This is a genomic window from Lentzea sp. NBRC 102530 (assembly GCF_030269365.1).
In the GTDB taxonomy this organism is placed as follows: Bacteria; Actinomycetota; Actinomycetes; order Mycobacteriales; family Pseudonocardiaceae; genus Lentzea.
This window is the reverse complement of the sequence record NZ_BSTF01000017.1, coordinates 112,896-170,566: the sequence shown is the minus strand read 5'-3', so window position 1 is coordinate 170,566 and position 57,671 is coordinate 112,896. Positions and strand designations below refer to the sequence as shown.

Genomic DNA, 57,671 nt, shown 5'->3' with positions numbered 1-57,671 from the left:
CCCGGCCGCGACCCACCACCACGACACCGACGTCCAGCCCAGGACGTTCGACAGCGCCGTGAGGGCGACGACCCAGCGCGCGCCGGCGATCGTGAGCAGCGGGACCATCAGCAGCGTCTGCACGACGCCGGTCCAGCGCGGCGTCGGCGCGACCTCGCGCACCTCGGCCTGCTCGCCGTACGACTCCAGCCTGCGGGCCAGCTTGTAGAGCGTCGGGTTCTGGTAGACGTCCTGCACCGACGTGCTCGGGTAGCGCGTGCGGATCAGCGAGACCAGCTGCGCGGCACCCAGCGAACTGCCGCCGGACGCGAAGAAGCTGGCGCCCTCCGACGCCGGACCGGAGCCCAGCACGGCCGCCCACTGCTCCGCCAGCCAGCCTTCGAGGCCGCTGAACACCACGCCCGCGGTGTCCATCGACTCGAGCGGCCACGGCAGCGCGGCGCGGTCGACCTTGCCGGACGTGCGCGTCGGCAGCGTGTCGACGACCGCGAGCAGCGGCACGAGCGCGGCCGGGAGTTCGGTGCGCAGCCGTTCGACGGCTGCTTCCTGGTCGAACTCGCCGTCGGTGACGACGTAGCCGACGAGGACCTGGTTGCCGCCCCGCGTCGTGCGCACGGCCGCGGCGGCACCCGCGATGCCGTCCAGCGCGGACAGGGCGGCGTCGACCTCGCCGAGTTCGATGCGGCGGCCACCGAGCTTGATCTGCTCGTCCGCGCGGCCGAGGAAGACGAGGCCCTCCGGTTCGGCGCGGACCATGTCACCGCTGCGGTACGCGCGGTCCCAGCCCATCGAGGGCAGCGGCGCGTACTTCTGGGCGTCCTTCTCGACGTCCAGGTAGCGCGCCAGGCCGACGCCGCCGATGACCAGTTCGCCGGACTCGCCCATGGGCACGACCTCGCCCCGGTCGTCGACGACGACGAGTTCCCAGCCGTCGAGCGGCAGGCCGATGCGGACCGGGCCGGTGCCCGTCATCTGCGCGGCGCACGCCACGACCGTGGCTTCGGTCGGGCCGTAGGTGTTCCAGACCTCGCGGCCGTCGACCGCGAGGCGTTCCGCGAGCTCGGGCGGGCAGGCCTCGCCGCCGAAGATCAGCAGCCGCACGTCGTCCAGCGCCTCGACGGGCCACAGCGCGGCCAGCGTCGGGACCGTGGAGACGACGGTGATCTCCTGCTCGACCAGCCACGGGCCGAGGTCCATGCCCGTGCGCACCAGCGAACGCGGCGCGGGCACGAGGCAGGCGCCGTAGCGCCAGGCGAGCCACATCTCCTCGCACGAGGCGTCGAACGCGACCGACAGACCCGCGAGCACGCGGTCCTCCGGCCCGATCGGCTCGTCCTGGAGGAACAGCCGCGCCTCGGCGTCGACGAACGCGGCCGCGTTGCGGTGCGTGACGGCGACGCCCTTGGGCTTTCCGGTCGAACCGGACGTGAAGATGATCCAGGCGTCGTTGTCCAGCCCCGGTTCCCCCGGGACGCCGAGCGGGGTGCCGTGCAGCACAAGGGATCGGCCCTCGCCGAGCACGGCACTCACTTGTGCCTCAGTGAAAACGAGCTCGGCGCGCTCGTCCGGGTCCTCGAAGTCGACGGGCACGTAGGCCGCGCCGGCGGCGAGGGTCGCGAGGATCGAGACGTAGAGGTCGACCGTCCCGGACGGCACGCGGATGCCGACCCGGTCGCCGACCCCGACGCCCTCGGCCGCGAGCTTTTCCTTGAGTTCCAGTACTTCTGTGATCAGTGCGCGGTACGTCAGCGCGGTGGTGCCGTCGTCGACGGCCAGCGCGTTCGGGTGCTTCTCGGCACTCGCGCGCAGGATGTCCAGGAGGGTGCGCGGTGTCGGCGCCTGCCCTGCGGTGAACATCGATGGGAGGACAACGGGTTCAGCCGCGATCGTCACTTCAGCGTCACTTCTCACCCTCTCGGCAACTGGTAGCCGACCAACTTTACAGTCCCGTAACCATTACCTCTCGCCGGAGTACGCGTCCTCACAGGTGACCTCAGTCACCGCAACACTTTCGAGTGACTTCTCCGCCTGGTGCCGCGCGAGGTTCCACTCCCGCCAGTCCTTCTCGACGACGGCCGTCTTCCGGTTCTTGATGTACTGCAAGGCACACGAGCGTTCCTGTGCCGGCAGGCGGACCAGTGCCGGCACCGCGTCCTCCGACAGTTGCGACAGGTAGTACGTGTCGATCTTCTGCGTCGCCTCGAACCGCGACACGTTGTAATCGGCAACCACCCGTTCGGGGTTCATCGCCACCACGGCGAGGAAGAACGCCACGCCGGTCGCCACCACTGCCTTGGGCAACCACTTGGCGCGCAACGAGATCCCGCCCGCGATCACCATCAGGTACACCACGGCCAGCCACACCTCGCACGACGCCACGAGCAACCGCAGCACCGTCCACCCGTACGCCTGCTGGTAGAACCACATGCGGCTCAACGCACTCGCCACGATCACGAGCGTGAGCACCGCCAACGCCCCGAGCAGACCCTTGAGCCACAACTGTTCCCGCCGCGTTTGCTTCGCCGCGAACCGCGCGACACCGGCGATTACGCCAAGCGTGAGAACGGTGACCCACAGCAGCTGCCAGAACCCGGACCGCGCGTACTCGGCGAACGTCACCCCGGCCGTCTTCATGACGTAGGCCTCGCCCCCGAACAACACGGCGAGCTGCGTCCCCACGAACCCGGCGAACAGCACCACCAGCACCCCGACCGGCAACCCGTAGTCCTTGAGCCGCAACGACCCGGGCTTCTGCTCCTCGTCCTCCCCGATCTCCGCCGGCGCCGCCACCAGGTAACAGGCGCCCAACGCCCCGAACGCCGCAACGACCCCGTAGAACGTCATCTGCACGTACACGCCGATGTCGAGGTCCGGGATCAGCCCTTCGAGGAAGTCGTTGAACCCCTTGTCGGCCCCCGCCAGCAACGACCCGAACACCACGAGCAGCACCAGCGCCACCCCGACGGAGATGAACGGCCGGATCCCCACCGGCCCGCGGCGCTGGAACCCCTTGGCCACCCAGGGAATCGACCGCAGCGCCCCCAGCCCGACACCGACCGCCCCGAACACGAGCCCCTTGACCGTCCTGCCCCCGGCCATCGCGATCGACCCGCACACCATCGAGGCCATCAAGCTCAGCGGGAACACCCACTCGGCCGCCCGCAGAAAGCCCATCGCGAGGAACGCGAGCGCGGCAGCCAGCCACAACGCCCGCTCGACGGTCGGCCTGCCGGCGTAGAACAGCACGCCGCCGATGCCGACCAGCCCGGCGAGGAACCAGCCGACGCCGTTGTTGGGCACGGCCAGGAACGCTCCGGCGAGGCCCGCGACCAGACCTGCCACCAGCGCCTTCGTCGGCGCACCCGTGGTGGGTGGGCGCCACCAGGGCATGAACGGCAGGCCGGGGGCCTGGACGGCGGCTGCCGCGGGGTAGCGGGGCGGTGCCTGCCAGGGCGAGGCCGGGGGCAGGGTGGCGGTGACGACCTCGGCTGGGTGCAGCGGAGGGGTGGGAGCCGCCGCGGGCGTGGGTTCCGCGACCCCGGCGTCCTTGGCGGGCGGCGTGACCTTGGCAGCCTTCGCGTCGGCCGTGGTCTCGGCGCTCTTGGCGGGCGGCGTGGCCTTGGCGTCTTCGGCAGGTGGCGTGGTCTCGGCGCTCTTCGCGGGCGGCGCGGCCTCGGTGCCCTTCGCGTCCGACGGATCTTGTCGGACCTCCTGAGTAGGTTGGGTCGCGGGGGACTCCGATTCAGGGGTACCCCTGCGCGAGCCCGCCCCGGTCTCCTCCACGGGGTCCGGCGAGCCCCCAGATCCCGCCGGCTCCCCGCCCCCGGCCGTCGGCCGGTACCCGACCTTCCGGAAGTTGCGGTACTTCGGCCGCCCCGAGCCCTTCTCAGAGGGCGTCGAGCCCGTCGAGTCACTCATGTCTCTCTCCCAAAGCCCCAACGAGGGCATGCGTCATCGCCGCACCGCGGTCACCCAAGACCGGGCACGCTCACCAGGCCAAGCTCAACGAGGCAAAGTCACCCGGATGCACGATCCGGGGTCCACGACGGCGATCACGCCGCCGTGCAGGTCCACCACCCACCGGGCGATGGCGAGTCCGAGCCCGGTCCCGCCACCGCCCGCCCTCTCCCCGCGGGTGAACCTCTCGAAGATCCGCGACCGGTCGGCCGGGGCGATCCCTGGCCCTTCGTCGCGCACCTCCAGCACCACTCCGGCAGCGGACGCGTACCCCGCCACGGACACCAACCCCCCGGTGGGTCCGTGGCGGGCCGCGTTGTCCACCAGGTTCACGAGAACCTGGTGCAACCGCTCCCCATCAGCGAAAACGGTCAGCGAGCCGGACACGTCGATCGAAAACGAAGCCGACGGAGCAGAAACCGACGCCTCCGCCACGACATCGGCGACCAGGGACGACACCGACAGCGTTTCCCGGTTCAGGGACAGCACGCCGGCATCGATCTTCGACAGGTCGAGCAACTCGGTCACCAGCCGCCCGAGCCGTTCGGTCTGGGCGAGCGCCGTCCGCATGGTCGCCGCGTCAGCGACGGCCACCCCGTCCACCACGTTCTCCAGCACCGCCTGCAACGCCGAGATCGGCGTCCGCAGTTCGTGCGACACGTTCGCGATCAGCTCACGCCGTTGCTGGTCGGCCGCGGCCAGGTCGGCGGCCATGACCGTGAACGCCTCCGCCAGCTGCCCGACCTCGTCCGACGAGGTCGACCGCACCGTGCGCGAGTAGTCCCCGGAAGCCATCGAACGAGCGGCGGACGTCATCTCCCGCAACGGCGAGGTCATGCCGTGCGCCAGCAGCTGCGAGGTCAGCAGGCCCAGGATCAACGCCATCAGCGTCGTCTGCGCCGGCAACCACCCCGTCACGTACCGGAAGTAGGCGAACGAGACACACCCGGACACCACGATCACGATGCCGAGCTTGAGCTTGATCGACCGCACCGAGTCCAGTGGACGCGGCAGCATGTCCAGCAGCTCGAGCAACCGCCTCACGACGGCACCTGCCGAGGCACCTCCAGCGCGTACCCCACCCCGTGCACGGTCCGGATCAGGTCCGCGCCGAGCTTGCGCCGCAACGCCTTCACGTGCGAGTCGACCGTCCGCGACGACGCCCCCTCGTGCCATCCGCAAGCCTCCGCCAGCAACCGCTCACGAGCCTGCACGGCAGAAGGACGCTCGGCCAGAAAGACAAGCAGGTCGTACTCGGTGGGCGTCAGATGAGCCTCGACGCCCGCCCGGGACACCCGCCGCGAAGCCAGGTCGATCAGCAGATCACCCAACTCCAGCGAACGCGACGACACCGCACGAGACACCCGGCGCAGCAAGACGTGCACCCGCGCCGCGAGCTCCCGCATCGAGAACGGCTTCGTCAGGTAGTCGTCCGCCCCGACGGCGAGCCCGACCAGCAGGTCGGTCTCGTCCCCGCGGGCCGTCAGCATCAGCACCGGCACCGACCGCGACGCCTGGATCCGCCGGCACACCTCCAGCCCGTCGAACCCCGGCAGCATCACGTCGAGCACCACCAGGTCGGGCAGGAACGAAAAAGCCGAGGCCACCCCGGTCGGACCGTCGTGCGCGACCGCCACCTCGAAGCCCTCCGCCCGCAGCCGCGCGGCCACGGACTCGGCGATCGTGATGTCGTCCTCGACGACGAGCACCCGGCGCTGACCTGTCATGCCGGCGACTTTATGTCCATGTCGTGGAGGACGCCGGGACAAGTTGTGAAGATCGTGTGCAGAAGACCGGGGTAGGTTCGCACCATGAACGTCCTCGAAGCGGTCCTGGAGAGGATCACCTACGCCAACGAGGACAACGGCTACACCGTCGCCAAGGTCGACACGGGCCGGGGAGACCTGGTCACGGTCGTGGGCGCGCTGCTCGGCGCGCAGCCCGGCGAGTCGATCCGCATGCGCGGCACCTGGGGTTCGCATCCGCAGTACGGCAAGCAGTTCCACGTCGACGACTACACGACGATCCTGCCCGCCACCATCCAGGGCATCCGCCGCTACCTCGGCTCCGGCCTGATCAAGGGCATCGGCCCGGTGCTCGCGGACAAGATCGTCACCCACTTCGGCGTGCAGGCGCTCGACGTCATCGAGAACGAACCGCACCGGCTCATCGAGGTCCCCAAGCTCGGCCCGAAGCGCACCAAGCTCATCGCCGACGCCTGGGAGGAGCAGAAGGCCATCAAGGAGGTCATGGTCTTCCTCCAGGGCGTGGGCGTCTCCACGAGCCTCGCCGTCCGCGTCTACAAGCAGTACGCGGACAAGTCGATCGACGTGGTCAAGAACGAGCCCTACCGGCTGGCCGCGGACGTCTGGGGCATCGGCTTCAAGACCGCGGACGTCATCGCGAAGGCCGTCGGCATCCCGCACGACAGTCCGCAACGGGTCAAGGCGGGCCTGCAGTTCACGCTGTCCGAGGCCACCGGCGACGGCAACTGCTACCTGCCCGAACAGGCCCTCATCGCGGACGCCATCAAGATCCTCCAGGTCGACACCGGCCTGGTCATCGACTGCCTCGCGGAACTCGTCGACGAGGAGGGCGTGGTCAGGGAGGAGCTCCCGGACGACGAGATCGCGATCTACCTCGTCCCGTTCCACCGCGCGGAGATCTCGATGGCCGCGCAGCTCAAGCGGCTGCTGCACACCGACGCCGACCGGATGCCGAGCTTCCAGAGCGTCGACTGGGACAAGGCACTCGCCTGGCTCGGCACCGAACTCGAACAGCACCAGAAGGAAGCCGTCCAGCTCGCCCTGACCAAGAAGGTGGCCGTGCTGACCGGCGGCCCCGGCTGCGGCAAGAGCTTCACGGTCCGCTCGATCGTCCGGCTCGCCCTGGCGAAACGGGCGAAGATCGTGCTCGCCGCGCCCACCGGCCGGGCCGCGAAGCGCCTCACCGAACTGACCGGCCACGAGGCACGCACCGTCCACCGCCTGCTCGAACTCAGGCCCGGCGGCGACGCGGCCTACGACAGGGACCACCCGCTCGACGCCGACCTCGTGGTCGTCGACGAGGCCTCGATGCTGGACCTGCTGCTGGCCAACAAGCTCGTCAAGGCCGTCCCGCCCGGCGCCCACCTGCTGCTCGTCGGCGACGTCGACCAGCTGCCGTCGGTGGGCGCGGGTGAGGTGCTCAGGGACGTGCTCGCCCAGGGCAGCCCGATCCCGAACGTCCGCCTCACCCACATCTTCCGGCAGGCCCAGGAGTCCGGCGTCGTCACGAACGCCCACCGCATCAACAGCGGCGACTACCCGATCGTCCAGGGCATGCCCGACTTCTTCCTCTTCAGCACCGACGAGGCCGAGGAGGCGGCGAGCACGACCGTCGACGTCGTGGCGAACCGCATCCCGCGCAAGTTCGGCCTCGACCCGCGCAAGGACATCCAGGTCCTGGCCCCGATGCACCGCGGACCGGCCGGAGCGGGCACGCTCAACACCGTGCTCCAGGAAGCGCTGACGCCGTCCAGGGAGAACCTGCCGGAGAAGCGCTTCGGCGGCCGGGTGTTCAAGCTGGGGGACAAGGTCACCCAGATCCGCAACAACTACGACAAGGGTGCGAACGGCGTCTTCAACGGCACCCTCGGCGTGGTCATCGCGCTCGACACCGTCGAGCAGAAGCTCACCATCCGCACCGACGAGGACGAAGAGGTCGACTACGAGTTCTCGGAGCTCGACGAACTCAGCCACGCCTACGCCATGACCATCCACCGCTCGCAGGGCAGCGAGTACCCGTGCGTGGTCATCCCGATCACGACCAGCGCGTGGATGATGCTGCAGCGCAACCTGCTCTACACGGCCGTCACGCGCGCGAAGAAGCTCGTGGTGCTGGTGGGCAGCAAACGAGCCATCGGCCAGGCCGTCCGCACGGTCGGGGCGGGCCGTCGCCACACAGCGCTGGCCCACCGCCTCCGCACTGCGCAGAACTACACGGACGTCAGGTAGTCGGTGATCAACCGGGCCCACGGCATCGCGGACTCCAGCGCGATGGCGTGACCGCACGGCAGGTCGGCGTACTTCGAGCCGGGGATCAGGTCGGAGACCTCCTTGCCCAGCTCGGGCGACAGCAGCTGGTCGCCGGCCGCGCCGATCACCAGCGTCGGCTGCGTGACCTGCGGCAGCACCTCCGACAGGTCGATCTTCAGGATCAGGTCGATGTGCGCGGACGACCCCGTCGGCACGGACGCGCCGATCAGTTCGGCGAACCCCTCGGCCTGCGCGGGCGAGAGCCGGGCCAGGTACTGCTTGCTGCACATCAGCGAGAGGATGTACCGCGCCAGGGCCGGCCGCGGGCCGTCGAGCAGCGCCTTCCACCGGTCGATCCGGGTCCTGGTCGCCGCGTCGACCTTGGCGAACGGCGTGCTCAGCACGAGCCCGCGCACCCGCTCGGGGTGCCGGAGCGCCACCGCGACGGCGACCGCGCAGCCCATCGAGTAGCCGGACACGAAGAACGACTCGTGCCCGGCCTCGACCGCGGCGTCGACGACCTCGTCGGCGAGCGTCTCCAGGTCGAGCGCTCCCGACGCCTTCGGGGACCCGCCGGAGCCCGGCAGGTCCGGTGCGACGACGGTGAAGTGCTGGGTCAGGGTTCCGAGGATCGGTCCGTAGTTGGCCTGGACGCTGCCACCCGCGCCGTGCACGAGCAGGAGAGCCGGGCCACTGCCCTTGACGACGGTGGACAGGCCGGTCATGGGGAACCCCCGAGTTTTGTCAGTCCATGCTGCGGACGATGGTCGGCTCCAAGCCTTCGTCGTCGTCCGCGAGGGATCCGCGCCAGGGGAAGTGGAAGTGAGCGGCCTCGGTGACACCGTCGTTGTAGAGATGATCCATGGCCTGGTCTCCTCAATTCTTCCCAAGGTGGTTTCGTGCGCGGGACCTCGCTGTCCGTCGAGTCGGTTTCGGCCTCACCAGCACAATAACCGCTGCGGTGCTGGGAGAAATCCTATTGATTTTCGTCACAGCGCGCCAAGTGGCCGGTTTCCCGATCCCAAGCACCGGACGGTAATCATCCGGTCGGTCGAACGGAGTGGCGATGTCCGGCCGGACGCGCCATCCTCGTTGATCATGCGGATCGCCGTCGCCCTGCTCGCCTGCTCAGCCCTGCTCCTCACTCCCGGCCCGGCCCCGGCGGACGGTCCACAAGCGACATACGTGCTGCGCGTGCCTGCTCCAATGGGTGATTCTGCCCAAAGGTTGTTGCGCCTCGGTTACGACGTGGTGGAGCAACGTGACGGCGACGACCTGTTCGTCGTCGGTGACGAGCGGACGGCGGACGAACTCGCCGCAGACGGGTTCCGGGCGGCTGTCGAGACGGTGATGCCCCCGTCTCAATGGGCGCCGCGGTCATCGGCCGACACGACCTATTACGGCGGATATCGGACCATCACCGCGCAGTTCGTCCATCTGAACGAAGTGGCTCAAGCACATCCCGAACTCGCGACCGTCGTCGACTACGGCGACTCGTGGCGCAAGACGAAGGGCAGCGGCGGCTACGACCTGAAAGCCCTCTGCCTCACCCGCAAAGGCCCGGGTGACTGCGCGTTGACGCCGACCGCGCCCAAGCCGCGGTTGTTCGTGATGGGCCAGCTGCACGCCCGTGAGATCACCACCGGCGACATGGCGTACCGCTTCATCGACGACCTGGTCGGCAGCGAACTCACCGCGATGCTCGACGACGTCGAGGTCTGGGTCGTCCCGATCGCCAACCCGGACGGCGTCGAGATCGTCGAGTCCGGTGGCGACTCGCCCGTCCTGCACCGCAAGAACGCCAACGGCACCTGCACGTCCTCGCGCGGCGTCGACCTGAACCGCAACGCGGGCTCGCACTGGGGCGAGGTCGGGTCGTCCACGAACAAGTGCGCCGAGACCTACCGCGGCCCGCGTGCCGACAGCGAGGTGGAGGTCCAGGCGCTGGAGTCGTTGTGGCGCAAGCTCTACCGCGACACCCGCGCGCCCGGTGACACGGCGGCGGCCTCGGCGGACACCACCGGCGCCGTGATCTCCATGCACAGCTACGGCGACTACGTGCTCTTCCCGTGGGGCTGGAGCACTCAGAAGACCGGCAACGACGCCGCGCTGCGCAAGATGGCGAACGACATGGCCGCGCTGTCCGGGTTCACGGCGGGCCAGCCCGGCGAGGTGCTCTACAACGCCTCCGGCGCCACCGACGACTGGGTGTACGACGACCTCGGTGTGCCCAGCTTCGTCTGGGAGATCGGCGCGAGCTCCGGGAAGTGCGGTGGCTTCCTGCCGCCGTACTCGTGCCAGGCGGACGTGCATTGGCCGAAAGTGCGTCGCATGCTCGTTTCGGCCATGAATGCAGCAAAACGCCCGTACTGATCGTTGGGGTGGCATGGGGAAACGTTTGCTGGCCACCACAGCCGCTCTCTGCCTGCTCTTCACGGGGACCGCGGTCGCCGAGCCGCAGCAGGTGGACCGCAAGATCGTCCAGGAGGGGCTGGACGAGCTCGTCGCCCTGGGGTTCGCCACCGGCACCCAGGCACGCCTGACGGACGGCCGGACCCGCTTCAGCGCGCGGTCCGGCAGCGCCGAGATCGACCGCCCGCGCCCGGTGCCGTTGAACGGCCGCTTCCGCGCGGGCAGCATCACCAAGACCTTCACCTCGACCGTCGTGCTCCAGCTCGCCGGTGAGGGGGAGGTCGAGCTGGACGCGCCCGTCGACCGCTACCTGCCGGGTCTGGTGGACCGGCGGATCACCGTCCGCCAGTTGCTCCAGATGACCGCCGGCCTGTTCAACTACACGAACGCGCTGAAGTTCGACCCGCAGGGCTTCGAGGCGATCCGGTACCGGAGCTGGACGCCGGAGGAGCTCGTCGCGATCTCCACGGCCCGGCCGCTCGACTTCGAGCCCGGCACGAGGTGGAACTACTCCAACACCAACTACGTCGTGCTCAGCATGCTGATCGAGAAGGTCACCGGCCGGTCCTACGAGCGGGCCGTCGAGCAGCGGGTGCTGAAGCCGTTGCGCCTCACCGAGACCAGGTTCCCCGGCGACGACGTGGAGATCCGCGGCCCGCACGCCCGCTCGTACGGCGTGGTGGACGGCAGGACGGTCGACACCACGCGCTGGAACCCGTCCGTCTTCAAGGGCGCCGGTGACGTCATCACGACCACCCGCGACCTCGACACGTTCTACGGCGCCCTGCTCACCGGCGAGCTGCTCGAGCCCGCCGAGCAGACCGAACTCACCAGGACCACGGCCGTGAGCACCGACTACGGCCTCGGCATCTTCGTGGACAAGGCGCCGTGCGGCACCACGATCATCGGCCACACCGGCGGCGTCCCGGGCTTCGCGAGCTACGCCTACTCGACGCCGGACCTGCGGCGCCGGGTGGAGCTCTCGATCACCCTGGGCACCGGCACCGCGGATCCCACCCCGGCGTTCGCCAAGCTGATCAACGAGATCTTCTGCTGAACGGAGCAGGGGACATCCCTGGGACTCCTGTGCGACTCGAGGTGGATGCGGGCGGACACCGCACCTCGATTAGCTGGGTCGCATGGGGATTCGACTGACAGCAACGATCACGGCAACGAGCCTGCTGGCTCTCACCACGGCGGGCGTCGCCTCGGCGGACACGTCGAGCGTCGACCGCGCGGTGATCCAGCAGGCCTTGGACCAGGTCACGCAGAGCGGCGCCGCGCTGGGCGTGCAGGCGAGGGTCACGGACGGACGGCAGCGGTTCACCGCGGTGTCCGGCAAGGCGGAGCTGAACGGCTCCCGGCCCGTTCCGGCGGACGGCCGGTTCCGCGTCGGCAGCATCACCAAGACGTTCGTCGCGACCGTGGTGCTCCAACTCGTGGGGGAGGGCGAGGTCGACCTGGACGCACCGGTGGTCCGCTACCTTCCTGGCCTGATCGACGAGCGCATCACCGTCCGCCAGGTCCTGCAACACACCAGCGGCCTCTACAACTACACGCAGGCGCTGCCGCTCAACCCGGACGAGTTCGAGCAGATCCGCTACAAGCACTGGGAACCCGCCGAGCTCCTCGCGCTGGCCACGAGCAAGCCGCTGGACTTCGACCCCGGCACCCGGTGGAACTACTCCAACACCAACTACGTCGTCGCCGGACTGCTCGTCGAGAAGATCACCGGCAAGCCCTACGAGAGGGCGGTGGAGCAGCGCATCCTGAAGCCGTTGCGGCTGAAGGACACCGAGGTGCCCGGCGACAAGGCCGCCATCAGCGGCCCGCACGCGCGGGCGTACTGGGTGGTGGCAGGGCAGCCTTCCGAGATCACCAAGATGAACCCGTCGGTCGCCTGGGCGGCCGGCGAGATGATCTCCACGACCCGCGACCTCGACACGTTCATCGACGCGCTGGCCGACGGCAAGCTGTTGAAACCCGCGCAGCAGAAGGAGATCAGCAAGACCACGGCCGTGAGCCCCGGGTACGGCCTCGGCCTCCAGGTCGAGACCCTGCCGTGCGGTGCGAAGGTGTGGGGTCACGGCGGCGGCATCCCCGGCTACTCGTCGCAGCTGCTGACCTCGCCGGACACCAAGCAGCGCTTCGAGCTCAACGCCACCGGCGGCCCGACGCAGGGCAACCCCGGCGAGGCCTTCAACCGGATCCTCACCGAGGTCTTCTGCTGACCATGAAACTGGTAGCCGCACTCACCGCCGCGGCGTTGCTGGCCACCGCCGGCACCGCCGCGGCGGCACCACCCGAGCACCGGGACGTCCAGCGGACCATCGACGAACTGGCGAAGTCCGGTGGCGCACTGGGCATCCAGGTCCGCATCGACGGCCGCGACACGCTCCGGTCCGGCTTCGCCGAACGGGGTTCGCGCAGTCCCGTGCCGCACAACGGAACCTTCCGCATCGGCAGCGTCACCAAGCCGTTCGTGTCCACCGTGGTGCTCCAGCTGGCAGGCGAGGGGAGGCTCGACCTGGACGCGCCGGTGGTCCGCCACCTGCCCGGCCTGGTCGACGCCCGCATCACCGTCCGCCAGCTGCTGCAGCACACCAGCGGCCTCTACGACCACACCGAAGCCCTGCCGCTCGACCCCGCCGGGTTCCACACGATCCGCTTCAAGTCGTGGACCGAACAGGAACTGGTGGACATCGCCACCAGCCGCCCGTTGCTCTTCGAACCGGGCACCGGGCAGAGCTACTCCAACACCGGCTACGTCGTGTTGGGCATGCTCATCGAGAAGGTGACCGGGAGGCCGTACCAGCACGCCGTCGAGCAGCGGATCGTGAAACCGTTGCGGCTGAGGGACACCGTGCTGCCACGCACCACTGTGGACGTTCCGGGAAGGCACGCCCACGGCTACTACCCGGACGCCGAAGGCAACGTCATCGACGTCACGCGCCTCAACCCGTCGTGGGGAGGTGCGGCGGGGGAGATGATCTCGACGACCCGCGACCTCGACACGTTCCTGGCCGCGCTGCTCGCCGGCAAACTGCTGAAACCCGCCCAGCAAAGGGAACTGACGCGCACCACGGCCGTCAGCCCCGGCTACGGCCTGGGCCTCTCGGTGGTGCGGCTGGAGTGCGGCACCACGATCTACGGCCACGACGGCACGATCCACGGGTTCGCGTCCCTGATGCTCGGCACGCCGAACGGCAAGCGCTTCGAGCTGTCCGTCACCGACAACGGCAGCAACGCCGAACCCGGTGACGCCTACCGCAAGCTGATGAACCAGCACTTCTGCTGAGGTTCCAGGCGAAACAAAAGGGGAGCTGGGTTGACCCAGCTCCCCTCCCGGCGTTTATGAAGATCAGCCGAGGCCGTTCTTCATCGCTTTCACCAACTCACCGTTCGAGGTGTCTCCGGACATCTCCCAGAAGAAGGCGCCACCGAGACCCTGGTTGTTCGCGTACTGCATCTTGCCGTTGATCGTGGCCGGGGTGTCGTAGCTCCACCACTGGTCACCACACTTCGCGTACGCGGTACCCGCGACCGTGCCGTTGGCCGGGCAGGAGGTCTTGAGCACCTTGTAGTCCTGGATGCCCGGCTCGATGCCCGGCGCAGGGCCGGTCGCCGTGCCGCCAGGAGCAGCCTGCGTGACGCCGGTCCAGCCGCGGCCGTAGAAGCCGATGCCGAGCAGGAGCTTCTTGGACGCGACGCCCTTGCCCTTGAGCTTCTGGATCGCCGCGTCGGAGTAGAAGCCCGCGGTCGGGATGCCGGCGAAGTTCGTCAGCGCCGAGTGCGGAGCCGTCGGACCCTGGGCAGCCCACGCACCGAAGTAGTCGTAGGTCATGACGTTGTACCAGTCGACGAACTGCGCAGCGCCGGCGTAGTCAGCGGCGTCGATCTTGCCACCGTTGGTGCCGTCGGCCGTGATGGCCGAGGTGACCAGGTAGTTCTGGCCGAACTTCTGGCGCAGCTTCTGCATCAGCAGGCGGTAGGAGTCGAAACCGCTCGTGTCGCAGGTGAGACCACAGGCGTTCGGGTACTCCCAGTCGATGTCGATGCCGTCGAACAGGTTCGCCCAGCGCGGGTCCTCGAGCAGCGAGTAGCAGGAGTCCGCGAAGGCCTGGCGCGAAGCATCGTCCTTGGCTGCGGCAGCGAAACCGCCGGACCAGGTCCAGCCACCGAACGAGTACAGCACCTTGATGTGCGGGTACTTCTTCTTCAGCTTGAGCAGCTGGTTGAAGGCACCGCGAACCGGCGCGTCCCACACGTCAGCGACACCGTCGACCGACTCGGCCGCCGTGTACGACTTCTCGATCGCCGGGAACGACTCACCGATCACACAACGGCCGTTCGTCACGTTGCCGAACGAGTAGTTGATGTGCGTGATGTTCGCGGCCGTGCCGGAGGTGTCCATGTTCTTCGGCAGGTAGTTCTTGGCGGGGTAGGTGCCCCACTCGGTGAAGTAACCGAGGTTGATCTTGCCGCCAGGCTGAGGACCACCGGTCGTGGTCGTCGTCGTGGTGGTCGTGGTGGTGGTCGTCGTGGTCGACGTCGTCGTGGTGGTCGTCGGGTTCGTCCCGCCGGCCTCACACGAGCCACCGTTGAGCTTGCAGTTGGTCGGCGCACCGAACGTGCCGGTGTAGGAGCCGTTGAAGCCGAAGCTCACCGACCCGCCGACACCGATGTTGCCGTTCCAGGTGTTCTTGACCGTGACGGTCTGACCGCTCGTCGTGTACGAGCCGTCCCAGAGCGAGGTGACCTTGTGGTTGGCCGGGAGCGTGAACTCCACGGTCCACGACGTCAGGGCCGCCGCGCTGTTGTTCTTGATCGTGTACTTGCCCTCGAAGCCCGTTCCCCAGTCCGAACCCTTGGAGAACGTGGCGGAAACGCCACCGGCACCGCTCGCGGCGGGCACGACGACGATTCCGAGGACCAACGCGGACAGGGCCGCGAAGAGAGCAGCTAGATGCCATCGGAACTTGGACATCGGTCTCCTCAGTCGCAGGGGGTACCGGGAACGATGTGGTTTAGACCACTCGAAGGTCAAGGTCTAGACCTCTGCCGTCACTCGAATGGAGCAGTTCGAAAACGGTTTAGTGAGGCCCGCATGTCTTGTTTCGGTCTGTTTGGTTAACCATTGGAGGGGTTCCGAGACGACAACCCTTCGGGTCGACTTCCGCCCCGGTGACTGCACACAGAGGACAGTCGGCCCTAACGTCGTTCCATGCCAAAGCGTTTCTCCACGGCACGCGGCCGCGAGTTCGGCGACGCCCTCCGCAAGGCGGTGTTCAGCACGGGCATGACCGCGCGCGAGATCTGCGAGAAGATCGACTGGGACCCCGGCAAGCTCTCGGATCTGATGAACGGCAAGGGCGGCTGCACCGAGGTCGATCTGGCGATCTTGCTCAGCTTCTGCCGCATCGATCCAGCCGAACGCGACCACCTGATGAGCCTCCACGACGAGACAGGCCAGAAGATCTGGTGGCAGCACTTCGCTGACCAGCAGTCGTTCCGGATGAGGACCTTCCTGGAACACCTGTGGAAGGCCAAGGAGTTCGTCGTGTGGCAGCCCCTGGTGCTGCCGGGCCTGCTCCAACTTCCCGACTACCTGCGGGCGATCTGTCTCGAGACGGTCAACCTGCCCCACGAAGAGATCGAAGACAGGGTCAAGGGCCGCCTGGCCATGCAGCAAGTCTTCCGGCAGAGGCTCGACTGCACCTTCTACATGCATGAGCAGGTGCTGCTGTCACCGGTGGGTGGCGCGGACGTGATGCGTGCGCAGCTGCACCACGTGTTGCAGCTGTCTGTGCGGCCGTACATCCACATCCGGATCGTGCCGTTCGCCGCCGGCGCGCACGCGGGCCTGTCGGGCAGCTTCGACCTGATGAGGTTCGACCGGCACGAGCCGGTGGTCTTCCTGGAGGCCGAGAACTCCATCCTCGTCGTCGAGCGCAACGATTCGATCAGGGACTACGAGAACATCCTCAAGGGCCTCGATCGCGCCGCCTTGAGCGAGGAAGACTCCCGCGGGCTGATCGCCAAGCTGGCGGCCTGACCTGCCGGTCCTGGCTGGGGCGAACAGCTACTCCACGCTCACGCAGGGGTCCCCCTCCAGGGGTCCCCTGATTCAATTATCCCAGCGAGGTCTGACAGTTTTTGGCGCTCGCACCCCCCACCGTGGCTCCGGCCGTGCTCGGCGGCCCTGCTTCCGGCGCGGTCCGGCAAGTTCGCACCATCGGGTCAACCCGGCTAGTCCGCCGAGCAACCCCCACGCCCGTCCCAAACGATGATGGGCGTGTACTTCACCGTTCCTGAACAGGCAAGACGTGACCACCCGGTCGAATCCGCCCTGGCCGACCTCCGTGCCGGACGCCCGGTGGTCGTGGTCGACGACGAGGACCGCGAGAACGAGGGCGACCTGGTCATGGCCGCCCAGCACGCCACCGCGCAGTCGCTCGCGTTCTACGTGCGGCACACGAGCGGGCTGGTCTGCGCGCCGATGACCGCGGAGGTCGCCGACCGGTTGCGGCTGCCGCTCATGGTCCAGGACGACGAAGACCCGGAAGGCACCGCGTTCACGGTGTCGGTCGACAGCGCCACCGGCATCGAGTCCGGCATCTCGGCTGCTGATCGTGCGACGACGCTCCGCACGTTGGCGGACCCGGCGAGCACCCATGAGAGCGTGCGGCGGCCTGGGCACGTGTTTCCGTTGCGCGCGCGTGAAGGTGGTTTGGCGGTGCGGCGCGGGCACACCGAGGCCGCCGTCGAGTTGATGCGGCTGGCCGGGTTGCGGCCCGTCGCGGTGATCAGCGAGGTCTGCAACGGGGACGGGAGCGTGGCGCGGGTGCCGCAGCTGCGGAAGTTCGCCGGGCAGCACCGGTTGAGGCTGGTGTCCATCGAGCAGATCGCGGCCTTCGCGGCGGAGGGCGTGGTGGCGCGATGACGTTGCTCGCCACCGTTTTCGACCTCGACGACACCCTCGTCGACAGCGCCGCGACCTGGCAGCGGGTGATCGGCGCCGTCGCCGCCCGGCACGGCTACCGCTGGACCGCCGCCGACTGGGCCGCGGTCCAGGGGACCTCGACCTGGGCCGCCTACCTCGCGCAACGGTGCGGTGACCTCACGCCGGAGCGGGCGGGTTCCGAGTGCGTCGACGGCATGGTGGACGCCATCGCGCGCGGTGAGTTCGGGCTGCTGCCCGGTGCGGCGGAGCTGATCGCGCAGGCCGCGGAACTCGGGCCGGTCGGGCTCGTGTCGGCGTCACCGCGCCGGTACGTGCGGGCGGCGGCGTCGGCGTCCGGGCTCCGGAGGCACGTCGAGGCCATCGTGACCGGGGACGACGTCACCCGTGGCAAGCCCGCGCCGGACCCGTACCTGCTGGCGGCGCGCAAGCTCGGGCTCGACCCCGTCCACTGCCTCGCGGTCGAGGACTCGGCGTCCGGCATCCGGTCGGCGCACGCGGCCGGGATGACGGTGCTCGCGATCCCCAACGCCGTCACCGCGCGCGACGCCGAGGTGTTGCGGCTGGCGGCGCTCCAGGCGGCGGATGCCCGGATCGCGGCCAGGGAGATCTGCCGGCTCTGGGTGGACGTCTACGCACTCAGCCGATAGCGCGTTCCGCTCCCCACGCGGCGATGTCCTCCCGGCTGCGCAGGCCCAGCTTGTCGCGCAGCCGGTGCAGCCGGGAGGCCACGGTCCGCACGGACACGTTGAGGCGGTTGGCTATCTGCTGGTTGGTCAGGCCGGTGGCCAGCAGCGCGACCACCCGGCGCTCGTGGTCGTCGAGCGAGTCGAACGCGGCCTCGGTGCGGTCCAGCCACACCTCGTCCTGGATGAACGCCTCGGTCTCCGCCGCGCTCAACGGCGTCGATGCCGCATCTGCGCGCGCGACGGGCAGCATCAGCCGTGCGGTGCGCATGGCGCCGGCGACCTTCTCCGCCCAGAACGGGTTCGGCACGACTCCGACCGAACGGCGCATGGCACGTCCGGTGGCCTCCAGCCGTAGCGCGCGCTCTGCCTGACCTCGTGTCAACGCAACCACGGCCAAGCCTTCCAGGGCGTCTGGCGCGGTCAACGGGTTGATGCCGTCCATGCGCAGTGCTTCCTGGAACGCGTGCGTGGCCTCGTCCAGGTCGCCCTGCACCAACGCGACGGCACCCCGTGTGTTCAAAGCGGAGGCAATGCGCGCGGGGACACCTGACGCGCGCGAGATGGGCAACGCCGACATGACGTTCTCCTCGGCGCGTTCGTGCTTGCCGAGAGACAAGGCCGTGCGTGCCAAATCGACCAACGCCGTCGCACGGGCCAACGGCTCGCCCAGCAACTCGGCGACCCTCAAGCACTCCGTGTTGTTCTTGTCCGACGCCTCCCACTCACCGGACGACTGCTGCACGGCCGCCAGCGTGCTCCGGCTGCTCATCACCAACGCCGGTTGCCCGATGGTCCTGACCAGCCGCGACGCCTCGGCGGACAGTTCCAGCGCCTCGTCGTGGTCACCCTGCTCGGCCGCGAACCGGGCGGCGTGGTTCAGCGCCACGCAGCGGTAGTCGTCCCTTGTGGACGGTCTCCGTAGCGCGTCGCGCAGCATCGCCCGAGCCTGACCCAGTCGTCCACGCCGGGCGGCGCAGTCCGCCAGCGCCGACGTCAGCAGCAGCAACCGTTCGTCCGCGCGATCAGCGGCCCATTCGACCGTGCCCAGCAGGCTGTCGACGTGGTTGTCGAGCTTGTGCTGCACGTCCGCCGACATCGACATGGGCGCGGTGATCAGCACGTCCGACAGGTCGGTGAACCAGCGGGCCAGCGCCTCGTAGGCGACGTCCAGCTCGCCCGCCGCCACCAGCTTCTCCCTGGCGTGCAACCGGATCGTCTCCAGCTGCCGGAACCGCGTCGTGCCGGGCACGGCCGTCACCAGCGACTTCGCCTGCAGCCGCGAGAGCACGTCCAGCACCGGTTCCGCCGACCGTTCCGACGAGCAGACCTCGGTCGCCGCGGCCAGGTCGAAGCCGCCGTCGAACACGGAGAGCCGGCGCAACGCGAACTGCTCGTCCGGCTGCAACAGCCGGTAGCTCCAGTCGATGGCCTCCCGCAACGAACTCTGCCGCGGAGACTTGCGGCAGCCCAGCGTCAGCAGTTCCAGCGGCTCGTCCATGCGGTCGCAGATGTCCGCGACCGGCAGCAACCGCACCCAGCGCGCCGCGAGTTCGATCGCGAGCGGCATGCCCTCCAAACGCGCGCACAACAACGCCACAGCAGCGGTGTTCTCCGCGGACAGGCGGAAGTCGGGCTTGCGTTCGCGCGCACGGTCCACGAACAGCTTCACGGCCTCGGAACGCGGCGCCGCCGTCGTCACGAGGTCGCGGTCCGTCGACGGGACGGGCAGTCCCTCGACGGGGAAGCTGACCTCGCCGGTGATCCACAACGCCTCGCGCGACGTCGCGAGCACCCGGACGCCGGGGCAGCGGTTGAGCAGCACGTCGGTGAGTTCGGCGCAGGTGTCGAGCAGGTGCTCGCAGTTGTCGAGCACCACGACGACCTTCATGTTCACCAGCGTCTCGAGCACGGTGTCGCGCAACGGTTCGTCGGTCTCGGCGGTCACTCCGAGCGCGTCGGCGAGGGCGGGCACGACGTCTCGGGAAGCGGTGATCTCACCCAGTTCGACGAGCAGGACGCGGTCGGTCCGGCCGCGCCGCAACCGTCCGGCGGCCTCCAGCGCGAGCCTCGTCTTGCCCGCACCCGCACTGCCGACGAGCGTAACGAGACGATGCCTGCGCAACAGCTGGTCGAGTTTCGACAGCTCCTGCTGGCGGCCCACGAACGTGTCGCGGGCAGCAGGCAGGTTGGAGAGGACACGCAGGTTTTGCCTGGTAGCGGGCATTGGCGCGGTAACGGTCACGCGGCGGCGATACGCCCGTTGGCGGCAGGCGTTGGAGCAGTAGGACCTGCGTTGCTCGGAGGTGGCGGGAGGCAGCGCGCCGTCGCACAGAGCGCAACGTCCGGTGCTGGTCATGAGTCCCTCTCCGCAAGCCGTAACGGCAGGAGGTTCCTGTCTCGTTCCGGTGTTTGCGCTGTTCGTGGGCGGTGGCCCTGGACGTGCAACCCGTTACGCCTCCGTGTGCGTGAGACGGTTCGCAACCTGCTCGTTATGCATGCCTTCCCGGCGCTCTCGTTCGGGAACAAACTGGAAGCTGGTCCGGTCTGACAGGGAGTGCGCATGACGTTGACGACGAGCACCTCGTGGGCGAGCGCAGGGCTGCAGCTCGTGGACAAACCGCGCACGATCACCGTCGGCATCGCCGACGACGAGGTGTTGATCCGCACGGGTGTCCGCGGTGTGCTGGAGCGGTCCGGCAACGTCGCGGTGGTCGGCGAGGCGGGCGACGGCGGCGGGGCGCTGGAGCTCGCGCGGCGGCAACGTCCGCAGGTGCTGTTGATGGACGCGTCCATGCCCGGCATGGAGGGGCTCACCGCGGTGCGGATGGTGCGCAGGCACGTGCCGGGCACCCAGGTGATCATGCTGTGCACCCCGCAGACCGAAGAGATGTTGTTTCCCGCGTTGCGCGCGGGCGCGGCGGGATTCCTGTTCAAGAACGGCGAACCCGACGCCCTCGTGAAGGCCGTGCGCGCCGTCGCCGCCGGAGAGGCGATGCTCTCGCCGTCCGCGACCCGTGCGTTGATCGACCACTTCACCGGCGCCGACTCGGAACGACGGGACGCCGCGCGCAGCCGCATCGGCCTGCTCACCCGGCGGGAGCAGGAAGTGCTCGTGTACTTGGCGCAGGGCATGGCGAACGCACGCATCGCAAGGCTCATGTACCTCTCGGAGGGGGCTATCAAAGCCCACGTCAGCCGACTGCTGACGAAACTTCGGTGCGACAACCGCGTCCAAGCCGCCCTCATCGCACGCGACGCCGCCCTTCCCTGCTGAAATCCCGACAACTCCTGCAACGGCGCGACGGTCAGCCTAGCCACGGATTTTCGCGCCGAGTAGCAGGTCACCCGGTTGGCCCCGTCCGGAATGATGTCGCTTTCCCGCCAGCGTCTCGGTTGGAATGGCGTCATGCTTGACGGCATGCCGCCGGCCACGTTCTCGGAACGCTTGCACTTTCAGCCACCGCTGTGTCCCGACAACCTGTTCGGCCACCTCATCGCCACCGCGGTTCCCGGCGTGGAGGAGTGGCGGGACGGTGTCTACCGGCGAACCCTGCGACTTCCTCGCGGCTTTGGCACCGTGGCTTTGCGGCCGTTCCCGGACCACGTCGAGTGCGTCCTCGAACTGTCGGATTCTCGCGATTCGGCCAGTGCTCTAGACCTTTGCCGCTTCCTTCTGGACCTCGACGTGGATCCATTCGCGGTCGATGAGGCGTTGTCCGCCGATCCGCTTTTGGCGCCGTTGGTGGCGGCCGCTCCCGGACGTCGTGTGCCGCGCACGGTGGACGGGGCGGAGTTCGCGATCAGGGCCGTTCTGGGACAGCAGGTCTCGACGAAGGCCGCCCGCACGCACGCCGCCCGGCTCGTCGCGGCCGAGGGGACGCCGGTGGGGGACCTGTTGCTGTTCCCGCTGTCGTTCGACGTTGCGGCGATGGCGGTGCCGGAGTCCCGCCGGCGCACGATGGCGGCGTTGCTGGAGGCCTTGGAATCCGGTTTGGACCTCTCGCCGTCGGCGGACCGGGTCGTTGCGCGGGAATGGCTTTCGTCGTTGCCGGGGTTCGGGCCGTGGACCGTCGAGTCGATCCTGATGCGCGCTCTCGGGGACCCCGACGCGTTCCTGCCGACGGACCTCGGGATCCGGCTCGCCGCCGAGGCCCTGGGTCTGCCGTCGACGCCCGCGGCGCTGGTCAGGCGCGCGGAGGCGTGGCGGCCGTGGCGGGCGTACGCGGTGCAGCACCTGTGGGCGACCGGTGATCACGAGGTGAACCGAATCCCGGCCTGACCTGCACGCTCGCGTACATCGCCGTCGAGTCCCGGTGGACGAAACCGGGCAACGGCGGCGGGTCCTGGGCGAACTGTTGGAGCACCTCGAAAACGTCCATCGCCGTGTCCGGGCGTTCGTCGGGTTCCTTGGCCAGCAGGCTTTGCAGCGTGGCGTTGAGCGGGCCGGGGACCTGCGGCGGTGCTTCCTTGACGTGCTTGTCGAACACCGCGTAGGCCGTCGGGCCGGTGAAGAGTTGTTCGCCCGTCAGCATTTCGTGCAGCACGCAGCCCAACGCGTACAGGTCGCTGCGCGGTTCGGCCGTGCCGCGCTGGATCTGCTCCGGGGCCATGTAGCTCGGCGTGCCGAGGATCTGGCCGGCGCGGCTGAACGGGGCGACGTCGCTCTCCTTGAGCAGCGCGAGGCCGAAGTCCAGGACCTTCACCGCGCCGTCCGGGCACAGCATCAGGTTGGTGGGCTTGAGATCGCGGTGGCAGATGCCGCGGTCGTGGGCGGCGGCGAGCACCGCGGCCGTCTGCGCGGCGATGTTGGCGGCCCACGCCTGCGGGAGCGGCCCGAACTCGCCGACCAGGTCCGCGACCGTGACGCCCTCGACGAACTGCATGACCTGGAAGAGGCGCTGCTCGTGCGTGCCGAAGTCGTACAGGACCGGCACCCCGGGGTGTTCCAGGCTCGCGACGATCCTGGCCTCGCGCGCGAACCGGTGCGCCACCTCGTCGTCGCTGCCCGGCAGCCTGAGCAGCTTGACCGCGATGCGCCGATCCAGCCTGAGGTCCCGGCCCTCGTGCACGGCACCCATGCCGCCCCGTCCCAGCGGCAGGTCGTCGATCTCGTAGCGGTCGGCGATCAGCACTTCTGAAGCCTAACCGTCACCGCGGACCGATCTGGCCCTGCAGCAACCCGGCGTACCCGATCCCGATCAACTCGGTCGCTTCCCGCAGTTTCTCCTCGGCCTCCTTGAGCTGCCTGAAGGCCTGTCCGTACTTCCGTTGCTCGGTGAGCGGGAGCGACGGGACCTGCGTTCGTTTGACGTCCAGCCTGGTGGAGCCCGTCGGGGTGCGGGCGAACGCGGCCTTCAGGACGCCCTCGAGGAAGTCCGGGTCGATCTTGCGCGGGTCGATCTCGTAGACGGCACCGGTCGGGGACGTCACGGGGTGCGTGCCGGGCGCGTTGCGGACGAGGTCGCCGATGGTGGTCATCGGCGGCGCGACCGCTTGGAGTTCGGGCAAGGCCGGTGGGGTGTAGACCGCGTCGAGGTACTCGGACGCGTCCGTGCCGGTGCGTCGCGTCGGACTCAGGTCGACGTCGTCGTCCAGCAGGTCGATGACCCTGGTGTTGGGGTCGAGCGGGCCGGGGCGTTGCAGCAGCGCGATGTGTTCGGGGGCGCGGCCGACGGGGTTGCGGAGCAGCCAGAGGTCGCGGCCGGGGGTGACCGTGACGATCGCCCGGATGGCGCCTGCCCTGAGCAGGTTGCCGCGGATCCTCTTTCCCGGCCGCCTGCTGGCTGTTGCCTGGGGGAGCAGCACGGCCACCAGGCCGCCGGGTTTGGTGAGCGAGAGGCAGTGCTGGAGCCAGGCGAGTTCGGGTTCGCCCCTGGGCGGCAGGCCGTAGGTCCACCTCGCGTCGCCGACGAGTTCCTCGTGGCCCCACGTCCGGTCGTGCCACGGGGGGTCGCAGACGACCGCGTCGGCCTTGTGCGCGATCCCGTTGTGGCGCAGGGAGTCGCCGGTGATGATCTGCGCGTCGGGCATGCGCCGCCTCGCGATCACCGCCGACACGGGGTCGATCTCCTGGCCGATCTTGTTGCGCGCCTTCGACGCTTTGAGGAGGCTGCCCGTGCCGCACGCCGGATCGACGACCGTGGTGCCGTCGGTGGTGGCGAGGACGGCCTCGACGACCTCGGGCGGCGTCGGGTTGAGCAGCCGGGAGTGGGCTTCGACGTAGCGCGCGTGCAGGAACTCGAACGTCTCGTCGTCCGTTTCCGTGGTGGCGAGGGCCTCACCGAGCTTGAGGTCGTCGTGCGTCCGCAGCTGCGTCCACAACCTCTCCGCCGGCGACACCCGGAACGACTTCCCGTTGCGCTTCAGCCACACCTCCACGTCCCGGAGGAGGTACAACGGACTGGACGCCGTTCCGCCGACCGGCGAGGGGAAGTCCTCGAACCGCCGCCGCCAGTTGGACACGGCCGCCCGCCCCACCTCGGCGAGCCGCGCGATGTCCCCGGCGCTGACAGTCTCATCCATGTTCACAACCGTATTGCTTGTGAACTCACTTCACAACTGCTCTACTAGAAACATGACACACGAGCTGCGCATCGCCGTGGCCACCGATCCCGGGCTCGTCCGCGAGCACAACGAGGACTCGGTCTACGTCCGCCAGGACGTCCAGGCGGTGGCGGACGGCATGGGCGGCCACGAACACGGCGAAGTGGCCAGCGCGCTCGCGGTGAACGTCCTGGCGGACTGGCAGGGCGACCTCGGCCCGGCCGTGGCGGAGATAGCCCGCCGTCTCGACGCCGAAACCCCGACAGGCGCCGGCACCACGCTGACGGCCATCCGCTGGGAGGGCCTGGCGTTCCAGCTGGCCCACATCGGCGACTCCCGCGCCTACGTGCTGCGCGAGGGCGAACTGCGTCAGCTCTCCCACGACCACACCATGGTCCAGGCCCTGGTGGACGCCGGCCGCATGACGCCGGAGGAGGCGTTGGTCCACCCGCGGCGTGCGTACGTGCTGCGGGCGCTGCAGTCCGGCAACTCGCACGACCCGGACCTGTCCTGGCACCAGGCCAGGGTGGACGACCGGTACCTGCTGTGCAGCGACGGCCTCACCGACTACACGGACCTGGAGGACGTGCACGAGGTGTTGCTGTCCACCGAGGACGGCACGGAGGCGGCGTGGCAGTTGGTCGCGCTGGCCAACGGCAACGGCGGGCCGGACAACATCACGTGCGTGATCGTGGACGTAGTCCGCAAGAAGTGGTGGCAGCGCTAGGTTCCGCTCGCCCGCCTTTCCGGCCGCGCACGTGCCACCTCGCCCGTCAGCTGCCCACCGCGGACCGATCCGCCGTCAGCCTGTGCGGCGCGACTCGTTGCCCGCCAACGCTCCCCCTGAACGTGGAAACGGCCCCGGCGCGCAACGCGCACCGGGGCCGCAGCCTCTAGAGGGGTGTTACAGGTTGGCCGGCATGCCCGACTCGTCGGCCGCCGCCGTGGACGACCCGCTGAGCAGGTCCTTCACGATCTTGTTGGCCTGCTTCACGGCCGGCGTGATCATCTTGATCTGCACCTTGCCGTTGGTCAGCTTGCCGCCGACGTCGTAGGTCTTGTCCTCGTTCGGCAGCGGCAGGGCCTGGCAGCCCGTGAACTGCTTGCGCGGGGTGGCACCGGTCTGGAAGTAGAAGACGATCGGGTCGTCGACGCAGTCCGTGTTGTACGGGAACAGGCCGTGCGAGCCCTCGTTGTCGACGCTGATCATCTTGGCGTTCGGCAGCGCCTTGGCGGTGGCGAGGCCACCCTCGTAGGCGGTGGCGGCGTCGAGCTCGGACTGGGCGACGAGCAGACGCGGGAACGTCTTCTTGTCCGGCTTCGGCATCGAGGTCTTGGCCGGCCAGTAGGCGCAGAGCGGGGTGCTCATGAACGGCGCGATGAACGGTGCGTTCACGGTCAGGTCCGCGAGCCAGTAGTTCCAGTAGTGCAGGTTCTGGTTCCACTGGCCGTCCTGGCAGCGGATCGCCTCGAAGGTGGCGTCCCAGGTCTCGACCTCGGCGGCGGCGGTCGTCGACTTGACGGCCACGCGCTCCTTCTTGGCGATGGCGGCGAGGGCGTTGGTCTTGGCCTTCGCGATGAACGCCTTGTTGTCGTCGGTGGTGCCGGGGATCGTCAGCATCTTCGCGACGACGTTCTCGACGTTCTCCGCCGGCGTGGAAGCCGGGTTGGTCGCGTCGATCACGGAGGCGACGGCCGAGGCGGCCACGTGGTACTGCGTCGTGTCGTACATCGCCGGGATCACGAACCACGCGACGAAGAGCTGGCCGACGAACTCGCGGGTGCCGCCGCCCTTCTCCCACTTGCGGCGGATCTCCATCGGGTCGCTGCCCTGGCCGTACTTGTCGGCGCTGCGGGCCATGAACGGCAGCAGCGCTTCCTGGAACTGGCGGTCGCGGGTGCGCGGCTGCAGGTCCCAGGTGTTCTCGAGGGTCGACTGCGAGGCGTCGACGGCCGAGTCGAGCAGCATGCGGTGGACCTTGGACGGGAACGTCGCGCCGTACCAGGTGCCGAGCCACGTGCCGTAGGAGTAGCCGATGTAGCTCATCTTCTTCTCGCCGAGCAGGACACGGATGAAGTCCATGTCGTACGTGGTCTGCTCGGTGGTGATGAACTGCGTGAGCGGGTTCTCGAGGCAGCCGTCGACCTTGGCCTTGTTCAGCACGTTGACGTCAGTGCTGTTCGGCACGGTGTAGCTGCAGGTGAGCGGCGTGGAGAGGCCGACACCGCGCGGGTCGAACCCGATGAAGTCGTACTGGCCCGCGAGGACCGGGGTGCGCAGCGCCATCGCCGCGCCCCACGGCAGGCCGGAACCGCCGGGACCACCGGGGTTCACGAGCGCGATGCCCTGGCGGCTGGTGCCCTTGTAGGCCGTCTCGGTCTTGGAGACGCGGATGCCGATCGTGTTGCCGTCGGCCGGGTTGTGCCAGTCGCGCGGGACCTGAACGGTCGCGCAGGCGAGGCCCTTGACGGTCTTGAACTTGGCCACGGTGGCCGGGTCGACGCCGGGGAAGGTGCACTCCTCCCAGGTCACCTTCTGCGTGGCGAGCGCACCCGCGAGCGCGGCCGTGTCCGGGTCCTGCTTGGCGGCGGCACCGGCGGCCGGGGTGAGCACGAGGCTCGACGCGATCAACGCCCCCGTCACCACGGCGACGCCGCCTCTGAAGTACTTCCTCAAGGTGGTTCCCCTTCTGCCCCCGCACGGCCCGATGGAGCCGTGCTTGCAACAGAGGAGAAAGGGAAAACGCCGCGTTTAACACTCCTGGGTGATGGCAGAAAGTCGCCATGTCTGGAAACCGTCACTGATCGTGTTCGCAGAGTGATGAAGATTGTCTCAACACTAACTGCGAGTCACTAAAGCCAACCCCGCCGTGACGCCTGGACACCGAGCTGGAAGCGGGTCTGCGCCCCCAGCAACTGCTGCAACCGGCTCACCCGACGGTGCACCGTCCGCTCGCTGACACCCAGTTCGCGGGCGATCGACTCGTCCGTCAGACCCGCGCTGAGCAGTGCCATCAACCGGCGGGTGGCGGTGGTCGGCTCCTGCTGGGTGTCCTCCTGGCCCCTCGGCGTGATCGACACCGCCATCCGCCAGAACGCCTCGAACAGCTCGCTCAGCGCGCTCAGTAGCACGGACGGGTGAATGAGGAGTGCGACGACGTTCCCACCGGTGACCGTCGGAACGGCGATCAACGCCCGGTCCGCGTCGGCGATCACGAGCTTCAACGGCACCCCGGGGAACGTCCGCGCCTGCTCGCCCGCCGAGATGCTCTCCTGCACCGACGCGAACCCGCGCTCGGTCTGCAACAGCGCCGACTCGTACACCACCCGGTACCCGACACCGCGCGCCAGCGCCGGGGGCTGCGCGGGACTCGCCTCCGGCTGCGGGCTCAGGTACGAACCGGGGTCGAGCGCGCGGATCTCCGACTTCGCCTGGCTCTGCATCTCCTCGAACGCGCTGATGACCTCGCCCGCGTCCTTGAGCACCTCGACGAAGTCGACCTCCTTCGCTCCGTGCGAGGCGTAGGCGGCGGCGAGCACCTCGGCGGTCTCGCGCGCCCGGACGGCCGCGGCCTCGTGGCTCGACGCGATCGCGGCCAGCGCCGACCGCGGCGGCCGCACCTCGTCGTCCCTGACCAGCCCCAGCCGCTTCAGCTCGTCGTGCGCCGTTCCGGGCTCGCTCCGGGCACCTCGCAGCATCGCCAGGTACAGCTGCTCGGCCTCACGCGACAGCCCCTCGTGCACTCGACTCCCCTCGGTGGTGCTGAACCGAAGGTACCTGCTCAGACACGCCCAGCGCGCCGCATGGCACCGAGGAACAGCGCGTCGAACCCGCGGTCGGGCAGCACCCTGCGCGCGAACAGGATCGGCCCCGCGCCGAACCCCGCCGCGTACCGCGTCCGGGGCCGCCGGGCCTGCGCCGCCTTCACGATGACGTCCGCGATGACCTTCGGCTCAGACCCGCGCTCGACCTGCCCGAAGAACGCCGACAGCTGCCGCACCTGCTCCTTGTACGCGCCCTCGCCGGACCTCTTGCGCAGGTTCTCGACGGCGATCCCGCCCCACTCGGTCTTGATCGCACCGGGCTGGATCACCACGACGTCGATCCCGAACGGCTTGAGCTCCAACCGCAACGAGTCGCTCAGGCCCTCCACGGCGAACTTCGTGGAGTGGTACCAGCCGCCGAGCGGTTCGTAGATCTTGCCGCCGATCGATGACACGTTCACGATCCGGCCGCTGCGCTGCGCCCGCATGTGCGGCACCACCAGCTGCACCAGCCGGGCGAGCCCGAACACGTTCACCTCGAACTGGTACTTGCCCTCCGACAGCGGCACGTCCTCGAACGCCCCGTACGACCCGTAGCCGGCGTTGTTCACCAGCACGTCGATCCGCCCGGACTCCGCGATGACCTGCTTGACGCCCGCGACCATCGACTCGTCGTCGGTGACGTCCATCTCCAGCACCTTGATGCCCTGCGCGGCGAGACCCTCCATGCGCTGCACCCGGCGCGCCGCCGCGTAGACGGTGTAACCGGCTTTGTGCAGCTCCACCGCCGTGGACTCGCCGATTCCGGACGAGGCACCCGTGACCAGTGCGACCTTCATGACCTGTTCCTCCCGCTCGTTAACCAACCGGTTGGTTGCTAGAGCCAGGCAACCACGTCTCCGCCCCGCTGTCAACTAAACGGTTAGTTGCCATGACCAACCGGTTGGTTAGAATGGGGGTGTGGTGAGGGACAAGGAAGCGACCAAGGCGAAGCTGCTCGACGCCGCTCTGGACGAGTTCGCGGAGTACGGCATCGCCGGCGCGCGCGTCGACCGCGTCGCGGCCAAGGCCGGCTGCAACAAGGCGATGATCTACGCCTACTTCGGCAGCAAGGAGGGCCTGTTCGACGAGGTCCTGAAGATCCAGATCGAGCGCATGATCCGGTCGGTCCCGATCACACCGGAGGACCTGCCGGGGTACGCGGGCAGGTTGTTCGACTCCTACCAGGAGCAGCCGCAGATCCTGCGGCTCGCGGCGTACCACCGGCTGGAGAACGGCTTCGACTCGTTGCCGGAGGCGGAGGTCCAGGCGCACCGCGACAAGATCGCGGCCATCGGCAAGGCCCAGATGGAGGGCAGGATCTCGGCCGAGTTCAACGCGAACGACCTGCTGGACCTGGTCGTGCACATGTCGATCCTCGCGTTCAGCACCCCGAACGCGACGCGCCGGCTCGTGGAGCGCTCGGTCCAGCGCCTGATCGCCGAGTGACCGAGTGCCGGGTGGTCAGGGACGGCGCAGCAGGTAGGTGTCCATGATCCAGCCCTTGCGCTCGCGGGCCTCCGACCGCACCGCGCGGATCTCCGCCGCCACGTCCCCGACCCGCCCCGACACCAGGATCTCGTCGGGCATCCCGAGGTAGGCGCCCCAGTAGATCCACGTGTCGGGGTCCACGCCCTCGAACGAGTACTGCGCGTCCAGCATCACGGCCACGTCGTCCACATCGGACGGCCACCCGGCGGCCAGCCGCCGTCCGGTCGTGATCTGCACGGGCTTGCCGACCTGGTTCAGCGACACGCGGTGCCCGGCCGTCAACGCCGCCACGGACGTGACGCCGGGGATCACCTCGACCTCGAACGACTCCCCGCGCGCCAGCAGGTCGTCGAGGATCGCGAGCGTCGAGTCGTAGAGCGACGGGTCGCCCCACACCAGGAACGCACCGACCTCGTCCGGTCCCAGCTCGGCGAGCAGGCCCCGGACGACGTCGGCACGGTCACGGCGCCATTGGTCGATGGTCGCCTGGTAGTCCGCAGGGGTGCGGTCGCGATCCGGGTCCCGGCCCTCGACCCAGCGGTACGGCCGCGTCACGTGCTCGGCCAGGATCGAGGCGCGCAGGTCGACGAGCTCCTGCTTCACCGACCCCTTGTCCAGCACGAAGTACACGTCGACCGTCTGCAACGCCTTGACGGCCTGCACCGTCAGGTGGTCGGGGTTGCCCGCGCCGATACCGATGACCAGGATCTTTCGCACCCGGCCACCTTAACCAAGCACGTGACCGGAACTCGTGCCCGCCGCCATCGCGAGCCCGCTGCACGTCCTGTGTCGCACGCGGTTCCCGCGTGCGATCGAGCGCCGTGAGGCAGGCGGCGGGGCGGTGGACGGACAGCCGGTCAGGTGTTCAGACGGACCGCTCGTCGAGGAGCCGGACGGTCTTGCCTGTGCGGGGGTTCACCTCCAGCGCCTCCACCCACTCCACCGCCAGCGGCGCCACCACGCCACGCCCGACCTGCAACGCGAACCGCGGGCTGATCACGTCGACCTCGGCCCGCACCCGCTCAGCGTCGTGCTCCGCCGAGGCGATCCGCAGCACCAGCTGGTCCCGCGAGTCCACCCGCCGGATCACGACCTGCACGCCGTTGTGCACCACGCCCGCCCGGTCGACGGCGGAACGCAGGTGGTCGAGGTGCAGCGTCACCGGGCCGACCCGCGCACCCTCGTCGGCCCGCCCGAGCAGGCGGAAGATGCCGTCCTCGACGTCGACCCACGCGGCCAGGTCGCCGACCGGGTACCGGATCATCGGCTGCAACCGGCGGGTCAGGTCGGTCTGCAGCAACCGGCCCGCGACGCCGGGCGTGGTGATAGGCGCGCCGGTGTCGACGTCGACGATCTCCAGCACCGAGCTGTCGACGAACGCGCGGAACACCCGCGGGTCCTCCGAGCCGAGCACCGCCGTGCCGATGATCCCGCCGTCCACGCTGCCGTAGACGAACGACCGGAACTCGGCTCCCGGGAACGCCTGGGACAGCAACGTGCGCTGGTCGTCGTACAACGCCTCACCGCTGAACAGGACCAGCCGCACCAACGGCAACGAGCCGACCGAAGAAACGACGTGCGCGGCCAGCCGGGACAGCGTCGTCGGGAAGCCCGCGACCACGGTCGCGTCGAAGTCCTGCATCGTCGACAGCGTGAACTCGACCGGCGCGCTGCCGGTGACGGGCAGCTGCACGAGGTCGATCGGCGAGCGCTGCAAGGAGTTCAGCGCGAAGATGAAGCTGGAGTACAGCTCACCGGCCGCGAACAGGTTCGCGATGCGGTCGCCGTGCCGGAGTCCCGCCGCGGGCAGCGTTTCCGCGTACGTGCGGCACATCGCGTCCCACTCGGCGTTGGTGTAGAAGGAAACGCGCGGGGCTCGCGTCGTCCCGCCGGTCTTGAAGATCAGGCCGTCGGTGTGGGTGCTGGTCAGCACCTGGTTGTGCCGCACGGTGTTCGCGGCCCAGAACGCGGCCTGGTCGATCACCGGCAGCTCGGCCAGCGGCGTCGACGAGTCGTAACCGTCGTAGAGGTCCTTGTAGAACGGCGAGTGCGTGCGCGCGTAACAGACGAGGTCGAGCACGGACATCACGCGCTCCTGCGCTGGTCGACGACGGCGATCAGCTTGCCGCTGCTGCGCGTCCGCTGGAAGTCCGCCAGCGGCACGTTCTCGACCCGGAACGACAACAGCCGGTCCTTCTCGACGGCCTCCTCGACCTCGGCATAGCAGGACAGGAGCACGCCCCGGCTCGCGGACGGCTCGGGCGCGCGGTCGCGTTCCAGCCGGACCACCAGCTCGTCACCGGCAGCGTTCTCGGTCAGCTCGACCTGCAGCGCGCCGGAGTAGCCGAACTCGTCCTCCAGGATCGTGAGGAACCGCCGGTAGTTCAACGTCTGCGCGGCCGTGCGGAACACGTCCCCGGTGCGGCCGAGCAGCTCGAACCGCGGGGTCTGGCGTTCGCACGGGCAGTCGCCGGGCACCCAGCGGCCCAGGTCGCCGATCTCGTAGCGCTCCAGCCGCTGGCCGCGCCGGGTGTGCGTGGTGACCACGAGCCGGCCGGACGACGCCGGGCGATCGTCGTCGTCGAGGATCTCCAGCGTGTGCAGGCCGGTGAGCACGTGGTGCACCTTGCCGGTGGACGCCGAGCACTGGTACCCGATCGGTCCCGCGTCGACCGTCGCGTAGGCCGCCGACCGGATCACCGAGACGCCGAACTCGTCCCGCAGCCGGGCGATGGCCTGCGCGCCGAAGTGCTCACCCGCGTAGAAGATCTTGCGGATGCCGCCGTACTCCTTCAGCAGGTCGCCGTGCTCGGCGAAGAGCCGCTGCACGAACGAAGGCGCGGTCAGCAACGTGTCGACGCGGTTGTCCACGATGGCCCGGGCGATCGCGTCCAGCTGGCCCCACTCGCCGCCCATCGGGAACTGCACGGCGTTCATGCGTTCCAGCGCGGAGAAGAAGCTCACGAAGCTCGCGTACATGTGCCCGTTGAAGAACAGGTTCATGATCCGGTCGGTCCGCGGGTCGAGCCCGGTGGCGAGCAACGCCTCGGCGCCCACCCACATCTGCTCGTCCCAGTCGGCCCAGGTGTAGGCGGAGAGCTTCGGCGCGCCCGAACTGCCGCCGCTGCGGAAGTACACGTCGGCCTGGCGGTCCTGCAACGTCTCGAAGTCCGCCTTCGCCGTCACCGGGACCCTCGGCACCGGCAGCTGGCGCGACTCGGCCAGCTCGTCGAGCGAGGCGTCGAGCGCGAACCTGTCGTCGAGCTGCACCGACACCCGGTTGCTGTAGCGCTGCAACGCGTACACGCCGTCGTGCGGTTCGCCGCTGTACCCGCCGAGCATCGACCCCGGCGTGGTGATCCGCTGCACGCCGACCGACACGAACGCCCGCGCCAGCGAGGCCGTGTCCGGCCGGTCCGCCGCGAGCCCGACGGTCTGCAGGTACTGCCGCATCGGCCGCAGCACCGAGGTGATCTGTTTGCGCGGCAACGGCTTCACCCACACCGTCCGGTACAGCGGCGAGGTGCGCGGCGCGAACCGCACGTCCGCCAGCACCCGCCAGTGGCCGCCGGCGTGCACCTTCGTGAACCCGAGGTGCTCCTCGAGCTGCGTCACGACGACGGTGTTCGTGATCTCCGCCCACTCGGCCTGCGACGGGTCGCGGGTCGGCGGCCCGGTCAGTTCCAGCACCGACGCGAACCGCTCGGCGAACGCGAAGACCTGCGACGAGTCCTCGGTGTCGAGGTAGATCACCTGCGGGCTGGAGCAGGCCTGCTGCTCCAGCTGGCAGACGTCCGCCGCCAGCGCGTGCAGCGTGTCCACATCGGACCAGAGGTCGGCCGTCAGGTAGGCGAACGACAGCTTCGGGCCCCAGTCGACCACCCGCGTGCCGGGCCGCACCAGCTCCCGGACGCCCTCGATCGCCTCCTCGCCACCCCACACCGCGACGGCGTCGGCGGCGCCGAGCATCCGCGCCGTCCAGTCGGTGCGCGACGACGAGAAGCGCAGCACGACCAGCCGTGCCGCGATCTGCCCGGTCTGGTCGAGCGCGGCCAGCGAGGCGAGCACCTCGGCGGTGAAGCCGGAGTCGTCCGAGGCGACCTTGATGACGTTGAGGTTGCCCGAGAGCAGGCCCTCGACGGCGCTCAGCACGCCTGCGGCCGGGGCGTTGCCCGCGGTCACGTGCGCGAGCAGGCCGAGCGGCACCCAGGCCTCGTAGACGGGCGTGCGGAAGTCGGGCCTGACCATCCGCGCGGGGTCGAGGCCGCCGAGTTCGCGCTGGAGCTTGCGTTCCAGCGAAGCCCTGCTCAGCGCGTGCCGCAACACCTCCAGGGTCTCGTCGACCTCGGTCTCGGCGAGGCCCCACGCGACCAGCGACGGCCGGTGCTGCTCCAGGTCGAGCTTCTCGGCGGCGGCGAGCACGACGAGCGGGTTCAGCCTCGGGCCGGTGATCACCTGCTGGGTCAGGTCGTCCAGGGTGTCGAGCCGCACCGACGCGGCCTCGTCGTCGATCCACGCGCCTTGCCAGAGGTGCCTCATGCCTTGCCCTTCAGGAGTTCCGCGGCCGCGATGGCGCAGGACCGGTTGCGGGAGACGCCGGCGCGGCCGAGGATCTCGAACCACGGGGTCTCGTTGCCGCAACCGCACTCCTCAGGTGCGTGCAGTGCGGCCAGGTCACCCATCAGCACGCTCTGCGCGGGCGCCGAGGTGATGTAAGGCGACATGAACTGGATGTAGCCGGACTCGCCGTGCGGCAACGGTTCCAGCGTCCGGACGTCCCGGACGATCGCACGTGACCACGTCGGCACGTGCAGGTTGTGGCGCGCGCACTCGACGTACGGCACCGAGTGCTCGACGGAGCCGTAGCTGTCCCGGATCCGTTCGTCCGGGATGCCGAGCATCTCCACGACCTTGGCGCGCAGCTCGGCCTTGGAGATCTGCCTGTCGGCGTTGCCCTTCCAGCCACCGCCGAACCAGACCATCGAGTTCTCGTTCAGCTGCAACGGTTCCACGCCCATCGCGCGCATGCGGTCGATGGTGAAGCTGAGGAACGCCGGGAACCCGAAGATCCGCACGGGCTTGCCGTCGTCCGCGAACCGTTGCAGCGCGCGGATGCTGCCGAACGCGTCGAACTCGTGCCCGCTCCCGGTGTGCGCGAGCCCGTACTCGACGGACTCGACCGGCGCGAAGTCGGTCATGAACTGCCCGGTGAACGAGCTGCCGAGCTTGACCGACGGCGTGGGCTGGTTGAGGTTGATCAGGTAGTTCGTCGGGTCCTCGGTGATGAACCCGTTGTGGTCGTAGATGCGCGCGACCATCCGCTGGCCCGCGCGCAACGTCCAGGCGTCCCAGAACATCTGCGACTTCTGCCCGGTCGTGCCGGACGAGGTGGCGTGCACGACGACCTGGCCGCGCGGCACGGACAGCACCTCGTGCATCTTGAAGAAGTTGGCGTGCACGAACGGCTGCTCGGCGATGTCCTTGATCGGTTTGCCGTTCCACAGACTGCGGAAGAACTCGTTGCGCTCGGCGTGCCAGCGGTTCGACTCGTTCATCGCTGCGAGGAACAGGTCGTCGTCGCTGTGGTCGTAAGGGGCTGCGATGTCGCACAACGCCTGGACGGCGTTCAACGACGAGTCCGGCACCCTTGCCGGACCTAAATGCGCGTTCATGCGCGAAACACTCCGTTGGTGTTGAGGAACTTCTGCGTCCACAGCTCGACGTACTGCTCGGTGAACGGCCGGAACGCCTCGTCGATCAGCAGGCCGCGGAAGTCGGGCGGTTGCGGCGTGTGCACCATGACGACGTAGTCGTGGTAGACCTCGCCGTCGCCGCGCATCGCCGGGTACAGCGCCACCGGCAGGAAACCGAAGGCCAGCAACGCGCTCAGCTCGTCGAACTCGTGCAGCGGCACGAGCGTCTCGACGTGCGGCGCGCCCAGCCCGGCCAGTGCGTCGATCACACCGCCGAGGTGCGGCAGCACGGCCTGCGGGCTCGGCGTGGCACCGAAGATCGTGCAGTAGCCGTCGTGGCGGTTGAGGTGGCCGTAGAGCTGGTACTCGCCGTGCTCGTCGGCGAGCAGCACGTTCGGCTTGTGCAGCGGGTAGAACCGCCGCGCCGGGTCGTTGATCGTGCGCTCGAAGTGCCGCTGCACGAACTGCGGCGCCTCGATCACCTCCAGCCGCGACAGGCGGCTCTCGGTGAAGCCGTCGTCCTCGACGAACTCCGGCAGCGCGGACAGCCCGAGCGCGGACTGCGTCGCGGTGACGAGCTTTTCCAGGCTCTTCGGCACCTTGTGCACCTCGGCGCGGCGTTCGAGGACGCCGTCGCGGTGCTTGGCGAGCAGCGTCATCGTCTCGCGCCGGGCGTGCTTGAACAGGTTCGGGACGAGCCCGAGCGGGTGGAAACCGTTGCGCAGGCACACCCGCTGCGGCGCGAGGTGGACCGTGCGGGCGGTGCCGTAGACCGAGTCGACGTCGCCGCTCGCGAGCATCGCGCCGGTGATCTGCCCGACCGCGTGGTGGGCGATGCCGCCGCCCTGCGCGTCCGGGTCGACGACCAGTCCGGCGATCTTGCCGAGCCGGTCGGTGCTCTCGACGTGCCCGGTGATCGAGGCCTGGACCTCGCCGTCCTGCCGCCACACCAGCCACGTGGTGTGCGCGGACTCGATCTCGGCCGCCATGACGGCGGGGTCGGTGCCCATCGCGATGGGGTAGTTCGCGCCGTGCGCCCGCCGGTAGAGCCTCAGCAGGTCGTCGACGTCGTCGAGTCGAGCCGGCTCGAACTCGGGTAACACTTCCTGTGCCTCCTCCAATTGCTCCGACGAGATAAGCACAGGAGGAGAGAAATCTATTCGCGGTGGCGAGCGGAATCACACGAACCCTCAAATCCACCTCAATAACGATGGTTCGAACGGGTGAATTCGTGCAGGTGGGGGCTGTGATCGAGATCGCGTACCGGATTTTCGCCTGTCATTCACCTGTCACAGTGGTCGCCATTTCAACGAAGCGGCGACCACTTCGAAAACAAGCAACTAGTGGGCAAGCACGTGCAGAATCCGGACCGGCTTCTTCGGCGCGCCGTCGAGCAGGCCGTCCGGCTGCGGCACGATCCCGGCCTGCACGATCCGGTCGAGCGTGTCCATGCCGTACGTGACGTGACCCATCACGGTGTAGAGCGGCTGGATGTTCGCGAACGAGTGCACGATGAAGAACTCGCTGCCGTTGGTGCCGGGCCCCTGGTTCCCGTACGCGATGGTGCCGCGCGGGTAGGTCTCCTTCCCGGTCACCTCGTCGGCGAACTTGTAGCCGGGCCCGCCCTCCTCGGCGCGGTAGATGTCACCGCACTGCAGCACACCGAGGCGTGCGGTGTCGGTGAGCCGCCAGCACTGCGACATCGTGTAGAACCAGCTCCGCGCCAGGTGGGCGAAGTTCTCCACGCCGCACGGGGCGTTGGCGCGGTCGAGGTTCGCGATCACCACGCCGTAGTTCGTCACGATGGTGACCTTCACGGTGCCGCGGGCGGGCACGACGGCGTTCGGCGGCTGGACCGGGCGCGCGGCCGGGTTCTCCGGCGTCGGGGTGAACTCGCAGCGGACCGTGGGGGTGGCCGGCGCGGCGGACGCGACCGGGGCGAGGACGACCATCATCAGGACAGCGAGCAGTAGCCTCATGGCTGCCGACCGTAGTCGCCGGATAACGCCTTGTCAGCCCACCTGGATCGGGGTGGTGGCCGTGCTGCTGGAGCTCCACCGGGAGTGGCTCACACGCTGACGGTCTCGCGCTGCTCGACCGGGGCACGCCGGGGCCTGCGCTCCAGCCACCACTGCGACAGCAGCAACGGCACCACCCAGCCCGCCCACGTCGAGATGCCCGCGATCGTGTTCGGCAGCTGCTCCTCCGGCACCCGGTCCGCGAACGCCAGGAACGCGACCACTCCCCAGATCCGGTTCGTGATGATCGAGACGGTCAGCACGAAGCTGCGGATCATCCACGTGCGGTGATCGCGGAACCGGCGCTGCCGGGCCGCCCGCCAGGCCAGGCCGGTGAACGCCAGCCACAGCACCGCCAGCAGCACGTTGCTCACCATCGCCACCGGCCCGAACGGCGTCATCCAGCCGATGACCAGTCCGGACAGCCCGGCGGGGAGCACGCCCGCCAGCACGTAGACCCGGCCGATGCGGCGGTGCCACGCGGGGAACCTCGAACGGAACCACGGCCAGATCTGCACCACGCACGTGAGGATGGCGACCGACGCGCAGACGACGTGCACCACGAGCAGGGGGTAGTGCGGTCCCCAGTCCGACTGCACGCGCGACTGCAAGCGATCACCGGTCAGGTACGGCGGCAGCGAGAACGCCACGAAAGCCAGCACCACGAACGCCAACGGGCCCACCCAGGGCTTGCGCAACCACGTCATGGCGTCACGGTGGCGGCACCCGCTGACCGATCGCGCACCGCTCGCTGACGTCCGCGCACCGCGCGCAAGGGCTGCTGGTCAACGGCCTGAAACCAGCGCTGTCCTGCGCTTCTGACACCCCGCTGACACCTGACGGGGTGCAGCTGTCAGGTCGCTGTGAGTGGCGGTCGGCAAGGTCTTCCCCATGACCGGCTACGTCACCGACTGACCCAGCGCCCCCAGCGCGAAAACCATTGAAGGAGAAGCATGTTCAGCAGGATCGCCAGCGTTGCAGGGGCGGCCGCGATCGTCGGCGGCGCGATGCTCGGAATCACCTCGCCCGCCAACGCCGAGACGGTGCCCGGCTGCGGGAGTCACTCCCCGATCGGCACCACCGCGCACATCACGAGCGGCGGCGTCACGATCGGTTCGGTCAAGCAGTTCGCCGCCTGCGGCAAGAACTGGGCCTACACCTACGTCTGGGAGGGCTTCCGCTCCTCGCACTCCAACTGGGAGGTCTGCGTCTCGGTCGCCACCGGCTCGTCGGCGCCCTACTCGCTCGAAGGCCTGAAGTGCATCAGCAACAAGGCGGACAACTGGTCTTCCGGCACCAACACGCTCAACGTCTGCACCCACGCGGTCGGCAACATCAAGTGGGGCAGCAACCACCCGACCGCCCGCACCAGTGTCCGGTGCTGACATGAGGAAGACAGTGCTCACGGCGGTCGCCGCCCTGGCCGTGCTGACACCGCTCACGAGCGTCGGCACCGCCCAGGCGGAGGTCCGCACGTTCACCGCCACCACCGCCCTCGACGGCCGCACCGTCAAGGACCCGGGCGTGCCCGTCGGGGCCAAGCGCGTCGCCGACATGTACCTCAAGGGGCAGAAGGTGAACGTCGTCTGCCAGGACTCCGGTCCCGACTACGGCGGCAAGAAGATCTGGGACCTCACCACCGAGGGCCTCTGGATCCCGGACGGCTACACCAGCAACACCTCGGACACGATGGTGCTGCCGAAGTGCGCCGCCTCGAAGTCGTTCCCCGCCAAGGTCGACCTCAACGGCCGCAGGAACAAGGGCGACGCCGCGACGGCGCCCGGTTCGGTCGTCGACAGGTACCGGGCGGGACAACAGGTTCCGGTCAAGTGCCAGGCGCAGGCCGAGAGCGGCACCATCTGGGACCTCACCACCGATGACCTGTGGGTGCCCGACAACTACCTCACCACCGGCACCGACGGGTACGTGCAGGGCCTGCCGCGCTGCGACACCGACGGCATCGAGCCGGGGGAGACGCCGCCGGGCAACGCCGTCCACGGTCGCAGCAACGGTCCGGCCGGTCCGGCGACCGGCACGAACGCGGAGAAGGTCCGGCGTGTGATCGACACCGCGAAGGCCCAGCTCAACAAGGGTTATCTCTACTCGTGGGGAGCCGGCGGCAAGGGTGGCGCGTCCTACGGCGTGCACCACTACCCGGACAACGACCCATCGCAGGGCGACGACTACAACCGCCTCGGCTACGACTGCTCGGGCCTCACGCTGCACGCCTTCTGGAAGGGCGCGGGCCTCGACATCGGTGCCTGGACGGGCGCGCAGCACACCAAGGGCCGTGCGGTGGCCATCGCCGACCGCAAACCGGGCGACCTCGTCTTCTGGGGGCGCTCCGACAACGACTCCGACTCCACCACACACGTAGCCCTCTACCTGGGTGACAACAAGATCCTCGAAGCCTCGCCGCCACGTGACGGCAAGAGCATCCGGATCAGCGATCTGAACAGCCACGGAACGCCGTACACGAAGGTCCGCCGGATCTTCGGATGATGAGGGGAAAACCATGAACGTCAAGAGAATCGTCTCCGGCATCGCGGGTCTCGCGATCGGGATGGGCGTGCTGGTGCTCGGTGGCCCGCAGGCCAGCGCCGCCACCAACTTCGAGCTCCCGTTCCCGTGCGGGCAGACGTGGTCGGGCCAGACCCGCACCAACCACAGCCCGCAGCTCGCCCTCGACCTGAACCGCGGCGCCGACGAGGGTGACGCCGTGGTGGCGTCCGCGTCCGGCACCGTCAGCAAGGTCCGCAACGAGGGCAGCACGAGCTACGGTCGCTGGATCGAGATCGACCACGGCAGTGGCTGGACGACGCGCTACGCCCACCTGTCGGCGCAGCGGGTGTCGGTCGGCCAGGCCGTCTCGCAGGGCCAGACCATCGGCAACGTCGGCAACACCGGCGGTTCGACGGGTGCGCACCTGCACTTCGAGCAGCTGCTGAACGGCTCCCCGCAGAAGATCAAGTTCGGTGGGTCGACGATCCTGTACTACGGCACCAAGGACTACAAGTCGAACAACAAGTGCGGTGGCGGTGGCGAGACCAACCCGTACACCCCCGAAGAGGCCTGTGGTGACGGCTACAAGGTGATCGACGGCGCCAACGTGACCGGTGGCCGCGTCTCCCTGCTGTACAACGCCTCCAACGGCTACAACTGCGTCGTGACGATCAAGACCACCAAGATCGGCTCGGCGTCCGACGTCGGCTCGTTCCTCGAGGTCCAGGGCGATGCCCGCACGACCGACCGCGGTGACTACGGCTACTACGCCGGCCCGGTGAAGAAGAAGGCGCCCGGCAAGTGCGTCAAGTGGGGCGGCAACGCCGGTTCCTCCACCTACACCAGCGCCTTCGAGCACTGCGGCTGAGTCAGCCGAGAACGCTGTCCAACAGGTTGTCCCTTCGCAGACCGGGTGTGCCGAGCAGTTCGGCCGCCCGGTCCGCGGGCGTGTCCGACGCCTTCGCGAGCACCAGCCAGGCCACGCCCTCGCCGTACCGGTCACCACGGGCACCGGTGATCTCCAGACAGCGTTGAGCGTCCTTTGTGGCCTGTGCGCGATCACCCAGTGCCAGCAGGACTTCCGCCCGGCACAGCAACGCCTGCCACTCGTCGTTGTGCTCGCCCGTCACCCGGCACAGCTCGATGCACTCGCTCAGCGCCGCTTCCGCTGCACCCGAGCGACCGAGCTTGAACAACGCCTGTCCTTGCGACGCCAACGCGTACGCCGTGCCGGCCGCGTCCTCGTGGTCCCGCGCGTGCTTCAGGCTCTGCTCGGCGGCGTCGAGTGCCTCCTCGTACCGGCCCGCGACCTGGTGCACCTGGGCCAGCGCGGACAACGGAACCCGTTGCGCACCAGCGGGTCCGTGTTCCGCCGTCAGCTCGATCGCGCGGGCCAGGGTCGCGGCCGCGGCATCGAGCTCGCCCAGTTCCCGCTGGATCCCACCGATCCCGGCCAGCGCGCGGCCCTGCCCGAACGGGTCGTCGGCCCGCGCCCGCAGCACCTCTTCGAGCTGGGCGAGGGCGTCGGCGAACCGCCCGATCCGCCGGTTCGCGGCCGACCGCACCAGCAACGCCGTCTGCAGCGCGGCCGACGTGCCGAGCGTGCGCGCCGCCTGGTCCGCGATCTCGCCCAGCTCCACGAGGTCCGCGACCCTGTCCTGCTTGAACAGGTGCGGGTAGAGCATGTGCGCGATCGCCAGCCCGTGCTCCGCCGGCGCGGCCGACGACACCGAGGACCGCGCCGCCGCCAGGAGGTTCTCGGTCTCCTCGGTCAACCACCGCAACGGTTCGTCGATGTCCTGCTGCGCCAGCGAATGCGTGAGCGCGCCGTAAGCGTGCGGCCGCAGCTTCTTCAGCGCCGCCGCGAGGGTGGAGCGGTAGTGCGCCAACGCGCGGGCGAGCGCGGCTTCCCGTTCGCCGCCGACCTGCTCGGCACCGAACAACCGCAGCAGGTCGTGCACCCGGTACCGCTCCGGCCCGCACGGTTCCACGAGCTTGGCGTCCACCAACGGGTCCAGCGCGCGGTCCACGTCGTCCTGGCCCAGCAACGCCCGTGCCACCGGCTCGCCGACGGTCGGCACGGCGAGGCTGCACAGCAGGGTGAACGCCCTGGTGGACGCGGGGGACAGCCCCTCGAAGCCCATCCGGAAGCTCGACCGCACCGCCAGGTCGTCGAAGTCCAGCTCGTCCAGCCGGTGCCGCTCGTCCGCGAGCCGCCTGGCCAGCGTCGCCGTCGTCCAGTCCGGCCGCGACCGCAGCCGCGCCGCCGCGATCGTCAGCGCCAGCGGCAGGTGGTCGCAGGCCCGCGCGACCTGCCGGGCCGCCTCGCCGTCGTCCCCGAGCAACCGCACGGCGTCGGACTCGGGCAACGGGTCGAGCCGCACGTGCCGCGCGCTCAGCGTCGCGAGCATCCGGCGGCTCGTGATCAGCACCGTCGACCCCGGCTCGCCCGGCAGCAGCGGCACGACCTGCGCCGCGTCGACCGCGTTGTCGAGCAGCACGAGCACCCTGCGCCGCGCCAGCGCCGACCGGTAGAGCGCGGCGGCCTCGGAGGGGTCGGCCGGCACGGCCAGCGGCGGCGTCCCGAGCGCGCGCAGGAACCGCCGGATCACCTCGGCCGGCCGCAGCGGTGACCGGCCGGGGGTGGCGCCGTGCAGGTCGACGTACAGCTGCCCGTCCGGGAACCGCCCGGCCAGCGCGTGCGCGGCGGTGGTCGCGAGAGCGCTCTTGCCCTGGCCGCCGGGGCCGTGCACGGCGATCACGGGGTCCGCGCACGACGTGATCAGCTCGATCTCCGCGAGCCGCCCGACGAACGGTTCCGGCCGCGCGGGCAGCTCGCGCGGCACCGCGGGGATGTCGCCCCGCAGGATCGCCGTGTGCAGGTCCCGCAACTCCTGACCGGGGTCGATGCCGAGCTCGTCGGCCAGCAGCCGGCGGCCCTCGTCGTACGTCCGCAGCGCGTCCGCCTGCCGTCCGCCGCGGTGCAGTGCCACCATCAGCGCGCCGCGCAGCCGTTCGCGGGTCGGGTGCTCGGTGACCAGCCCGGTCAGCTCAGCGACGACCTCCTGGTGCCGGCCCTCGGAGATCGCCTTGTCGGCTCGGCGCTCGGTCGCCGCGAGCCGTTCCTCCTCCAGCTGGCTCGCGAACCGCGTGTTCGTGGTCAGTTCGACGAGCGCCGGGCCGCGCCAGTACCCCAGGGCCTCGTCGGGGTCGGCCGCGTCCCGGAACAGCTCGAGGTCGAGCGAGCGCGGCGGGATGACGAGCCGGTAGCCCTGCCGGGTCCACTCCAGTGACACACCGGGCAGATCTTTCAACGCCCTGCGCAACTGCGAGACGTGCACCTGCACGGCCTTGCGCGCGCTGACCGGGGGATCACCCTCCCAGAGCACCGACATGAGGTGGTCGACGCTGACGGACTGGCCGGCGTGCAGCAGCAGCAACACCAGCACCTGCTGCGGCTGGCCTGCGGGAACGCGGACGACGCGCCCCTCGTGCGTGACGAGCAGCGGCCCCAGCACCCCGAACCGAACGCCGTCCACGGCCACACGATAGTCGTTGATCACGAACTGGCTTCTGTTCTGCAACTTGCACTCCAGCAACGGTCAACGACGAACGTTGTGCAAACTGCTTACCGGCCGGGAGGTCGGGAATATCAGTGGTACAAGGTGCACGAATCCGCGCCGAGCTGCGAAAAGTCGTGCGAAAATCGTTCGGGGGACCACTCGGTGGGACGGATCGGCGAAGTGCGAGATCAACGTCGTGGTGGTAGCGGAAAACAGAACAGGGATTTGCGGTAGCGTCCGTATTGGTGGATCACCTCATTGGAGTAACGGCGGTGCCGCGATCATCCCGAGTCGGGCATCATCACGTGGCTCGACCAAGTCGTAGAACGAGGGGTCTCGTGTGACCATCTTCCGTGCAGGCCGCACCGGAGCGTGGTGGATGTACCTGGTGGCGGGTCACCTGCTGCTGGGCCTCTACTACCTGATTCCGGTCAGCCCTGCGGGGACAACGGGGCAAACGGTACGGGTGGTGCTCTACTGCACGATCAGCGCTTCGGCCGCCATCGCGACATTCGCGGGTGTCAAGCGCAACCGGCCCCAATGGCGCAGGCCGTGGGTGTTCCTCGCACTGAGCCAGGTCGTTTACGCGATCGCCGACCTCACGTTCTACGCATCTCACTACATCTTCGAGCACACGGTTTACCCGTCCTACGCGGACATCTTCTACCTGGGGCATTACCCGTTGATGGTCGCGGGCGTGATCCTGCTGATCCGCCGGCGCACCCCCGGACTCGACCTGCCGAGCCTGCTCGACGCCGCCGTCCTCGCGGTCGTCGCGGGCATGGCGTCCTGGCTCTACGTCATCGGCCCGCAGGCCCGCCTCACCTCGCCGGTGCTGGTCAAGATCGCCTCGCTCGGCTACCCGATGATGGACCTGGCGCTGTTCGTCGTCGCGTTGCGGCTCATCTTCGGCGCCGGGCCGCGGCCGCGCGCGTTCGTGCTGCTGACGTGCAACCTGCTCGGCATCCTGACCGCGGACACCATCTACGTGCTGCAGCGCCTCGACGGCAGCTACCACGCGGGCAACTTCCTCGACGCCATCTGGCTCTCCGCGAACCTGTGCATCGGCGCGGCGGCGCTGCACCCGACGATGGCGCGGCTCGTCGACCGGGCGCACGTCAAGGACGTCGGCCTGAGTCGCGGCCGGATCATCGCGCTGTGCTCGGCCGTCCTCGCCGCCCCCGTGCTGATGCTGGTGCACGACGTCGGCCAGTCGTCGCAGGACGTCCTGGTGATCGCGGTGGGCAGCGCGGTGCTGTCGCTGCTGATCATCGCGCGGCTCGCGGGCCTCGTCGCCGACCAGCGCAAGCTCGCGATCACCGACAGCCTCACCGGCCTGCACACCCGCCGGTTCTTCGAGGCGCAACTGCCGCTGGAGATATCCAGGGCACGGCGCAACGACGGCTCGGTCGCGGTGTTCATCATCGACGTCGACCGCTTCAAGTCCATCAACGACAACTACGGCCATCCCGCCGGGGACGACGTGCTGATGGAGGTCGCGGCCCGGCTGCGCGCCGCCTCGCGCGCCGGTGAGGTGCTCGCCCGGTACGGCGGCGAGGAGTTCGCGCTGCTCGTCCCGGACGCGGGCCCCGGCCGGCTGTCGGTCATCGCGAACCGGCTGCGCGAACGCGTCGCGGAGAAGCCGATCCCGGTCAACGCGGGCAACGACGACATCCCGTTGTTCGTCACGGTCTCGGTCGGTTCGGCGAGCTTCCCGACCCACGGCGACGGTCCCGACGACATCGTGGTGATCGCGGACCGCGCGCTGTACGCGGCGAAAGCGGCCGGGCGCAACAGGATCGCGGTCGGCCCCGAGCCGTTGCCCGCGGTCGATCCGGACACCGACGGCGCGATGGCGGAGTTCCTCTGCCAGGTCGCGGACCGCGTGGACGGCTGGCTGCACCGCTACGACCACAGCCGCTCGGTGTCGCGCTGGGCCGGCGTGGCGGCGGGGGAGTTCGGCCTGGACGCGCCCACGATCCGCGTCACCCAGCTCGCCGGGCGCCTGCACGACATCGGCAAGGTGATCATTCCCGAGGTCGTGCTGACCAAACCGGGCGCACTGTCCGAAGAGGAATGGCGGCTGCTGCGCCAGCACCCTGACTTCGGCTACCGGCTCGCGCGCATGGTGCCGGGGTTCGCGGGCGTCGCGCACGTCATCAGGCAGCAGCACGAGCGGTACGACGGCGGTGGGTACCCGGACGGGTTGCGCGGCGCCGACATCCGTGCGGAAGCACGCATCCTGTCCGTGTGCGTCGCCTGGGCGGCGATGCGGTCGAACCGTCCACATCAGACCGCATTGGACGAGAACCGGGCACGGCGGGAACTTTGGGCCGGTCGCGGCGAACAGTTCGATCCGGACGTAGTGGACATGTTCCTCGACCTGCACACGCAGGGCAGCATCGGAATGCTGCGTCCGTCCGGTTTGTCCGTGCAGGAAGCAGGATTCCCGGCCGACTTCAGGCCGTGATCGACTGACCGTGCCATGCTCTCGCCATGAGCACGGAGTACGCCATCCCCGCCGAGGTGCCGAGCCCGGAACGACCGGCGCCGCCCGGCGGACCGCTGGGCAGGTGGCTGCTCGCGGACCGGGTGGCACCGAGCGGCCCGGAGAGCCACGAGTCGCACGCCGAGCCGCACGCGTGGTGGAAGGTCATGACGCTCACCGGCGTCGACTACTTCTCCACCCTCTCGTACCTCCCCGGCATCGCCGCGCTGGCCGCCGGAGCCCTCTCGCCCCTCGCGACGTTGCTGATCGTGGCGCTGACGTTGCTCGGCATGCTGCCGATGTACCGGCGGGTGGCGAAGGAGAGCCCGAACGGCCAGGGGTCCGTGGCGATGCTGGAGGACCTGCTGCCGTTCTGGCGCGGCAAGATCTTCGTGCTGGTGCTGCTCGGGTTCGTGGCGACGTCGTGGATCATCACGATCACCCTGTCCGCCGCGGACGCCTCGGTGCACGCGCTGGAGAACCCGTACGTGCCGGCGGCGTTGCACGGCACCGAACTGTGGCTCACGATCATCCTGCTGGTGATCCTCGGCGGCGTCTTCCTGATGGGCTTCAGCGAGGCCGTGGGCGTCGCGATCCCGTTGGTGGCCGTGTTCCTCGCGTTGAACGCCGTCGTGGCCGTGGTCGGGCTCGTGGACGTCTTCGCGACGCCGGACGCCCTGGACCGCTGGATCTCGGCGCTGGGAGCGCACGGCGACGGGTTCTTCGGTGTCGTCGGGCCCGCGATCCTGGCCTTTCCGTTGCTGGTGCTCGGTTTGTCCGGCTTCGAGACCGGCGTGAGCATGATGCCGCTGGTGTCGGCGGACGGGAAGACGCCGGAGCAACGGCTGGAGAGCCGCGTCCGCAACACCCGCAAGCTGCTGACGACGGCCGCGCTCATCATGTCGGTGTACCTGGTCGCGACGTCGTTCATCACGACCGTCCTGGTGCCGCAGGAGAAGTTCGCGCCCGGTGGCCCGGCGAACGGCCGCGCGCTCGCCTACCTCGCGCACGAACTGCTCGGCGAGGCGTTCGGCACGGTCTACGACATCAGCAGCATCCTGATCCTGTGGTTCGCCGGTGCGTCGGCGATGGCCGGGCTCATCAACATCGTCCCGCGCTACCTGCCGTCCTACGGCATGGCGCCGGAATGGGGACGCGCCGTCCGCCCGGTGGTGATCGTCTACACGGTCATCTGCATCATCATCACGATCATCTTCAACGCCGACGTGAACGCGCAGGCCGGCGCGTACGCGACGGGCATCCTCGCGATGATGGTCTCCGGATCGTTCGCGGTGACGGTCTCGGCGTGGCGCAAGAAGCAGCGCGGCGCGGGCATCGGGTTCACCGTGCTGACGCTGGTGCTGCTGTACGCGTTGGTGGAGAACGTCATCGAGAAGCCGGACGGCATCACGATCTCCATCGGCTTCATCATCGGCATCGTCGTGATCTCCCTGGTGTCGCGGATCTCGCGCACGACGGAGCTGCGGGTCGACAGCATCGAGTTCGACGAGCAGGCCCGCCGGTTCATCACCGAGACGATCGCGAACGACGGCCGCATCACGTTGATCGCGAACCGCCGCCAGACCGGGGACGAGGCCGAGTACGTCGAGAAGGAGACCGAGCAGCGCGGCATGAACCCGGTGCCCGGCACGGCGGACGTGATCTTCCTGGAGATCGACATCGTCGACCCGTCGGCGTTCTCGAACGTCCTGTGCGTGTCCGGCGTCGAGGTGGCCGGGCACCGCGTGCTGCGCGCCTCCGCCCCCGCCGCGCCGAACGCCATCGCGGCGATCCTGCTCGCGTTGCGCGACTCGACCGGCGTGATCCCGCACGCGCACTTCGAGTGGTCCGAGGGCAACCCGCTCGGCCACCTGTTCCGCTACCTGATCCTCGGCCGCGGCGACACGCCTCCGGTCGTACGCGAAATCATCCGCTCGGCTGAGGAGGATCCGTCCCGAAGGCCACGCGTGCACGTCGGATAGCTGGAACACTCCCCTCGGTGCCGCGTCCGGTAACGCTTCGGGCCGCGGCACCGGTACGTCCTACATCAGGGGGAGGACGCCATGTTCCGCAAGCTGCTCGTGCTGCTCGTCGTGCTGGGGACGGCGGGTGCCGGGGCCGCACCGGCCGTCGGATCATCGGGACGCAGGACCGTCAGATCGTGCGCCGAACTCGTGCGGTCGTTCGACGTCCCGGACGCCCGCACCCGCGTCACGTCGGCGCGGATCGTGTCCGGTGACAAGGAGTTCTGCGACGTCCGGGGCACGATCGAACCCGCCATCGGCTTCCAGCTGAAGCTGCCGCTGAAGGGCTACCAGGGCCGTTACCTCCAGTACGGCTGCGGCGGCTTCTGCGGGGTCGTCGACGACCCGGACTTCCCGTCCGGCTGCGGCCCGGCGTTCGGGGACGCCGCGGTGGCCGCGACCGACGACGGGCACCAGGCACCGCCGGAGAACCCGTTCGACACGACCTGGGCCGCCTCGAACCAGAAGGCCCGCGACGACTACTTCTTCCGCGCGCCGCACGCGTTGTCGAAGGTGTCCAAGCACATCATCTCGGTCTTCTACGGCAAGCCGCCGGTGAAGTCGTACTTCAACGGCTGCTCCAACGGCGGCCGCGAGGGCCTGCTGCTGGCCCAGCGCTACCCGCGTGACTTCGACGGCGTCATCGCCGCCGCACCGGGGTCCTACTACACCGCGCTGATCGGCTACCAGGCGTGGATCGCGCGCAACACCATCCCGAACGACAAGCTCTTCGTGCTGCACGCCGCCGTGATGAAGGCGTGCGACGGCAACGACGGTCTGGTGGACGGCCAGATCGAGGACCCGAGGCTCTGCAGGTTCGATCCCGGCACGCTCGCCGGACAGCTCACCGACGACGAGATCGCGCGGGTCAGGCGCCTGTACGCGGGCCCGTCCGACAACGGCGTGCGGCTCTACCCCGGCGGCCAGCCGTACGGGTCGGAGATCTCGTGGACGTTCTGGCTCAACCCGTCGGAGGGGCTCGGCCGCGGCATCGCGCCCGAACTCGCCGACAACGGCCTGAAGAACCTCGTCCACCCGATCGGCAAGCCGGGCTCGTCGCTGGAGGGGTTCGAGTTCACCACCCGCGAGTTCCGCCGGCTCGTGCCGGAGACGGTGAAGGCGAACTCGCTCTCGCTCGACCTGCGGGCGTTCGAACGGGCGGGCGGCAAGCTGATCCTCTGGCACGGCGCGGGCGACCAGGGCATCCCGTTCGAGGGCACGCTCGACTACTGGCAGCGGCTCACCGGCGGCAAGAACCCGTCCTACGCACGGCTTTTCGTGGTGCCGTCGATGTGGCACTGCTCGGGCGGCGACACGCTGACCGACTTCGACCCGTTCCGCGCGCTCGTGTCGTGGGTCGAGGGCGGCCAGGTGCCCTTGAAGATCATCGCGACCGGGCGTGACCAGGACGGCAAGGTCGTGCGCACCCGTCCGGTGTTCCCGTACCCGTTGCGGGCGAGGTACACCGGCTCGGGCTCGATCGACGACGCCGGGAACTTCGTCGCCGCACCCGGTTTCGGGTTCGACGACCGGATCAGGTGGGCGGGGGAGGACCTGTACAGGTCAGGCCCGGTGGCTCCCTAGCGGAACTTCTCGATGGCGGCGGCGATGGCCTTGTCCATGCTGTTGCCCTCCATGATGAGGTGCCCGGCGTCGTTCAGGATCACGAGCTCGGCGTCGGGCCACCTCTTCGCGACCTCCCAGGCCGTGTGCAGCGGCCCGCCGAAGTCGTTGCGCCCGTGGATGAGGACGCCGGGGATGCCCGCGAGCCGGTGCAGGTTCTCGAAGATGTGGTCCGGCTCCATGAAGCAGCCGTTGCCCCAATAGTGCGTCACGGTCCTGGCGAGCTGGTAGCTCATCACCGGGTCCTCGTACCGGGTGCCGGCGAAGTCGTTGTCACCGCCGGTGATGGTGGAGAGGTCCCACTTGTTCCAGTCGTGCGCGGCCTTCGCGCGGACCGCCGGGTCGGGCGAGTTGAGGAGCTTGTTGTAGGCGGCGGCGAGGTTGCCGTCGCGGTCTTCCTCGGGGACGCCCTCGATGAACGCGTCGAAGTGGTCCGGGAAGAAGAGGCCGAGGCCACGGGTGATCCACTCGATCTCCGCGGGACGGCCGGTGGTCACCGCGGGGATGATCATTTCGGTGACGCGCTCGGGGTGCTGGATGGCGTAGGCGAGGACCAGGCTGGAACCCCAGGACCCGCCTTCCAGCAGCCACTTCTCGATGCCGAGGTGGTCGCGGAGCTTCTCGGCGTCGTCGATCAGGTGCTGGGTGGTGTTGTGCTCCATGCTCGTCGCCGGGTCGGCGACCGGCGGGGTGCTCCTGCCCGTGCCGCGCTGGTCCCAGAGGACCAGGTTCCAATGGTCGGGGTCGAAGTCCTCCCGCCATCGCGTGTTCAGTCCTGATCCGGGACCGCCGTGGAAGACGCAGGCGGGTTTGCCGTCCGGGTTGCCGCTCGCCTCCCAGTGGACGAGTTGGCCGTCGCCGACGTCGAGCATGCCCTGTGCGTAGGGCTCCACCTGTGGGTACATGCGCGCGAGGCTATTGCCGGGCGTGCGGGACGGCGAGTCGATTTCCGGGGTCCGGACACGCCGACACGTCCACTGCCGTGACGGCGGTGGACGTGTGGAGTCGTTGGTGCGTCAGGACTTCTGCTTGGTGGCGATCTGGTCCAGCACCTCGGTCTGCGACACGATGATCTTGCCGGCCAGTGCCTTCGAACCGATGTGCTCACCCTTGGCCTGCGCGGACTTCGCCATGTCGACACCGCTGCGGAGGTGGCGGGACAGCGTGGCGAGGAACAGGTCGTCGTACTGCTTGCCGCTGGCAGCCTTGAGCGCCTCGACGTCCTTGGCGGTCATCATGCCCGCCATCTTGTGCGCGGCGGCGGCGTCGTCACCCGGCACCTGGATGTTCCAGCTGCGCAGGTAGGTCGCCATCTGCTCGATCTCGCCCGCCTCGGCGGTCGCGATCTTGTCGGCCACGTTGACCACGAACTCGTCCTTGGACTTCTCCATGGCGACCTTCGCGATCTCGATGGTCTGGCGGTGGTGCGGGATCATCTGCAGCGAGAACATCGCGTCGGCCTCGTTCGCCGCCGGTTCGGCGGAGCCGCTGCCACCTGCGGATGAGCATCCGACCAGCGCAAGCAGCCCTAGCACGATGATGAGCAGACGCGCTCGCATGAAGCCTCCCGTCTCGGTTCCCTGCCGAGGGATACGGGTGGCCGAAGTGTCCGGTTCAGTGAAACTTTCCGAACCTAAGTGGTTCGGCGCTGGTCGAGGGCCGCGACGACCCCGCTGACGACGTCCGGGTGGCCGAGCGGAAGGGGTGCCACGAGGGCGTTGCTGTGCGGGATGACCTGGGCGAACGTGGCCTCCACCGGCACCTCGGGGTCGACCACGAAGACCGAGCGGACGAGGTCGGGGTGACCCGCCACGAGGTCCAGCACGTCGGCGGCGATCGGGCCGCTCGTGACGACGTCCAGCACGGTCCGGGTGTCGTCGTGGTGCCTGGTCAGCACCTCGTCCACTGTGGACTTCCAGCCCGGCGCGGCGGGCACGCGCAGCCACACGACCCGCACGCTCTCCGCCAGCGGGCGCCAGGTCGCGGGGATCTCGTCGTGGAGGGCTTCGCCGGCTGGATCGATCACGAGTACCGTTGCGGCGCCTGAGGGTCCGTCGGCCACGACGCCGGGACCCGCCGCCCTGCTGGGCTCGTCGAAATCGCGCATGGTCGTGGATACCCAGTCACTGAACGGTTTCAGTGCTCCGATCGGGTCCCTGTGATGACCCGAATGGCGCAGACAAGACCACTGCGCGACGTGGACTTGTTGCCGTGCACCGATTTCCGGCTCATGTCCGGTGACATCTTGACCAGTTTCTGAACACCGGTTTATGGTCTAGACCACAAACCGAAACTGGATCGGTGAGCAATCATCGAACGCTCCCGGTTCCCGCCCCCTGCCTACGGGTCCACCCGTTTGGGAACGATCCAAGGAGTTCGGAAGCAATGAAACTCATGCGTAAAGCGGCGCTCGTCCTGGCCGCTGTGCCCGCCATCGTCCTCATCACGCCGGTCGGTTCGGCGAGTGCGCACGGCTACGTGTCGTCACCCGCGAGCCGCTCCGCGCAGTGCGCCAGGGGCGACATCGCGGAAAGCCTTTGCGGCCAGGCGAAGTACGAACCGCAGAGCGCCGAGGGCCCGAAGGGCCTGAAGAACTGCAGCGGCGCGAACGACAGCTTCGCTCCCCTCAACAACGACTCGCTGCCCTGGAAGGTCACGAACACCGGTCAGACCCTGTCGCTGACCTGGACCTTCACTGCCCGGCACGCCACGCGCGACTACGAGTACTTCATCGGCGGCACGCGCGTCGGCTACTTCTCCGGCAACAACCAGCAGCCGAACAACCCGACCACGCACCAGATCAACCTCGGCGGCTTCTCCGGTCGCCAGAAGCTCATCGCGATCTGGAACATCAGCGACACCGTCAACGCGTTCTACTCGTGCATCGACCTGAACATCAGCGGTGGTGGCGGCACGACCCCGCCGCCCACCAGCACGACCACCCGTCCTCCGACGACGACCACCACCACGACGAGCACGCAGCAGCCGCCGGCCGGCGGCACGTGGGCGGCGAACACGTCGTACGCGGCCGGCGCGACCGTCACCTACGGCGGCTCGAGCTACCGCTGCCGTCAGGCGCACACCTCGCTGACCGGCTGGGAACCGCCGAACGTGGCGGCGCTCTGGGAGAAGATCTGATCCGATGAAGCGCCTGGTGATCGCGGTCGCGGTCCTGGCGCTGGCGGGGTGCGGCGGAGAGGCGGTCGTGCCGGAGAGCCCAGCGGCTCACGGGCACGGCGCTTCTTCCGCCGCACCACCCGTTCCGGGTGCCAGTGCGAGGTTCAACGACGCCGACGTGACGTTCGTGCAGATGATGGTGGACCACCTGCAGCTCGGCATCAGCCTGTCGCAGGTGGGCATCGCGAAGGCGGAGAGCAAGGAGGCGAAGGACCTCGCGAGCGCGATCGACGTGACGCAGCGCGAGGAGCTCACGATGCTCAAGTCGTGGCTGAAGCTCTGGGACAAGCCCGAAGGCGACGGCGCGAACCTGCACGCCGCGCACGGAGGTCAGCCGCTGCTCGACGACAAGGTCATCAACGAGACCAAGGACAAGAGCGGGGCCGAGTTCGACCAGGTCTTCCTCAACCTCATGACCGGGCACCAGGGTGCCGGCGTGGAGATGGCCCTCACCGAGAAGAAGGACGGGCAGAACCCCGAGGCGACGGCCTACGCCGAGCGCGTGGTCACGTCCCGGCAGGGCCAGATCCAGCAGATGCTGAAGATCATCGGCGGCGTGTAGGAAGGCTTGGCTGCGGTGTGCGGCTGGAGCCTGGACGTCGGTGGGGTGCTGCGGGTTCTGTTGTGCGGCCGGGGCCTGGACGTCGGCGGCGAGTTGCGGTGTGCGGCCGGAGCCGGAACGTCGGCGCGTGCAGCGGTTCAGGTGTCGGCGGCGGCTCCTGAACGTCAGCGGGTCAGGTCGCTGAGCGCGGCCTCGACCCGTTGCTGCGCCGACGCGTGCATCCACCCGACCCCGAGCTCCTGCTGCGCCAGGCGCAGGAGCCTTTCGGCCTGCCCGCGGTCACCCCGGCGCGCCGCGATCTCCGCGAGCCCGGTGTGCGCCAGCGCCCTGGTCGCGGTCAGGCCGGCCTCGGTCGCCATCTCCAGCGCCAGCAGGTAGTCCCGTTCCGCCGCGGCCTCGTCCACGTCGAGCAACCGGTCTGCCCGGCGGCCCCGCAGTTCGGCGAGTTCTTCCTTGGCCTCGAGTTCCGCCATGGCCGCGATCGCCTGGTCGGTCAGGGCGAGCGCCTCGGCCCGGTCCTCGGTGATGGTGGCCAGCACGTCCAGGACCTGGGCCGCGCCCCAGCGCTCGCCGAGGTCCAGGAACAACGCGAGCGCCTCGCGGGCCTGCGCGATCGCCCGCGGGCTGTCACCGGTGGCGGTCCAGGCCGTGTAGGCGTTGCTGAAGCCGAGCAGGCCGCGGATCCACGGGTCGTCGCTGCGCTCGATCTCGTCCTGCAGCTCGGTGCGCGGCGTGTCCGGTCCGGGTGGCCCGGAGAGCATGGCCCACGCGATGAGCACGAACGGTTGCCTGATCGGGCCGCGCAACCCCACCAGCCTGTCCTGCACGCGTTCCGGGGCGGCCAGTGCCAGCAGGACGGCATAGTCCTCTGTGGACTCCTCGGGCACGCGCGCCAGCAGCCGCAGCGCCAGGCCCCGCACCTCCGCGCGGCTGCCCTTCACGTACCAGTACCAGGCGAGGCCGCTGACGAGCCGGAGTCCCAGCGCGGGATCGGCGTCCGTGGCCCAGTCGAGGGCCTGCACCAGGTTCGCGTGCTCGGCGGTCAGCCTGGAGAACCAGCGGACCTGGTCCCCTCGGCGCAGTTCGGGATCAGCTCGGAGAGCGAGGTCGGCGAAGTAGGCCGCGTGTGCGGCGTCGACGCGTTTGTGCTGCGCGCAGAACTCCCGGATCGTCTCCAGCATCCGGTAACGGCCGTCGGCGGCCTCGACCAACGACTTGTCCACCAGGGCGTCCAGCACCTCGATGTCGTGACCGCACACCGATTCGACAGCGTCCAGGCTCGCCCCGCCGCTGAACGTCGCGAGGCACGCGGCGAGGTCGCGTTCCTCGTCGGACAGCAGGTCCCACGACCACTCCACGACCGCGCGCAACGTCCGGTGCCGGGGTGCGGCGGCGCGGTTTCCCTTGGTGAGCAGGCGGAAGCGGTCGTTCAGCCGCAGCGCGATCTCGGCGGTCGTCAACGTCCGGGTGCGTGCCGCGGCCAGTTCGATCGCGAGCGGCAGGCCGTCGAGCGAGCGGCAGATCTCGGCGGTGTGCTCGTCGCGCACGAACGCCGGGTTGACCAGCCGGGCGCGGTCGGCGAACAGCTCGGCGCTCTGCGCCGGGTCGAGCGGCGGCACCGGGCACAGCGTCTCGCCGGTGATGCCGAGCGGCTCCCTGCTCGTCGCGATGATCCGCACCGACGGGCACGCGCTGAGCAGGTGCCCGGCGAGTCGAGCGGCCTGGACGACCAGGTGCTCGCAGTTGTCGAGGATCAGCAACGCCGAGCGCTCGCGCAGGGCGAGCACCAGCCGTTCCTCCGGCTCCAGCACCGTTTCCTTGAGCCCCAACGCCTGCAGCGCGGCGGCCGCGGCGTCCCTTCCCGGTGCGAGGTCCACGAAGATCGCCCCGGGGCCGGCGGCCTGGAGCGCCAGCCTGGTCTTGCCCGCGCCGCCCGGGCCGGTGAGCGTGATCAGCCGGGACGTCAGCGCCTTGATCCGGCGCAGTTCTTCCTGGCGTCCCACGAAGTTCGTCAGCTGGGCCGGCGGCTCGCGGTGGGTCGTGCCGCGCAGCACCTGGAGGTGCACGGCCCGCAGTTCGGCGGACGGGTCGGCGCCCAGTTCGTCGGCGAGCACGGAACGGGCGTCCTCGAACGCCTGCAACGCCTCGGCCTGCCTGCCCTGCTGGTGCAGGGCCTGCACGAGGAAGCCGCGCAGCCGTTCGTCCAGCGGGTGCTGCCGCACGAGTTCCTGGATCTCGGCGACGTCGGCGGTGCCGAGCCGGAGGCGGGCGGCGGTCAACGACCCCAAGGCCGCAGACCGTTGTTCCTCAAGGCGCACAGCGTGATCGGCGAGCGGAACGTCGGCGAGCGCAGGACCGCGCCACAGCTGAAGCGCCTCCGACAAAAGGGATTCCGCGCCGCGAACGTCCCCGGCCTCCAGTGCCTGGCGGCCTTCCGCCGCCAGCACGGCGAACCGGTGCGCGTCGACCTGCTCACCACGCAACGCCAACCGGTAGCCGGCCGGGTGGAACTCGACCAGCGCGGCGTCCCCGAGCGCCCGCCGCAGCCGGGACACCTGGCCCTGCAGGGCGTTCGCCGCGTCCGCGGGTGGCACGGAGCCGTAGAGTTCGTCCACCAACCGGTCGAGCGGGACGATGTCCCCCACCCGGAGTGCGAGCAGTGCCAACAGGGTGCGCGGCCGCGGACCACCCACCGCGACCTTGCCGTCGGGCGAGTGCGCCTCAACGGGCCCGAGGATGCCGATGTGCACGGTGTCAGCGTACGAAGCGGCCGGGGCTCGTACCCAGCACCCGGCGGAAGTGCCGGGTGAGGTGCGACTGGTCGTGGAACCCGGCCAGCACCGCCACCTCCGCCGCGGGCCGCCCCTCGACCAGGTAGCCGCGGGCGAGGTCCACCCGGCGCGCGGTCAGGTACTTGTGCGGCGGCAGCCCGAACCGGCGGCTGAACGCCCGCACGAGGTGCGTCGGACTCGTCTGCAACTCCTGCGCGGCGTCGGCCAGCGAGATCCCGGAAGGCAGCGAGGCGTCCAGCAACTGCCTCAGCCGGTCGGCGAGCGTCGGGTCCGCGTGCACGACCGGTGCGGTGCCGGCGAAGCGGTGCCGGAGGCGTTCGGCGATCAACGCGAGCCGCGACGCCGCCTCCAGCGGTTCGTCCAGCGCGAGGTGCAGCTGGTGCACCCGGTGGCGCAGCAGGGGATCGGGCAGCATCGGGGTGTCGACGGCCTTGCCGATCAGGTCGTCCGGCAGCACCGTGCCGTCCAGGTACAGCACGCGCTTGCGGAATCCCGTCGGGTACGCGGACCGGCCGTCGTGCGGCACGTGCGGCGGCAACAGCGTGACGGCGGAGACGAGCGCGCCGTGTTCGTGGCGGTCCAGTTCGTACGTCACGGCGCCGTCGTCGAGCACCATCAACGTCCACGCGTCGTGCGTGTGCGTCGGATAGGCGTGCGTGGTGAACGATGCGTGGAAGGCCTCCTTGATGCCGTCCACCGCGGGTTTCCACGCGGTCGTGCTCATGTCAGGAACGTACAAGACCGCCGGGCCACCTGCCCACGATCGTGGCACCCATGTTCGACACCAAGATCGCTGTGCTGCTGCGGGACGACCTGGCCGGCTGGCAGGCGCTGAACGTCACCGCCTTCCTCGTCAGCGGCCTGCCCGAGACCCTCAGGGGCGAGCCGTACACCGATGCCGACGACGTGCGGTACCTGCCGATGTTCGGCCAGCCCGTGGTCGTCCTCCAGGGTGACGCCGAGCTGCTCAAGAAGGCCCACGAACGCGCGCTGAACCGCGACCAGGCCATGACGATCTTCACCGCCGACCTGTTCGCCACCGGCAACGACGAGGACAACCGCGCGGCCGTCCGCAAGGTGCACACGCGGGACCTCGACCTGGTCGGAATCGCGGTGCACGGCCAGAAGAACGCGGTCGACAAGATCTTCAAGGGCGCGCGGATGCACCCCTGACGAAACCGGGTTCTAATTCTCGGCGTGATCAAGCTGCTCCGAATGGCCGTGTTCCTGCTGGTGCTTTCGGCCGAGGTCTACCTGATGATCGTGCTGGGAGATCGGTTCCAGCCGGTGAACCACTTCAGCTTCTTCACGATCCTGTCCAACGTCCTCGCGGCGGTGGTGGCGTTGCTCGGCGTG

General features: G+C 69.3%; 47 protein-coding genes (2 of these 47 cut by a window edge). 22 read left to right on the top strand and 25 right to left on the bottom strand.

Annotated elements, in window-relative coordinates; all coding sequences use genetic code 11:
* The 4 genes from QSK25_RS35890 to QSK25_RS35875 all read right to left on the bottom strand — a co-directional run.
* A protein-coding gene (locus tag QSK25_RS35890; protein WP_285645048.1) for a Pls/PosA family non-ribosomal peptide synthetase crosses the window boundary here: on the bottom strand, positions 1 to 1,857 show its 5' end (the start). The gene continues 1,881 nt to the left of window position 1, outside the view; 1,857 of the gene's 3,738 nt are visible here — the first part of the coding sequence; its start codon is at positions 1,855 to 1,857; its stop codon lies off the left edge, out of view.
* Positions 1,858 to 1,956: 99 nt separating this feature from the next.
* Positions 1,957 to 3,918, bottom strand: a complete 1,962-nt coding sequence (locus tag QSK25_RS35885) for a DUF4153 domain-containing protein (RefSeq protein ID WP_285645046.1) — start codon at positions 3,916 to 3,918, stop codon at positions 1,957 to 1,959.
* Between the two features lie 84 nt (positions 3,919 to 4,002).
* Complete coding sequence (locus QSK25_RS35880; RefSeq protein ID WP_285645087.1) at positions 4,003 to 4,974, bottom strand: HAMP domain-containing sensor histidine kinase; 972 nt, start codon at positions 4,972 to 4,974, stop codon at positions 4,003 to 4,005.
* A gap of 23 nt (positions 4,975 to 4,997) precedes the next feature.
* Positions 4,998 to 5,684: a response regulator transcription factor gene (locus tag QSK25_RS35875; protein ID WP_285645044.1), complete on the bottom strand. Its 687-nt coding sequence runs from the start codon at positions 5,682 to 5,684 to the stop codon at positions 4,998 to 5,000.
* A gap of 84 nt (positions 5,685 to 5,768) precedes the next feature.
* On the opposite strand from QSK25_RS35875, the gene recD2 reads away from it, so the two are divergent.
* A complete protein-coding gene (recD2, locus tag QSK25_RS35870; RefSeq protein WP_285645043.1) occupies positions 5,769 to 7,952 on the top strand; it encodes an SF1B family DNA helicase RecD2 in 2,184 nt (727 codons plus the stop codon).
* Here the strand turns inward: recD2 and QSK25_RS35865 are convergent.
* Positions 7,934 to 8,698 (bottom strand): alpha/beta fold hydrolase, encoded by a 765-nt coding sequence (locus QSK25_RS35865; RefSeq protein ID WP_285645041.1) that lies wholly within the window; start codon positions 8,696 to 8,698, stop codon positions 7,934 to 7,936. The two genes, recD2 and QSK25_RS35865, sit on opposite strands and share 19 nt — an antisense overlap.
* A gap of 373 nt (positions 8,699 to 9,071) precedes the next feature.
* Here QSK25_RS35865 and QSK25_RS35860 point away from each other — a divergent pair, with 373 nt between their 5' ends.
* The 4 genes from QSK25_RS35860 to QSK25_RS35845 all read left to right on the top strand — a co-directional run bounded on the left by QSK25_RS35860 (position 9,072) and on the right by QSK25_RS35845 (position 13,683).
* Positions 9,072 to 10,346 (top strand): M14 family zinc carboxypeptidase, encoded by a 1,275-nt coding sequence (locus QSK25_RS35860; RefSeq protein ID WP_285645040.1) that lies wholly within the window; start codon positions 9,072 to 9,074, stop codon positions 10,344 to 10,346.
* 13 nt (positions 10,347 to 10,359) lie between these two features.
* Positions 10,360 to 11,442, top strand: coding sequence for a serine hydrolase domain-containing protein (locus QSK25_RS35855; RefSeq protein ID WP_285645038.1), 1,083 nt, complete (start codon positions 10,360 to 10,362; stop codon positions 11,440 to 11,442).
* A gap of 82 nt (positions 11,443 to 11,524) precedes the next feature.
* Complete coding sequence (locus QSK25_RS35850; RefSeq protein ID WP_285645037.1) at positions 11,525 to 12,616, top strand: serine hydrolase domain-containing protein; 1,092 nt, start codon at positions 11,525 to 11,527, stop codon at positions 12,614 to 12,616.
* A gap of 2 nt (positions 12,617 to 12,618) precedes the next feature.
* The gene (locus QSK25_RS35845) at positions 12,619 to 13,683 is read left to right on the top strand and encodes a serine hydrolase domain-containing protein (RefSeq protein WP_285645035.1); all 1,065 of its coding nucleotides are present in this window, start codon (positions 12,619 to 12,621) and stop codon (positions 13,681 to 13,683) included.
* 63 nt (positions 13,684 to 13,746) lie between these two features.
* Here the strand turns inward: QSK25_RS35845 and QSK25_RS35840 are convergent, their stop codons facing one another.
* On the bottom strand, positions 13,747 to 15,372 hold the full coding sequence (locus QSK25_RS35840; protein WP_285645032.1) for a glycosyl hydrolase family 18 protein: 1,626 nt from the start codon (positions 15,370 to 15,372) through the stop codon (positions 13,747 to 13,749).
* Between the two features lie 237 nt (positions 15,373 to 15,609).
* Here QSK25_RS35840 and QSK25_RS35835 point away from each other — a divergent pair, with 237 nt between their 5' ends.
* From QSK25_RS35835 to QSK25_RS35825, 3 genes are all read left to right on the top strand, one after another.
* The gene (locus QSK25_RS35835) at positions 15,610 to 16,440 is read left to right on the top strand and encodes a helix-turn-helix domain-containing protein (protein WP_285645031.1); all 831 of its coding nucleotides are present in this window, start codon (positions 15,610 to 15,612) and stop codon (positions 16,438 to 16,440) included.
* Between the two features lie 240 nt (positions 16,441 to 16,680).
* The gene (gene ribB, locus QSK25_RS35830; protein WP_285645029.1) at positions 16,681 to 17,328 is read left to right on the top strand and encodes a 3,4-dihydroxy-2-butanone-4-phosphate synthase; all 648 of its coding nucleotides are present in this window, start codon (positions 16,681 to 16,683) and stop codon (positions 17,326 to 17,328) included.
* Positions 17,325 to 17,996 carry an HAD family hydrolase gene (locus QSK25_RS35825; RefSeq protein WP_285645027.1) on the top strand — a complete coding sequence of 224 codons (672 nt, stop codon included), beginning with the start codon at positions 17,325 to 17,327 and terminating at the stop codon, positions 17,994 to 17,996. The genes ribB and QSK25_RS35825 overlap by 4 nt, the downstream gene beginning before the upstream one ends.
* Here the strand turns inward: QSK25_RS35825 and QSK25_RS35820 are convergent.
* Entirely contained in the window at positions 17,986 to 20,391 is a 2,406-nt protein-coding gene (locus QSK25_RS35820; RefSeq protein WP_285645024.1) for an ATP-binding protein, read from the bottom strand. The genes QSK25_RS35825 and QSK25_RS35820 overlap by 11 nt on opposite strands.
* A gap of 204 nt (positions 20,392 to 20,595) precedes the next feature.
* Here QSK25_RS35820 and QSK25_RS35815 point away from each other — a divergent pair, with 204 nt between their 5' ends.
* Both QSK25_RS35815 and QSK25_RS35810 read left to right on the top strand, forming a co-directional pair.
* On the top strand, positions 20,596 to 21,309 hold the full coding sequence (locus tag QSK25_RS35815) for a response regulator (protein ID WP_285645022.1): 714 nt from the start codon (positions 20,596 to 20,598) through the stop codon (positions 21,307 to 21,309).
* Positions 21,310 to 21,453: 144 nt separating this feature from the next.
* Positions 21,454 to 22,314 carry a DNA-3-methyladenine glycosylase family protein gene (locus tag QSK25_RS35810; RefSeq protein WP_285645020.1) on the top strand — a complete coding sequence of 287 codons (861 nt, stop codon included), beginning with the start codon at positions 21,454 to 21,456 and terminating at the stop codon, positions 22,312 to 22,314.
* Here the strand turns inward: QSK25_RS35810 and QSK25_RS35805 are convergent.
* The gene (locus QSK25_RS35805; protein WP_285645018.1) at positions 22,220 to 23,167 is read right to left on the bottom strand and encodes a serine/threonine-protein kinase; all 948 of its coding nucleotides are present in this window, start codon (positions 23,165 to 23,167) and stop codon (positions 22,220 to 22,222) included. The two genes, QSK25_RS35810 and QSK25_RS35805, sit on opposite strands and share 95 nt — an antisense overlap.
* 16 nt (positions 23,168 to 23,183) lie before the next feature.
* Complete coding sequence (locus QSK25_RS35800) at positions 23,184 to 24,557, bottom strand: HsdM family class I SAM-dependent methyltransferase (protein WP_285645016.1); 1,374 nt, start codon at positions 24,555 to 24,557, stop codon at positions 23,184 to 23,186.
* Positions 24,558 to 24,609: 52 nt separating this feature from the next.
* Here QSK25_RS35800 and QSK25_RS35795 point away from each other — a divergent pair, with 52 nt between their 5' ends.
* A complete protein-coding gene (locus tag QSK25_RS35795; RefSeq protein ID WP_285645013.1) occupies positions 24,610 to 25,305 on the top strand; it encodes a PP2C family protein-serine/threonine phosphatase in 696 nt (231 codons plus the stop codon).
* A 177-nt stretch (positions 25,306 to 25,482) separates the two neighbouring features.
* Here QSK25_RS35795 and QSK25_RS35790 read toward each other — a convergent pair whose 3' ends face one another.
* The 3 genes from QSK25_RS35790 to QSK25_RS35780 all read right to left on the bottom strand — a co-directional run bounded on the left by QSK25_RS35790 (position 25,483) and on the right by QSK25_RS35780 (position 29,182).
* Complete coding sequence (locus QSK25_RS35790; protein WP_285645011.1) at positions 25,483 to 27,255, bottom strand: alpha/beta hydrolase; 1,773 nt, start codon at positions 27,253 to 27,255, stop codon at positions 25,483 to 25,485.
* 176 nt (positions 27,256 to 27,431) lie between these two features.
* Positions 27,432 to 28,322 carry a helix-turn-helix transcriptional regulator gene (locus QSK25_RS35785; RefSeq protein WP_285645009.1) on the bottom strand — a complete coding sequence of 297 codons (891 nt, stop codon included), beginning with the start codon at positions 28,320 to 28,322 and terminating at the stop codon, positions 27,432 to 27,434.
* Between the two features lie 38 nt (positions 28,323 to 28,360).
* Positions 28,361 to 29,182, bottom strand: coding sequence for an oxidoreductase (locus tag QSK25_RS35780; protein WP_285645007.1), 822 nt, complete (start codon positions 29,180 to 29,182; stop codon positions 28,361 to 28,363).
* 124 nt (positions 29,183 to 29,306) lie between these two features.
* Here QSK25_RS35780 and QSK25_RS35775 point away from each other — a divergent pair, with 124 nt between their 5' ends.
* Positions 29,307 to 29,831 (top strand): TetR/AcrR family transcriptional regulator, encoded by a 525-nt coding sequence (locus tag QSK25_RS35775; protein WP_285645005.1) that lies wholly within the window; start codon positions 29,307 to 29,309, stop codon positions 29,829 to 29,831.
* A 15-nt stretch (positions 29,832 to 29,846) separates the two neighbouring features.
* On the opposite strand, the gene cobF is transcribed toward QSK25_RS35775, so the two are convergent.
* From cobF to QSK25_RS35740, 7 genes are all read right to left on the bottom strand, one after another.
* Positions 29,847 to 30,590, bottom strand: a complete 744-nt coding sequence (cobF, locus tag QSK25_RS35770) for a precorrin-6A synthase (deacetylating) (protein ID WP_285645003.1) — start codon at positions 30,588 to 30,590, stop codon at positions 29,847 to 29,849.
* 148 nt (positions 30,591 to 30,738) lie between these two features.
* Positions 30,739 to 31,959: a phenylacetate--CoA ligase family protein gene (locus tag QSK25_RS35765; protein WP_285645001.1), complete on the bottom strand. Its 1,221-nt coding sequence runs from the start codon at positions 31,957 to 31,959 to the stop codon at positions 30,739 to 30,741.
* Positions 31,959 to 34,412 (bottom strand): acyl-CoA reductase, encoded by a 2,454-nt coding sequence (locus tag QSK25_RS35760; RefSeq protein ID WP_285644999.1) that lies wholly within the window; start codon positions 34,410 to 34,412, stop codon positions 31,959 to 31,961. Before QSK25_RS35760 ends, QSK25_RS35765 begins: the two co-directional genes overlap by 1 nt.
* A complete protein-coding gene (locus tag QSK25_RS35755) occupies positions 34,409 to 35,545 on the bottom strand; it encodes a LuxE/PaaK family acyltransferase (protein ID WP_285644997.1) in 1,137 nt (378 codons plus the stop codon). The genes QSK25_RS35760 and QSK25_RS35755 overlap by 4 nt, the downstream gene beginning before the upstream one ends.
* On the bottom strand, positions 35,542 to 36,669 hold the full coding sequence (locus QSK25_RS35750; RefSeq protein WP_285644995.1) for a GNAT family N-acetyltransferase: 1,128 nt from the start codon (positions 36,667 to 36,669) through the stop codon (positions 35,542 to 35,544). The genes QSK25_RS35755 and QSK25_RS35750 overlap by 4 nt, the downstream gene beginning before the upstream one ends.
* Before the next feature lie 237 nt (positions 36,670 to 36,906).
* Positions 36,907 to 37,545 carry a peptidylprolyl isomerase gene (locus QSK25_RS35745; protein WP_285644993.1) on the bottom strand — a complete coding sequence of 213 codons (639 nt, stop codon included), beginning with the start codon at positions 37,543 to 37,545 and terminating at the stop codon, positions 36,907 to 36,909.
* An 89-nt stretch (positions 37,546 to 37,634) separates the two neighbouring features.
* Entirely contained in the window at positions 37,635 to 38,291 is a 657-nt protein-coding gene (locus QSK25_RS35740; RefSeq protein ID WP_285644991.1) for a DUF2306 domain-containing protein, read from the bottom strand.
* 246 nt (positions 38,292 to 38,537) lie between these two features.
* Between QSK25_RS35740 and QSK25_RS35735 the strand changes: the two genes are divergently transcribed.
* From QSK25_RS35735 to QSK25_RS35725, 3 genes are read left to right on the top strand one after another with little or no spacing between them, the layout of a single operon-like run.
* Positions 38,538 to 38,969, top strand: coding sequence for a hypothetical protein (locus tag QSK25_RS35735; protein WP_285644988.1), 432 nt, complete (start codon positions 38,538 to 38,540; stop codon positions 38,967 to 38,969).
* Between the two features lies 1 nt (position 38,970).
* Entirely contained in the window at positions 38,971 to 40,086 is a 1,116-nt protein-coding gene (locus tag QSK25_RS35730; RefSeq protein WP_285644987.1) for a C40 family peptidase, read from the top strand.
* Positions 40,087 to 40,099: 13 nt separating this feature from the next.
* On the top strand, positions 40,100 to 40,954 hold the full coding sequence (locus tag QSK25_RS35725) for a M23 family metallopeptidase (RefSeq protein ID WP_285644985.1): 855 nt from the start codon (positions 40,100 to 40,102) through the stop codon (positions 40,952 to 40,954).
* A gap of 1 nt (position 40,955) precedes the next feature.
* Here the strand turns inward: QSK25_RS35725 and QSK25_RS35720 are convergent, their stop codons facing one another.
* Entirely contained in the window at positions 40,956 to 43,625 is a 2,670-nt protein-coding gene (locus tag QSK25_RS35720; protein WP_285644983.1) for an AfsR/SARP family transcriptional regulator, read from the bottom strand.
* A 364-nt stretch (positions 43,626 to 43,989) separates the two neighbouring features.
* Between QSK25_RS35720 and QSK25_RS35715 the strand changes: the two genes are divergently transcribed.
* From QSK25_RS35715 to QSK25_RS35705, 3 genes are all read left to right on the top strand, one after another.
* Entirely contained in the window at positions 43,990 to 46,119 is a 2,130-nt protein-coding gene (locus QSK25_RS35715; RefSeq protein ID WP_285644982.1) for a bifunctional diguanylate cyclase/phosphohydrolase, read from the top strand.
* 26 nt (positions 46,120 to 46,145) lie between these two features.
* Complete coding sequence (locus QSK25_RS35710) at positions 46,146 to 48,119, top strand: APC family permease (protein ID WP_285644980.1); 1,974 nt, start codon at positions 46,146 to 46,148, stop codon at positions 48,117 to 48,119.
* 81 nt (positions 48,120 to 48,200) lie between these two features.
* On the top strand, positions 48,201 to 49,745 hold the full coding sequence (locus QSK25_RS35705; RefSeq protein WP_285644978.1) for a tannase/feruloyl esterase family alpha/beta hydrolase: 1,545 nt from the start codon (positions 48,201 to 48,203) through the stop codon (positions 49,743 to 49,745).
* On the opposite strand, the gene pip is transcribed toward QSK25_RS35705, so the two are convergent.
* The 3 genes from pip to QSK25_RS35690 all read right to left on the bottom strand — a co-directional run bounded on the left by pip (position 49,742) and on the right by QSK25_RS35690 (position 51,810).
* The gene (gene pip, locus QSK25_RS35700) at positions 49,742 to 50,689 is read right to left on the bottom strand and encodes a prolyl aminopeptidase (protein WP_285644975.1); all 948 of its coding nucleotides are present in this window, start codon (positions 50,687 to 50,689) and stop codon (positions 49,742 to 49,744) included. The genes QSK25_RS35705 and pip overlap by 4 nt on opposite strands.
* A gap of 111 nt (positions 50,690 to 50,800) precedes the next feature.
* Positions 50,801 to 51,343 carry a DUF305 domain-containing protein gene (locus tag QSK25_RS35695; protein WP_285644973.1) on the bottom strand — a complete coding sequence of 181 codons (543 nt, stop codon included), beginning with the start codon at positions 51,341 to 51,343 and terminating at the stop codon, positions 50,801 to 50,803.
* Positions 51,344 to 51,417: 74 nt separating this feature from the next.
* A complete protein-coding gene (locus QSK25_RS35690; protein ID WP_285644971.1) occupies positions 51,418 to 51,810 on the bottom strand; it encodes a hypothetical protein in 393 nt (130 codons plus the stop codon).
* 359 nt (positions 51,811 to 52,169) lie between these two features.
* On the opposite strand from QSK25_RS35690, the gene QSK25_RS35685 reads away from it, so the two are divergent.
* Both QSK25_RS35685 and QSK25_RS35680 read left to right on the top strand, forming a co-directional pair.
* Positions 52,170 to 52,922 (top strand): lytic polysaccharide monooxygenase, encoded by a 753-nt coding sequence (locus QSK25_RS35685; RefSeq protein WP_285644969.1) that lies wholly within the window; start codon positions 52,170 to 52,172, stop codon positions 52,920 to 52,922.
* Positions 52,923 to 52,926: 4 nt separating this feature from the next.
* Positions 52,927 to 53,523 carry a DUF305 domain-containing protein gene (locus QSK25_RS35680; RefSeq protein ID WP_285644967.1) on the top strand — a complete coding sequence of 199 codons (597 nt, stop codon included), beginning with the start codon at positions 52,927 to 52,929 and terminating at the stop codon, positions 53,521 to 53,523.
* 164 nt (positions 53,524 to 53,687) lie between these two features.
* On the opposite strand, the gene QSK25_RS35675 is transcribed toward QSK25_RS35680, so the two are convergent.
* Positions 53,688 to 56,273 carry an ATP-binding protein gene (locus QSK25_RS35675; RefSeq protein WP_285644965.1) on the bottom strand — a complete coding sequence of 862 codons (2,586 nt, stop codon included), beginning with the start codon at positions 56,271 to 56,273 and terminating at the stop codon, positions 53,688 to 53,690.
* A gap of 4 nt (positions 56,274 to 56,277) precedes the next feature.
* Positions 56,278 to 57,039, bottom strand: coding sequence for an AraC family transcriptional regulator (locus QSK25_RS35670; protein ID WP_285644963.1), 762 nt, complete (start codon positions 57,037 to 57,039; stop codon positions 56,278 to 56,280).
* Positions 57,040 to 57,089: 50 nt separating this feature from the next.
* On the opposite strand from QSK25_RS35670, the gene QSK25_RS35665 reads away from it, so the two are divergent.
* Together QSK25_RS35665 and QSK25_RS35660 are read left to right on the top strand one after the other, a co-directional pair.
* Complete coding sequence (locus QSK25_RS35665) at positions 57,090 to 57,488, top strand: DUF2000 domain-containing protein (RefSeq protein WP_285644961.1); 399 nt, start codon at positions 57,090 to 57,092, stop codon at positions 57,486 to 57,488.
* A gap of 24 nt (positions 57,489 to 57,512) precedes the next feature.
* Positions 57,513 to 57,671, top strand: the 5' end (the start) of a protein-coding gene (locus QSK25_RS35660) for a Pr6Pr family membrane protein (protein WP_285644959.1). Its footprint extends 420 nt past the window's final position; 159 of the gene's 579 nt are visible here — the first part of the coding sequence; the start codon lies at positions 57,513 to 57,515; its stop codon lies off the right edge, out of view.

Bases quoted from the DNA above. Each gene is read 5' to 3' on its own strand.
- QSK25_RS35780 (WP_285645007.1), bottom strand. From the start codon at position 29,182: ATGAAGGTCGCACTGGTCACGGGTGCCTCGTCCGGAATCGGCGAGTCC.
- QSK25_RS35840 (WP_285645032.1), bottom strand. From the start codon at position 15,372: ATGTCCAAGTTCCGATGGCATCTAGCTGCTCTCTTCGCGGCCCTGTCC.
- QSK25_RS35800 (WP_285645016.1), bottom strand. From the start codon at position 24,557: ATGGATGAGACTGTCAGCGCCGGGGACATCGCGCGGCTCGCCGAGGTG.
- QSK25_RS35710 (WP_285644980.1), top strand. From the start codon at position 46,146: ATGAGCACGGAGTACGCCATCCCCGCCGAGGTGCCGAGCCCGGAACGA.
- QSK25_RS35670 (WP_285644963.1), bottom strand. From the start codon at position 57,039: ATGAGCACGACCGCGTGGAAACCCGCGGTGGACGGCATCAAGGAGGCC.
- QSK25_RS35815 (WP_285645022.1), top strand. From the start codon at position 20,596: ATGACGTTGACGACGAGCACCTCGTGGGCGAGCGCAGGGCTGCAGCTC.
- QSK25_RS35740 (WP_285644991.1), bottom strand. From the start codon at position 38,291: ATGACGTGGTTGCGCAAGCCCTGGGTGGGCCCGTTGGCGTTCGTGGTG.
- QSK25_RS35880 (WP_285645087.1), bottom strand. From the start codon at position 4,974: ATGCTGCCGCGTCCACTGGACTCGGTGCGGTCGATCAAGCTCAAGCTC.
- pip (WP_285644975.1), bottom strand. From the start codon at position 50,689: ATGTACCCACAGGTGGAGCCCTACGCACAGGGCATGCTCGACGTCGGC.
- QSK25_RS35765 (WP_285645001.1), bottom strand. From the start codon at position 31,959: ATGTCCGTGCTCGACCTCGTCTGTTACGCGCGCACGCACTCGCCGTTC.
- QSK25_RS35865 (WP_285645041.1), bottom strand. From the start codon at position 8,698: ATGACCGGCCTGTCCACCGTCGTCAAGGGCAGTGGCCCGGCTCTCCTG.
- QSK25_RS35855 (WP_285645038.1), top strand. From the start codon at position 10,360: ATGGGGAAACGTTTGCTGGCCACCACAGCCGCTCTCTGCCTGCTCTTC.
- recD2 (WP_285645043.1), top strand. From the start codon at position 5,769: ATGAACGTCCTCGAAGCGGTCCTGGAGAGGATCACCTACGCCAACGAG.
- QSK25_RS35665 (WP_285644961.1), top strand. From the start codon at position 57,090: ATGTTCGACACCAAGATCGCTGTGCTGCTGCGGGACGACCTGGCCGGC.
- QSK25_RS35725 (WP_285644985.1), top strand. From the start codon at position 40,100: ATGAACGTCAAGAGAATCGTCTCCGGCATCGCGGGTCTCGCGATCGGG.
- QSK25_RS35795 (WP_285645013.1), top strand. From the start codon at position 24,610: ATGACACACGAGCTGCGCATCGCCGTGGCCACCGATCCCGGGCTCGTC.
- QSK25_RS35755 (WP_285644997.1), bottom strand. From the start codon at position 35,545: ATGAACGCGCATTTAGGTCCGGCAAGGGTGCCGGACTCGTCGTTGAAC.
- QSK25_RS35825 (WP_285645027.1), top strand. From the start codon at position 17,325: ATGACGTTGCTCGCCACCGTTTTCGACCTCGACGACACCCTCGTCGAC.
- QSK25_RS35885 (WP_285645046.1), bottom strand. From the start codon at position 3,918: ATGAGTGACTCGACGGGCTCGACGCCCTCTGAGAAGGGCTCGGGGCGG.
- QSK25_RS35705 (WP_285644978.1), top strand. From the start codon at position 48,201: ATGTTCCGCAAGCTGCTCGTGCTGCTCGTCGTGCTGGGGACGGCGGGT.
- QSK25_RS35845 (WP_285645035.1), top strand. From the start codon at position 12,619: ATGAAACTGGTAGCCGCACTCACCGCCGCGGCGTTGCTGGCCACCGCC.
- QSK25_RS35850 (WP_285645037.1), top strand. From the start codon at position 11,525: ATGGGGATTCGACTGACAGCAACGATCACGGCAACGAGCCTGCTGGCT.
- QSK25_RS35835 (WP_285645031.1), top strand. From the start codon at position 15,610: ATGCCAAAGCGTTTCTCCACGGCACGCGGCCGCGAGTTCGGCGACGCC.
- QSK25_RS35820 (WP_285645024.1), bottom strand. From the start codon at position 20,391: ATGACCAGCACCGGACGTTGCGCTCTGTGCGACGGCGCGCTGCCTCCC.
- QSK25_RS35735 (WP_285644988.1), top strand. From the start codon at position 38,538: ATGTTCAGCAGGATCGCCAGCGTTGCAGGGGCGGCCGCGATCGTCGGC.
- QSK25_RS35685 (WP_285644969.1), top strand. From the start codon at position 52,170: ATGAAACTCATGCGTAAAGCGGCGCTCGTCCTGGCCGCTGTGCCCGCC.
- QSK25_RS35875 (WP_285645044.1), bottom strand. From the start codon at position 5,684: ATGACAGGTCAGCGCCGGGTGCTCGTCGTCGAGGACGACATCACGATC.
- QSK25_RS35760 (WP_285644999.1), bottom strand. From the start codon at position 34,412: ATGAGGCACCTCTGGCAAGGCGCGTGGATCGACGACGAGGCCGCGTCG.
- QSK25_RS35810 (WP_285645020.1), top strand. From the start codon at position 21,454: ATGCCGCCGGCCACGTTCTCGGAACGCTTGCACTTTCAGCCACCGCTG.
- QSK25_RS35680 (WP_285644967.1), top strand. From the start codon at position 52,927: ATGAAGCGCCTGGTGATCGCGGTCGCGGTCCTGGCGCTGGCGGGGTGC.
- QSK25_RS35730 (WP_285644987.1), top strand. From the start codon at position 38,971: ATGAGGAAGACAGTGCTCACGGCGGTCGCCGCCCTGGCCGTGCTGACA.
- QSK25_RS35745 (WP_285644993.1), bottom strand. From the start codon at position 37,545: ATGAGGCTACTGCTCGCTGTCCTGATGATGGTCGTCCTCGCCCCGGTC.
- QSK25_RS35860 (WP_285645040.1), top strand. From the start codon at position 9,072: ATGCGGATCGCCGTCGCCCTGCTCGCCTGCTCAGCCCTGCTCCTCACT.
- QSK25_RS35695 (WP_285644973.1), bottom strand. From the start codon at position 51,343: ATGCGAGCGCGTCTGCTCATCATCGTGCTAGGGCTGCTTGCGCTGGTC.